Annotated in this window: 55 protein-coding genes, 2 tRNA genes and 2 pseudogenes (2 of these 59 cut by a window edge); 23 read left to right on the top strand and 36 right to left on the bottom strand. The window is 44.6% G+C overall.

Features of this window, described 5'->3' with window-relative positions; all coding sequences use genetic code 11:
- The 4 genes from J5A52_00560 to J5A52_00545 form a co-directional block, all read right to left on the bottom strand.
- Positions 1–462 carry the 5' portion of a CBS domain-containing protein gene (locus tag J5A52_00560; GenBank protein ID QUB37594.1) on the bottom strand. Its footprint begins 267 nt before the window's first position, so 462 of the gene's 729 nt are visible here — the first part of the coding sequence; the start codon lies at positions 460–462; the stop codon falls past the left edge of the window.
- Positions 463–505: 43 nt separating this feature from the next.
- Positions 506–580: transfer RNA gene (locus J5A52_00555), tRNA-Asn, on the bottom strand.
- Positions 581–637: 57 nt separating this feature from the next.
- Complete coding sequence (locus J5A52_00550) at positions 638–976, bottom strand: hypothetical protein (GenBank protein QUB37593.1); 339 nt, start codon at positions 974–976, stop codon at positions 638–640.
- Complete coding sequence (locus J5A52_00545; GenBank protein ID QUB37592.1) at positions 948–2,300, bottom strand: hypothetical protein; 1,353 nt, start codon at positions 2,298–2,300, stop codon at positions 948–950. Before J5A52_00545 ends, J5A52_00550 begins: the two co-directional genes overlap by 29 nt.
- 40 nt (positions 2,301–2,340) lie before the next feature.
- Between J5A52_00545 and J5A52_00540 the strand changes: the two genes are divergently transcribed.
- Positions 2,341–3,777, top strand: coding sequence for a sugar transferase (locus J5A52_00540; GenBank protein ID QUB37591.1), 1,437 nt, complete (start codon positions 2,341–2,343; stop codon positions 3,775–3,777).
- Between the two features lie 421 nt (positions 3,778–4,198).
- Here the strand turns inward: J5A52_00540 and J5A52_00535 are convergent, their stop codons facing one another.
- A complete protein-coding gene (locus tag J5A52_00535) occupies positions 4,199–4,462 on the bottom strand; it encodes a hypothetical protein (protein QUB37590.1) in 264 nt (87 codons plus the stop codon).
- A gap of 202 nt (positions 4,463–4,664) precedes the next feature.
- Between J5A52_00535 and J5A52_00530 the strand changes: the two genes are divergently transcribed.
- Positions 4,665–5,786 carry a glycosyltransferase gene (locus tag J5A52_00530; protein ID QUB37977.1) on the top strand — a complete coding sequence of 374 codons (1,122 nt, stop codon included), beginning with the start codon at positions 4,665–4,667 and terminating at the stop codon, positions 5,784–5,786.
- On the opposite strand, the gene J5A52_00525 is transcribed toward J5A52_00530, so the two are convergent.
- Entirely contained in the window at positions 5,787–6,218 is a 432-nt protein-coding gene (locus J5A52_00525; GenBank protein QUB37976.1) for an adenylyltransferase/cytidyltransferase family protein, read from the bottom strand. It lies immediately after the preceding gene.
- A 52-nt stretch (positions 6,219–6,270) separates the two neighbouring features.
- Between J5A52_00525 and galE the strand changes: the two genes are divergently transcribed.
- The 5 genes and pseudogenes from galE to rfbA all read left to right on the top strand — a co-directional run bounded on the left by galE (position 6,271) and on the right by rfbA (position 11,863).
- On the top strand, positions 6,271–7,287 hold the full coding sequence (galE, locus tag J5A52_00520; protein QUB37589.1) for a UDP-glucose 4-epimerase GalE: 1,017 nt from the start codon (positions 6,271–6,273) through the stop codon (positions 7,285–7,287).
- 15 nt (positions 7,288–7,302) lie between these two features.
- Complete coding sequence (gene rfbB / locus J5A52_00515) at positions 7,303–8,316, top strand: dTDP-glucose 4,6-dehydratase (GenBank protein ID QUB37588.1); 1,014 nt, start codon at positions 7,303–7,305, stop codon at positions 8,314–8,316.
- Between the two features lie 10 nt (positions 8,317–8,326).
- Positions 8,327–9,762, top strand: a pseudogene (locus tag J5A52_00510) (bifunctional dTDP-4-dehydrorhamnose 3,5-epimerase family protein/NAD(P)-dependent oxidoreductase).
- Positions 9,763–9,848: 86 nt separating this feature from the next.
- Positions 9,849–11,012 carry an ATP-binding protein gene (locus tag J5A52_00505; GenBank protein QUB37587.1) on the top strand — a complete coding sequence of 388 codons (1,164 nt, stop codon included), beginning with the start codon at positions 9,849–9,851 and terminating at the stop codon, positions 11,010–11,012.
- On the top strand, positions 11,009–11,863 hold the full coding sequence (rfbA, locus tag J5A52_00500) for a glucose-1-phosphate thymidylyltransferase RfbA (protein QUB37586.1): 855 nt from the start codon (positions 11,009–11,011) through the stop codon (positions 11,861–11,863). The genes J5A52_00505 and rfbA overlap by 4 nt, the downstream gene beginning before the upstream one ends.
- A gap of 257 nt (positions 11,864–12,120) precedes the next feature.
- Here rfbA and J5A52_00495 read toward each other — a convergent pair whose 3' ends face one another.
- Entirely contained in the window at positions 12,121–12,498 is a 378-nt protein-coding gene (locus J5A52_00495) for a hypothetical protein (protein ID QUB37585.1), read from the bottom strand.
- A 383-nt stretch (positions 12,499–12,881) separates the two neighbouring features.
- Between J5A52_00495 and J5A52_00490 the strand changes: the two genes are divergently transcribed.
- The 4 genes from J5A52_00490 to J5A52_00475 all read left to right on the top strand — a co-directional run bounded on the left by J5A52_00490 (position 12,882) and on the right by J5A52_00475 (position 15,310).
- Positions 12,882–13,484 (top strand): hypothetical protein, encoded by a 603-nt coding sequence (locus tag J5A52_00490; protein QUB37584.1) that lies wholly within the window; start codon positions 12,882–12,884, stop codon positions 13,482–13,484.
- A gap of 362 nt (positions 13,485–13,846) precedes the next feature.
- Positions 13,847–14,311, top strand: coding sequence for a hypothetical protein (locus tag J5A52_00485; GenBank protein ID QUB37583.1), 465 nt, complete (start codon positions 13,847–13,849; stop codon positions 14,309–14,311).
- Positions 14,277–14,846: a transposase gene (locus J5A52_00480; protein QUB37582.1), complete on the top strand. Its 570-nt coding sequence runs from the start codon at positions 14,277–14,279 to the stop codon at positions 14,844–14,846. The genes J5A52_00485 and J5A52_00480 overlap by 35 nt, the downstream gene beginning before the upstream one ends.
- 71 nt (positions 14,847–14,917) lie before the next feature.
- Entirely contained in the window at positions 14,918–15,310 is a 393-nt protein-coding gene (locus J5A52_00475; protein ID QUB37581.1) for a hypothetical protein, read from the top strand.
- Positions 15,311–15,358: 48 nt separating this feature from the next.
- Here J5A52_00475 and J5A52_00470 read toward each other — a convergent pair whose 3' ends face one another.
- Positions 15,359–16,588: a hypothetical protein gene (locus J5A52_00470; GenBank protein ID QUB37580.1), complete on the bottom strand. Its 1,230-nt coding sequence runs from the start codon at positions 16,586–16,588 to the stop codon at positions 15,359–15,361.
- A gap of 160 nt (positions 16,589–16,748) precedes the next feature.
- On the opposite strand from J5A52_00470, the pseudogene J5A52_00465 reads away from it, so the two are divergent.
- Positions 16,749–16,916, top strand: a pseudogene (locus J5A52_00465) (helix-turn-helix domain-containing protein).
- A 145-nt stretch (positions 16,917–17,061) separates the two neighbouring features.
- Complete coding sequence (locus J5A52_00460) at positions 17,062–17,892, top strand: IS30 family transposase (GenBank protein ID QUB37975.1); 831 nt, start codon at positions 17,062–17,064, stop codon at positions 17,890–17,892.
- Between the two features lie 27 nt (positions 17,893–17,919).
- On the opposite strand, the gene J5A52_00455 is transcribed toward J5A52_00460, so the two are convergent.
- The gene (locus J5A52_00455; protein ID QUB37579.1) at positions 17,920–18,786 is read right to left on the bottom strand and encodes an IS1595 family transposase; all 867 of its coding nucleotides are present in this window, start codon (positions 18,784–18,786) and stop codon (positions 17,920–17,922) included.
- Between the two features lie 132 nt (positions 18,787–18,918).
- On the opposite strand from J5A52_00455, the gene J5A52_00450 reads away from it, so the two are divergent.
- Positions 18,919–19,006: transfer RNA gene (locus J5A52_00450), tRNA-OTHER, on the top strand.
- A gap of 64 nt (positions 19,007–19,070) precedes the next feature.
- On the opposite strand, the gene J5A52_00445 is transcribed toward J5A52_00450, so the two are convergent.
- The 14 genes from J5A52_00445 to J5A52_00380 form a co-directional block, all read right to left on the bottom strand.
- Entirely contained in the window at positions 19,071–20,006 is a 936-nt protein-coding gene (locus tag J5A52_00445) for a glycosyltransferase family 2 protein (GenBank protein QUB37578.1), read from the bottom strand.
- Complete coding sequence (locus J5A52_00440; protein ID QUB37577.1) at positions 19,999–20,871, bottom strand: NAD(P)-dependent oxidoreductase; 873 nt, start codon at positions 20,869–20,871, stop codon at positions 19,999–20,001. Before J5A52_00440 ends, J5A52_00445 begins: the two co-directional genes overlap by 8 nt.
- On the bottom strand, positions 20,868–21,905 hold the full coding sequence (locus tag J5A52_00435) for an ATP-grasp domain-containing protein (GenBank protein ID QUB37576.1): 1,038 nt from the start codon (positions 21,903–21,905) through the stop codon (positions 20,868–20,870). The genes J5A52_00440 and J5A52_00435 overlap by 4 nt, the downstream gene beginning before the upstream one ends.
- A gap of 1 nt (position 21,906) precedes the next feature.
- Positions 21,907–22,596 (bottom strand): metallophosphoesterase, encoded by a 690-nt coding sequence (locus J5A52_00430; protein ID QUB37575.1) that lies wholly within the window; start codon positions 22,594–22,596, stop codon positions 21,907–21,909.
- Positions 22,593–24,074, bottom strand: a complete 1,482-nt coding sequence (locus tag J5A52_00425) for a DegT/DnrJ/EryC1/StrS aminotransferase family protein (protein ID QUB37574.1) — start codon at positions 24,072–24,074, stop codon at positions 22,593–22,595. The genes J5A52_00430 and J5A52_00425 overlap by 4 nt, the downstream gene beginning before the upstream one ends.
- Positions 24,074–25,081: a Gfo/Idh/MocA family oxidoreductase gene (locus J5A52_00420; protein ID QUB37573.1), complete on the bottom strand. Its 1,008-nt coding sequence runs from the start codon at positions 25,079–25,081 to the stop codon at positions 24,074–24,076. The genes J5A52_00425 and J5A52_00420 overlap by 1 nt, the downstream gene beginning before the upstream one ends.
- Entirely contained in the window at positions 25,074–26,177 is a 1,104-nt protein-coding gene (locus tag J5A52_00415; GenBank protein ID QUB37572.1) for a DegT/DnrJ/EryC1/StrS family aminotransferase, read from the bottom strand. Before J5A52_00415 ends, J5A52_00420 begins: the two co-directional genes overlap by 8 nt.
- Before the next feature lie 139 nt (positions 26,178–26,316).
- The gene (locus J5A52_00410; GenBank protein QUB37571.1) at positions 26,317–27,732 is read right to left on the bottom strand and encodes a DUF2142 domain-containing protein; all 1,416 of its coding nucleotides are present in this window, start codon (positions 27,730–27,732) and stop codon (positions 26,317–26,319) included.
- 25 nt (positions 27,733–27,757) lie between these two features.
- Positions 27,758–30,112 (bottom strand): hypothetical protein, encoded by a 2,355-nt coding sequence (locus J5A52_00405; protein ID QUB37570.1) that lies wholly within the window; start codon positions 30,110–30,112, stop codon positions 27,758–27,760.
- Positions 30,109–30,672, bottom strand: coding sequence for a hypothetical protein (locus J5A52_00400; GenBank protein QUB37569.1), 564 nt, complete (start codon positions 30,670–30,672; stop codon positions 30,109–30,111). Before J5A52_00400 ends, J5A52_00405 begins: the two co-directional genes overlap by 4 nt.
- Before the next feature lie 112 nt (positions 30,673–30,784).
- The gene (locus tag J5A52_00395) at positions 30,785–31,786 is read right to left on the bottom strand and encodes a glycosyltransferase family 2 protein (protein QUB37568.1); all 1,002 of its coding nucleotides are present in this window, start codon (positions 31,784–31,786) and stop codon (positions 30,785–30,787) included.
- Positions 31,779–32,999, bottom strand: coding sequence for a glycosyltransferase family 1 protein (locus J5A52_00390; protein ID QUB37567.1), 1,221 nt, complete (start codon positions 32,997–32,999; stop codon positions 31,779–31,781). Before J5A52_00390 ends, J5A52_00395 begins: the two co-directional genes overlap by 8 nt.
- Before the next feature lie 10 nt (positions 33,000–33,009).
- Complete coding sequence (locus tag J5A52_00385) at positions 33,010–34,209, bottom strand: ABC transporter ATP-binding protein (GenBank protein QUB37566.1); 1,200 nt, start codon at positions 34,207–34,209, stop codon at positions 33,010–33,012.
- The gene (locus J5A52_00380; protein ID QUB37565.1) at positions 34,210–35,046 is read right to left on the bottom strand and encodes an ABC transporter permease; all 837 of its coding nucleotides are present in this window, start codon (positions 35,044–35,046) and stop codon (positions 34,210–34,212) included.
- 37 nt (positions 35,047–35,083) lie between these two features.
- On the opposite strand from J5A52_00380, the gene J5A52_00375 reads away from it, so the two are divergent.
- Positions 35,084–36,091: a glycosyltransferase family 2 protein gene (locus J5A52_00375; GenBank protein QUB37564.1), complete on the top strand. Its 1,008-nt coding sequence runs from the start codon at positions 35,084–35,086 to the stop codon at positions 36,089–36,091.
- A gap of 256 nt (positions 36,092–36,347) precedes the next feature.
- Here J5A52_00375 and J5A52_00370 read toward each other — a convergent pair whose 3' ends face one another.
- The 3 genes from J5A52_00370 to J5A52_00360 are packed head-to-tail and all read right to left on the bottom strand — an operon-like array spanning position 36,348 to position 40,862.
- Entirely contained in the window at positions 36,348–37,325 is a 978-nt protein-coding gene (locus tag J5A52_00370) for an HAD-IB family phosphatase (GenBank protein QUB37563.1), read from the bottom strand.
- On the bottom strand, positions 37,322–38,185 hold the full coding sequence (locus tag J5A52_00365) for a UbiA prenyltransferase family protein (GenBank protein ID QUB37562.1): 864 nt from the start codon (positions 38,183–38,185) through the stop codon (positions 37,322–37,324). The genes J5A52_00370 and J5A52_00365 overlap by 4 nt, the downstream gene beginning before the upstream one ends.
- Positions 38,186–38,192: 7 nt before the next feature.
- Entirely contained in the window at positions 38,193–40,862 is a 2,670-nt protein-coding gene (locus J5A52_00360) for a hypothetical protein (protein QUB37561.1), read from the bottom strand.
- Between the two features lie 941 nt (positions 40,863–41,803).
- On the opposite strand from J5A52_00360, the gene J5A52_00355 reads away from it, so the two are divergent.
- From J5A52_00355 to J5A52_00335, 5 genes are read left to right on the top strand one after another with little or no spacing between them, the layout of a single operon-like run.
- Complete coding sequence (locus J5A52_00355) at positions 41,804–42,862, top strand: hypothetical protein (protein QUB37560.1); 1,059 nt, start codon at positions 41,804–41,806, stop codon at positions 42,860–42,862.
- Entirely contained in the window at positions 42,859–43,719 is an 861-nt protein-coding gene (locus tag J5A52_00350) for a CoA-binding protein (GenBank protein ID QUB37559.1), read from the top strand. Before J5A52_00355 ends, J5A52_00350 begins: the two co-directional genes overlap by 4 nt.
- Positions 43,720–43,731: 12 nt before the next feature.
- On the top strand, positions 43,732–44,679 hold the full coding sequence (locus J5A52_00345) for a glycosyltransferase family 2 protein (GenBank protein QUB37558.1): 948 nt from the start codon (positions 43,732–43,734) through the stop codon (positions 44,677–44,679).
- Positions 44,666–45,073: a GtrA family protein gene (locus J5A52_00340; GenBank protein QUB37974.1), complete on the top strand. Its 408-nt coding sequence runs from the start codon at positions 44,666–44,668 to the stop codon at positions 45,071–45,073. The genes J5A52_00345 and J5A52_00340 overlap by 14 nt, the downstream gene beginning before the upstream one ends.
- Positions 45,073–46,164 carry a glycosyltransferase family 4 protein gene (locus J5A52_00335; GenBank protein ID QUB37557.1) on the top strand — a complete coding sequence of 364 codons (1,092 nt, stop codon included), beginning with the start codon at positions 45,073–45,075 and terminating at the stop codon, positions 46,162–46,164. Before J5A52_00340 ends, J5A52_00335 begins: the two co-directional genes overlap by 1 nt.
- On the opposite strand, the gene J5A52_00330 is transcribed toward J5A52_00335, so the two are convergent.
- The 6 genes from J5A52_00330 to rpmH form a co-directional block, all read right to left on the bottom strand.
- Positions 46,153–47,517 carry a TIM44-like domain-containing protein gene (locus J5A52_00330; protein ID QUB37556.1) on the bottom strand — a complete coding sequence of 455 codons (1,365 nt, stop codon included), beginning with the start codon at positions 47,515–47,517 and terminating at the stop codon, positions 46,153–46,155. The genes J5A52_00335 and J5A52_00330 overlap by 12 nt on opposite strands.
- Positions 47,518–47,538: 21 nt before the next feature.
- Positions 47,539–48,120, bottom strand: a complete 582-nt coding sequence (locus J5A52_00325) for a LemA family protein (protein QUB37555.1) — start codon at positions 48,118–48,120, stop codon at positions 47,539–47,541.
- A gap of 41 nt (positions 48,121–48,161) precedes the next feature.
- Positions 48,162–48,623 carry a single-stranded DNA-binding protein gene (locus tag J5A52_00320; GenBank protein ID QUB37554.1) on the bottom strand — a complete coding sequence of 154 codons (462 nt, stop codon included), beginning with the start codon at positions 48,621–48,623 and terminating at the stop codon, positions 48,162–48,164.
- An 8-nt stretch (positions 48,624–48,631) separates the two neighbouring features.
- Positions 48,632–49,576: a membrane protein insertase YidC gene (gene yidC, locus J5A52_00315; GenBank protein ID QUB37553.1), complete on the bottom strand. Its 945-nt coding sequence runs from the start codon at positions 49,574–49,576 to the stop codon at positions 48,632–48,634.
- Between the two features lie 75 nt (positions 49,577–49,651).
- The gene (gene rnpA, locus J5A52_00310; protein ID QUB37552.1) at positions 49,652–49,993 is read right to left on the bottom strand and encodes a ribonuclease P protein component; all 342 of its coding nucleotides are present in this window, start codon (positions 49,991–49,993) and stop codon (positions 49,652–49,654) included.
- Between the two features lie 57 nt (positions 49,994–50,050).
- Complete coding sequence (gene rpmH / locus J5A52_00305) at positions 50,051–50,188, bottom strand: 50S ribosomal protein L34 (protein ID QUB37551.1); 138 nt, start codon at positions 50,186–50,188, stop codon at positions 50,051–50,053.
- 278 nt (positions 50,189–50,466) lie between these two features.
- Here rpmH and dnaA point away from each other — a divergent pair, with 278 nt between their 5' ends.
- From dnaA to recF, 3 genes are all read left to right on the top strand, one after another.
- Positions 50,467–51,834, top strand: a complete 1,368-nt coding sequence (gene dnaA, locus J5A52_00300; protein ID QUB37550.1) for a chromosomal replication initiator protein DnaA — start codon at positions 50,467–50,469, stop codon at positions 51,832–51,834.
- Between the two features lie 266 nt (positions 51,835–52,100).
- Complete coding sequence (dnaN, locus tag J5A52_00295; GenBank protein QUB37549.1) at positions 52,101–53,201, top strand: DNA polymerase III subunit beta; 1,101 nt, start codon at positions 52,101–52,103, stop codon at positions 53,199–53,201.
- A 1-nt stretch (position 53,202) separates the two neighbouring features.
- Entirely contained in the window at positions 53,203–54,207 is a 1,005-nt protein-coding gene (gene recF / locus J5A52_00290) for a DNA replication and repair protein RecF (GenBank protein QUB37548.1), read from the top strand.
- Here recF and J5A52_00285 read toward each other — a convergent pair.
- The 4 genes in view from J5A52_00285 to J5A52_00270 are tightly spaced (at most 5 nt apart) and all read right to left on the bottom strand, a layout consistent with a single transcriptional unit that may run on beyond the window.
- A complete protein-coding gene (locus tag J5A52_00285; GenBank protein ID QUB37547.1) occupies positions 54,200–54,973 on the bottom strand; it encodes a hypothetical protein in 774 nt (257 codons plus the stop codon). The two genes, recF and J5A52_00285, sit on opposite strands and share 8 nt — an antisense overlap.
- The gene (locus J5A52_00280) at positions 54,973–55,611 is read right to left on the bottom strand and encodes a hypothetical protein (protein ID QUB37546.1); all 639 of its coding nucleotides are present in this window, start codon (positions 55,609–55,611) and stop codon (positions 54,973–54,975) included. The genes J5A52_00285 and J5A52_00280 overlap by 1 nt, the downstream gene beginning before the upstream one ends.
- Before the next feature lie 5 nt (positions 55,612–55,616).
- Positions 55,617–57,617: a glucosaminidase domain-containing protein gene (locus J5A52_00275; GenBank protein QUB37545.1), complete on the bottom strand. Its 2,001-nt coding sequence runs from the start codon at positions 57,615–57,617 to the stop codon at positions 55,617–55,619.
- 5 nt (positions 57,618–57,622) lie between these two features.
- Positions 57,623–57,671, bottom strand: partial view of a hypothetical protein gene (locus tag J5A52_00270; protein ID QUB37544.1) — the 3' portion only. The gene runs 2,801 nt beyond the window's last position; only the last 49 of its 2,850 coding nucleotides appear in the window; its start codon lies beyond the right edge, outside the window — the gene reads right to left on this strand; it ends in the stop codon at positions 57,623–57,625.

The raw sequence follows: 57,671 nt of genomic DNA, 5'->3' as shown, positions 1-57,671 counted from the left end.
TTCAAACGCGCTATTAATCGCCCGCACGATAGTTCTTTCGGAAACGAAACCAACCACCTTTTTATCGGCAATTATCGGCAAACTTGTGATGCACTTTTCAACCATGCAACGAATCGCGTGAGATAAGTCGTCATCTAAGGCAATCGTCACTAGTGGTTTCGTCGCAATATCCCAAGCAGTTTTCGGTCGTTCAATATGCTCCCTCAACTTACGCAACTCAGATATCGTTTCTTCATGCGGTTCAGCTATAGTCATGTTTGTTGACTGATGAACGATAGCATTCCTAAGTTGTATATGCTGTATAATCTCTTCTTTATACTGCCGAATGACACGATTTCCTCGTTTTCTTGCCAATGATTCTACAACTGACCGTATTGATTTTTCATCTGACGCGCCGTCTTTTCTTTTCAGTATCTTCTCTAATCTATTAAACTCGCATCTATACTTTTCCGCCCTTGTCACGCTGCACCAGCCCTACTGTCTCAATAGATTTAAAATAAGTTCTTGGCTCCGGGGGCGGGGTTCGAACCCGCGGCCTAATGGTTAACAGCCATCCGCTCTACCGCTGAGCTACCCCGGAATACATCAGTAATTGTACTGTATCAGTGCAAAATTGTAAAGGCGGACACACTGGCTGTCACCGCTTAACAATCGCAAGCGCTTGCCGCAAAATATCGCATTCTTTCTGTGCTGCTTCGTCGCTTATTCCTTCACGTTTTTTCACTTCATGCTCTAAGTGGCTCCACCACGGCTGCTCGGCGGCACCTTGTACCACCTCAAGTGTACGCGCTGAATTATCTTTTTTAACCAGCCAACCACGCGCAATAAGCCCATTCACGTGTGCAGCGACCGTCGACACGCTTTTGTAGTCAAGCGCACGCATAATTTCACGAAAGCTTGGACTATAGCCGTTTCCTTTGATAAAACCGTCAATAAAATTAAGTAATTCACGTTGTTTTTTTGTGGGATGTACCATATATTTCTCCTTTGTAATTTTTACTACAAACTGCCGCTGCCAGCCCCCACCACACGATTGACACGGTGTCATCCGCCCATACCGGCAGTACAATCCCGACAAGCACCAGCCCAACGCCGCTCGCCCATAATCCGACCGCATACCACTGCCGCCGCTGCTTCCATAAACCACGCAGCACGAGTGTATAGATCAATACAAACAGAACGAGCCCCAACCAGCCAACTTCGTGCGCCACCATCACGTATTGATTTTCGATGATATGCGGCATACTGCCGTACATTGCCGCCGAACCTGTCGTACCGACACCAGCCCCAAGCGGTTGCTGCGCCATACGCGCAATACCCGCCGATAGCGACTTGGCATGGTCGTCATTTGATGTGGTGTGTGCACCCGTTGCAGGATTGTCGTGAATTATAACCGTATGGAAAAATTCCGTACCGCGAATCAGGTATAGTCCCGCCGCGCACGCTATCATGATTCCTATGCCCGCTAGCCATACGCGCCGCGAAACTCTACAACCAAGCTGAAGCACTGCAACCAACCCAATGCTACCAGCTGCCGCCACTAACGCGCTGCGCGAATAGCTCACCCACACCGCAACCGTTCCGATAGCCGCATAGAACGCCGGCAATGCTAGCCACCGCTTATCGCGCAATTTTTTCGCTCGTATAAGCCACCACGCCGTTGCAATACTGACAACAATAATCGCATACGCGCCAAGCGGGTTCGGACCGCGCAGCGTGCTGTTGTAGCGCACAAACGCCGGATTCATGTCGACCAGCATATATGGCGCGATCGTTGTTTTGTTGTAGCCGAGATACTTCAAAAAATCAACTGGCAGTACAAACTGTGCTAACAAAAACCCTAGCACAACCGCTGCGCCAATTGCTGCCGTATGCCACAGCCACGCGCGATACCGCGGATTATAGCGCGTAACCACATATACTAACACGAAATAAACAATATAACGCAAATCAACCATCAGTCCGGCAATTGCTGCCAATCCACCATTTGCCGCCGGCAGCACCAACACAATGTGCAGCACGACATACAAGCCGCACAAAATCACGAGCGAATCACGGCGAAAATCACGTACCAAACGCCGCCCGTACCGTAGCACAACCAAAAGCGCAGCGATCACCATCATGATCTCTTTCCAGGCCTTTATACCAAGTGCAAACGCTGGAACCTTACTGCCAATAAATACGCTCAGCGGCGCATGAACTACAATTAGCGCCATAATCGCAACAAGTAGCCCAATAATTATACGATCCAAAATAGATCTATACCGCGGCGCTGCCAATCGCAAAATAGCATGTTTCATCTAGTGCTATTATAACGGAATTGTTATAATGGCAGTACTCATGCCGTCGAGAAATACGAAAGCATATAGTATTTTGTTAATGATTGTCGACACAATCATACTTGCTACCGTGTTTTCTTTGGCATATTATGTACGCACGCAACTCGATCACCGTGCGCTCTTACACGCTGTTTACGCGACCGATTATATCGTCAGCTTCTTAGCAATTGCACCTGTGTGGGTTTTAATTTTTGCGTCGCTTGGACTTTATAGCGCAGGCATTTACACGCGCCGGCTCGTCGAATGGAGTCGCATCATTCTCGGCACATTTATTGGCATTTTACTTGTGATTGGCTGGGAATATTTTACAAATATTCATATTTTTCCGGCGCGGCTGGTGGCATCGTACGTGTTCATCGGTTCAACCGCTGCGATTATTGTCGCGCGCGAATTAATACGCGATATTCGCCATGAGCTATTTCGCTATGGACGCGGCGTAAGCCGTGTGCTTGTGATCGGCAATTCCGACGCAACAACCGATATCGCGTTAGCGCTTGGGTCAACGCATAAGTCTGGTTATCAGATTGTCGCATTTGCCGGTCCAGCTCGATTATTGCCGCCGCATCTTGGCATTAACCATTACACGCGCGTTGAAGACGCGCTGCAAGATATTGATAAGTTGAATATTACCACCATCATTCAAACCGATTTGTATGATAGCGGAACGCGCAATCATAAAATATTAAGCGCTGCGCAAATCGCGCATATCCAATATAATTTTATTCCTGGCGAACCCGAGTTCTATACTGGCAAAAACACAATCGACGTGTTCCTTGGCTATCCAATGATTACCGTTAGCCAGACACCACTAATTGGCTGGGGGGCGGTTTGCAAACGTCTGTTTGATTTTATTCTCGTCGTTGCAGCGCTGCCACTGTGGGGCAGCGTTTTACTTGTATTATCACTTCTTCAAAAAATCTTTAATCCCGGCCCAATTTTCTATCGATCCAAGCGCCTAAGCCAGTATTCTAAACCGATTAAGTTATACAAGTTCCGTACTATGGGCGCGCAGTATGGCAAAAAAGATGCCAGTTTAGAATTTGAGGATATGGGGCGACCAGACTTAGCAGACGAATATCGGCGCAATCACAAAGTTGAGAATGATCCGCGCATTACGCGTTTCGGCAAAATATTGCGTGACACGTCGCTTGACGAATTTCCGCAGTTTATCAATGTGCTACGCGGCGAGTTAAGCCTCGTCGGTCCGCGCCCAATCTTGCCGCAAGAGGTCAAGTTTAGCCAATCGCGTACCGCACTCTTACATAGCGTCAAGTCAGGCGTCACAGGGCTATGGCAAGTGTCAGGGCGATCCGACCTGAGCTTCGACGAGCGAATTGAGCTAGAATTATACTACGCGCAAAACTGGAGTTTTTGGCTTGATTTACGCATCCTATTCAAAACAATCGCCGTCGTTGTCCGTAAGACAGGCGCACGATAGAACTACCCTCAGTTTAGCAACCCAGCCTAAACACCCAGTGAATACGTTTCAACATAGAAACGGCCTTGAGCCGTGAGTCTGCAAGTTGTATAGAACCGTCGTAGGAAGAGAGGAGTACACTGCCCTGACTTATAGAAAAAACATCCATAGAGACTCTGTATTATTTCACTACCAGATCAGTTATACGATCAATGGAGCAAACATCATTAAGAAGAGGAAAGGGTTGTTTACAGTAACCATTTCTAACAAAAAACTATTTACGCTTGCCTTTTTACCAGCCTCATAATCATAATAATAGCTATCACCCACCGTATAAGTCTGTGCCTTATCAAGCCCAAAATCAACAACAATATCACGTATAACCTTCGCTTTGCCATCTTTATCCCCGCCATCGGAACAAAAGAAGCCGTCAACAAGATGCTCAATGCCTATCGACTATTTTTGATTTAAGTTCCTCAAGCGTCCCTTTCCCGGGCACAGGATGCGCCGAAACAACAAAGATCTTGTATCCTTGACCACGTAACCGAAAAAGCATTTCATACGCACCATTAACTATCTCCAGACGAAGATGACTATTTTTCTCAACTTTTCCACCTCGGTAAATTACATCAGGACGCAAATTTTTGCCACCTCCAATCGGTCGCCACAAAGTGCCATCGCCATCAAAGATAACAGCCTTATTCATAAGACATATTGCACACAATAGCATCTCGTCGTCTCGTCTATCAATAAAATGGGTTCAATGGTACAGTCAACTAAAATGGAACAAGCGTAAACCTTAGGTATATTAATGGATATTTGAATAATTTAGGGTAGTTAGCTCTAGCCATATATTTTTTAGTTTCTAAGCAATCTAGCAGAACGCCACCACAAAACGGTATACTACTATTATGACCACTCCAAAGATTGCAATTGTATGCGAGTTTCTCACTGTGATGGGCGGCGCTGAAAATGTCGTACTCGCGATGCACGAAGCCTTCCCTGACGCACCGATTTATACCGCACTATACAATCCCAAAGCCGTGCCTGCGTTCAGCAACGCCGATGTACGCACATCAAAACTACAAAAGTTACCAAGATTCCTGCGCAAAACGCATCGACTATTTCCAACGCTTGCGGTTAAGGCATTTCAGGAGTTCGACTTAAGAGAGTTTGACATCATTCTCACGAGCGCCTATTTGAATGCGAACCAGATCAAAAAATCGCGTCCCGATCAAAAAATTATTTCGTATTGCCATACGCCCGCACGTTATTATTGGAGCCACTACGATTTATACCGCAAACAACCCGGGTTCGGCATGCTTAATCCAGTCATACGGACGCTTATGCCAATTCTCGTGCCGCACCAGCGAAAACTTGACTACGAAGCAGCACAGCGCGTAGATGTTTGGATCGCTAATAGCACCGAGACGCAAAAGCGTATTAAAACCTATTACGGCAAGCAAGCGACCGTCATTTACCCACCAGTCGAGACACATCGATTCACGCCTGCCCGTACGCGCAGCGATTACTATGTCACGCTGGGGCGCCAGTTGCCGAATAAACGATTTGATTTAGCGGTAGCCGCGTGCACAAAATTAGGCGTACCGCTCAAAGTGTTCGGTAAAGGGGAGATGCATGACGAACTGCGTAAAATCGCCGGTTCAACGATTGAATTTTATACCGATCGCTTCGGCGACGCTTCTGACGAGGCCGTTGAACGTGCGCTCAATCACGCAAAAGGTTTTGTTTTCCCAAGCGACGAAGACTTCGGCATTGTAAGCGTTGAAGCCCTTGCCGCCGGCGCACCTGTTATCGGCTATGATAGCGCCGGCACGCGCGATATCGTCACCCAAGGAGAAACTGGCGTGCTCTTCGCTCGTCAAACGGTCGACGATGTCGTCGAAGCGATAAAACGCGCCGAAACAATTCGTTGGTTTCCGAGTAAACTCAATCGCACAGCGCGACGATTCGACAAGTCGCTATTCCTCACAAAACTACGCAAAGTTGTGTCCGACCAGTGGCGATAACTATTCGTTGCCTGTTGCCCGATTAATACGCGTCGATGAATCGGGTTTACCCGTACCTGCATCAAAACGCATAGTGATGTTGTGTTTTCTACATACATCTGCTTCCGGAATTGCTTTTTCAGTATCACGATCACCGCCGTTTGCAAAAATCAATTCGTCGCCCGGATATTGTCCCGCTACCATTTCAAGCGTTTTAATGATCGTCGGATCTTCATCAATTGAAAGCATTACCTGATCAACGCCCTTAAGCGCACGCATCAAACGCAGGCGATTATTTTCATCTAAAATAATTTTGCCTTTTTTTAGCAACTGTTGCTTATCGTTGTTAACGATCACGATCAGTTTATCACCCATCTGCGCCGCTGCCTCAATCATATCAAGATGTCCGCCGTGCAGCGGATTAAAGTATCCGCTTACAATCACAATTTTCATCATCTATCCTCCGTCATTTGCTGTCTAACGCTCTTTATTTTATCATAGAATTATGAAAACAATCCTTGTCACGGGCGGCGCTGGATATATTGGCAGCCATACGCTCATAGAACTTATCGCACATAATTTGAATGTTGTCGTAATTGATAATCTTGTAAACGCTAATGTCGAAAGCCTGCGGCGCGTCGAGAAAATTACAAACACAACTATTCCATTCATTAAAGCAGATGTTCGCGATCAAGCGGCACTTGATGATATTTTCACAACGCATACTATTGACGCCGTAATTCACTTCGCGGGTCTCAAAGCAGTCGGCGAATCGGTCACCAAGCCGCTTGAGTACTACGATAATAACCTCGTTTCAACGCTCACACTGCTTAAAGCAATGCGTAAGCATACTGTGAATAAATTAGTCTTCTCCAGCTCAGCAACCGTATACGGCACACCAAGCGAACTCCCCCTGCGCGAAACATCGCAAACCGGCATCGGTATCACGAATCCGTACGGTTGGACGAAATACATGATTGAACAGATTGTCCGTGATTACAGCGCTGCTCATACTGATTTTCAGGCGACGATTTTACGCTATTTCAACCCGATCGGTGCCCACGAATCCGGCATGATCGGCGAGGATCCAAATGGCATTCCGAATAATTTATTACCGTATGTCGCGCAAGTCGCCGTTGGCAAATTAACGAGTGTTGGTGTATTTGGCAATGACTATAATACACCAGACGGCACAGGTGTGCGCGACTATATTCACGTCGTTGATTTAGCGCGCGGACATGTCGCTGCTCTGCAGCATATGCAAACGGGCGCGCACGTATACAATCTCGGCACAGGGCACGGTACGTCAGTTCTCGAAATCATTCACGCGTTTAGCGAAGCGTGCGGCAAAGATCTGCCATACGAAATCAAACCGCGCCGCGCAGGCGATATCGCCGCCTGCTACGCTGATTGCAGTAAAGCTGAACACGAGCTTGGCTGGCGCGCTGAATTGACAATCAAAGATGCGTGCCACGATAGTTGGCGCTGGCAATCACAGAACCCAAATGGCTATTCGTCGTGATGATATACTAGATACATGACCAACTTGCTTGTCACGGGAGGTGCGGGGTTTATCGGGTCAAACTTCGTACAGTACACCGTGAAACATAAACCCGAGTATCGCGTAACAGTAATTGACAAACTAACGTATGCTGGCAACCGTGCTAATCTTGAATCTGTCAACGACCGCATTGAATTTGTTGAGGGCGATATTTGCAACGCCGAGTTGATAGATCGGCTAGTAGCAAGCAATGACGCCATTGTTCACTTTGCTGCCGAGAGCCATAACGACAATAGTCTGCGCAATCCCTGGCCATTTGTCGAGACCAACATCGTTGGCACGTATACGATATTAGAGGCGGTGCGCAAATACGATAAGCGGCTCCATCACATTAGCACCGACGAAGTGTTTGGCGACTTAGAGTTAGACGATCCGAACCGCTTTACCGAGAACACGCCGTACAATCCATCCAGCCCCTACTCCAGCACCAAAGCGTCAAGCGACATGCTGGTGCGCGCCTGGATGCGTAGCTTTGGAATCAAAGCGACCATCTCCAACTGTTCTAATAACTATGGACCATACCAGCACATTGAGAAATTTATTCCGCGCCAAATTACCAACATCTTGTCCGGCATCAAACCGAAACTCTACGGTACCGGCGAGCAAGTTCGCGACTGGATTCACGTCGACGACCACAACGCTGCTGTCCATATAATTCTAGAAAAAGGCAAACTGGGCGAAACATATATCATCGGCGCTGACAACGACCACGTCAACAACAAAATGGTTATTGAGCAAATCTGTGAGTTGATGGGCAAAGGCAAGGACTGGTACGAGCACGTCAACGATCGACCGGGTCACGATCAACGTTACGCCATGGACTCAAGCAAGTTACGCCATGAGCTGGGATGGCAACCACGTTATACCGACAACCAAACAGGTATGCACGATGGCCTGCTACAAACTATTGACTGGTATCGTACGCACGAAGACTGGTGGCGTACGCAAAAAGAAGCAGTTGAGGCAGCGTACGCTAAACAGGGGCAATAAGGAGGATTATATGAATTTTGATCCATCAGCATATAGCGAATTAACTGTCACCGAATCGCCTATTCCTGGCCTGTTCGTCGTGAAGTTGCCTGTCCACGGCGATAACCGCGGCTGGTTCAAAGAAAATTATCAAAAAGAAAAAATGGAAGCTCTCGGCTTACCTAAATTTACAATCGTGCAAAACAATATTAGCTTCAATGATAAAGCCGGCGCAACGCGCGGTTTGCACGCCGAACCATGGAATAAATTTATCTCAACAGCAAACGGACGCGTATTTGGTGCGTGGTGCGATTTGCGAAAAGGCGAAAACTTCGGTCGCATATTTACGCATGAGATCAATCCGGGAACAGCGATCTTCGTGCCGCAAGGTGTTGCTAACGGCTATCAAACGCTTGACGACAACATCGCTTACACCTATCTTGTTGACGCGCACTGGTCGCCGGACGCGCAGTATACGTTCGTCAATTTATTCGATCCAGTCCTTGGCATTGACTGGCCAATCTCGCAAAAAGACGCGATTATTTCCAGTAAAGACGCTGCTCATCCGTTATTAGCAAATGTAATTCCTCTGGAGGTTTAACTATGGACGACAATAAAATCTTTATCGTTGGCGCAAACGGGCAGCTTGGCACGGCATTACGCGCGCAATATCCCAGTAGCAGATTTGCCGATATAACCGAGCTTGACATCACAGACCGTGATTCTGTTGAAAATTTTGACTGGTCTCAGATTGAAATAATTCTCAACGCCGCCGCGTTTACAAACGTAGACGCCGCCGAAACGCCAGAAGGTCGTGTCGCCGCCTGGAGAGTAAACGCCGAAGCGGTTGCAAACCTCGCACGCGTTTGCCTGAAACACGACATGGCGCTTGTACATATTTCAAGCGACTATGTGTTTGACGGCACGCGCGAACCGCATCTTGAAACTGAGAGTTTCAGCCCCTTATCTGTCTACGGCGATAGTAAAGCTGCGGGCGATATTGTTATTAGTCTATTACCAAAACACTACGTCTTACGCACCACCTGGGTCATCGGTGAAGGTAAAAACTTCGTCCGTACCATGCTCGAACTCGCTAAAAAGAATATTTCACCAACAGTCGTGTCCGACCAGATCGGACGGCTGACCTTTACATCGGAACTCGTACGAGCAATTGATCACTTACTCACCACGCACGCTGATTATGGTACGTATAACGTCACCAACGACGGATCGCTAGCGAGCTGGGCTAATATCACCCGGCAAATCTTCACGCTCGCTGGTCGCGATGATCTGACCGTCACTGACACAACCACAGCTGAATACTTTGCCAATAAGCCTGGTGTTGCACCGCGGCCGCTCGGATCGGACATGAGCCTCGACAAACTGCATGCGACAGGATTTACTAGCCGCAATTGGCAAGACGATCTATCTGAATATATCAAGAAAGAGACGACAAACCTGCGTTAATCACCGTTTTTTCGACGGTTGACCTGCGTTAATCACCGTTTTTTCGACGGTTGACCTGCGTTAATCACTATGTTACGCTACGATATATGATTCAGCGAGATGCTCAGTCAACGGTAAAATCCGTTCTTAATCAAGGGCTTGTCGCTATTATCTATGGCGCTCGACAAACCGGTAAAACAACGCTTGCGAAACAGGTTGCCGCAAACTATAAAAAACCACTCTACCTCAATTGCGATGATCCAACGGTTGTCGCTAACCTTACAGAACGGTCTGCCCAAGAGCTGAAATCATACATCGGAGACACTGATCTTGTCGTCATTGATGAGGCGCAGCGGGTCGAAAATATTGGAATATCGCTAAAGCTGCTACACGACAGCTACCCGAGCATCCCGCTGCTCGTCACTGGATCGTCTAGCCTTGATTTAGCGAATCGCGTCGCTGAACCTCTTACCGGACGAAGTATTGAAATCCAGCTTTATCCCCTTAGCGTGCGAGAAGTGTCTACAGATACCCCATCAATGCTGGCTCACGCCCGTACGCTAGCTGTGCGCGGCGGTTATCCTGGTATGTGGACACTTTCTGGAGAAGAAGCATCGAAACGTCTTCGTAATATGGCTATCAATTACATATTCCGCGATGCTTTCTCGCCTGTTGTTATTTACGACCAAACTATCTTAAATAACTTGCTACAACTGCTTGCATACCAGATAGGAAACGAAGTGAACTACAGCGAGCTCAGCCGAAAACTAGGCGTCAGCCGCGAAACTGTCGAACGCTACATTGATTTGCTGGAAAAAGCATTTATCGTTTTCAGGCTCAATCAATACCGTAAAAATCTCCGAGCCGAGGTTGGTAGGCTTCGGAAAATATATTTTATAGATCTCGGTATACGTAACGCTCTAATTAATGATTTTCGCCCTCTGCATATTCGCGAAGACGCTGGATCTCTATGGGAAAATTTTTGCATCCTTGAACGTAGAAAATACCTCTCTACGACAGACCGTCTTGTTCGTTCGTATTACTGGCGAAACAACAAAAAACAGGAAATTGACCTTATTGAAGATGAACAAGATGTTGTTCGGGCATTTGAAATAAAATATGGTAAAAAAGAACCTAAGGTTCCTACAGAGTTCACGAAATTATACCCAAATAGCGAGTATACCGTCGTTAATCCAAGTAATTTCAATGATACGTTATTTCGAGCATTGCCTGATGATAAAATAAGTTTGTTCCAAGGAGGATTACTATGAAAGGAATAATTTTAGCTGGCGGATCTGGCACGCGCCTCTGGCCAATTACCAAAGCAATCAGCAAGCAGCTGATGCCAATTTATGACAAGCCGATGATTTACTACCCGCTAACAACGCTGATGCAAGCGGGTATCCGCGAGATTCTTGTTATTACCACGCCAGAAGACCAGGCTGGATTCAAACGCCTGCTCGGCGATGGTTCACAGTGGGGGCTTGATTTGCATTATGCCATTCAACCAAGCCCGGATGGACTCGCCCAAGCATTTATCATCGGTGAGGAATTTATCGGTGACGATAAGGTAGCGCTAGTACTCGGCGATAATATCTTTTACGGCGACGCGCTTGACGATTCCTTACGCGCCTGCACTGACCCGGATGGCGGCACAGTATTCGCATATAAAGTGTCCGATCCTGAGCGCTATGGTGTCGTAGAATTTGACGAGCACAACCATGCAATATCAATCGAGGAAAAACCGCAGCAGCCAAAATCAAACTACGCTGTAGTTGGCTTGTATTTCTATGATAACGATGTCATAGAAATCGCGAAAAATGTCCAGCCATCAGCGCGCGGCGAGTTAGAGATTACTTCAATCAACGCCGAGTATTTACGCCGCGGTAAACTGAATGTTACTACGCTTGAACGCGGCGATGTATGGCTCGACACCGGCACGATCAATAGCCTAACTGACGCCGAAGACTTCGTCCGCGTCATCCAAACCCGCACCGGACAAATCATCGGTTCGCCGGAAAAAATCGCCCACGAACAAGGCTTCATTAGCCGAGAACAACTCAACGAACTGGCGCGACCACTCAAGAAATCAGGCTACGGTAATTATCTGTCTTCCCTATAGCCCCACCTCTAGTCGTTTTACTTATAATAAATGCTGTTTATCATATTAAAATGCTCTAAATTCACCAGCTCACTAAACTACCATCCTGCTAAACTAATTAGACGGATACCTACATATAGAGACTAACCAATCCAAGTTATTCAAAGGCGCACTAACCCACTTGCGTTTTGCGCCTGTTCAATAGTAGTAATTCATTTAAGACTCCTGCGCTAGTTTGAAAAACCAAAGTCTAGAATGTGTTTAAACTTATTCAAGCATCATTTTGCGAAAACGATATAAAGACCAAAAAGCACAATAGCAATTCCAATAATCTGCGAAAGGCGGAGTTGCTCGCCAAGCAAGAAATGGTTTACGAGAATCACAAAAACAACACTTGCAGTGGTAGCGACCGCCGTAATGGTGAGGTGCGCTGAAGCAAGATCCGGATTTTTGGAAGCAAGATTGTTGATGATCACGAAGATAAAACGTGCGCCCAAAGCAAGAATACCTCCCAAAAGAAACCTCCAGTCAAGTAAAAGCCCAAGCAGCGACTTGACGGTAAGCGCACCAACAAGCGTGCTAGGATTACCAAGAAAAATAATTGATAGCGCAACGATAACACTATAAACAACAAGCCAAAATCCGATTAACAGCATATTTAGTTATTATACTCTGATTAGAATTGCTTCGCAAACCCGCCAGAGATCAATTGACTAGTCTGGAGCGGAACCAATACGCCCCATCGCTGGTCTGGTGAAGGGTTGGAATAATTTTGTCTCGGATTATTTCTTGGACATCTATTTAACTATTATGCTTTTCAGTGCTTGGTTAGTATATGATTAACTATTCTTTCAAGTAATTGTTTTTCAAGCTCTAGACACCCTTATGTGTCAAAAGCAACTTTGTAAATCGTATTAGTAGTTCTGAGACGTCAAGCTGTCAGCCTTCTACAGCGCAATATTACCATTTAAATGTTGGGTATCTACGCCAAGATCGTCTGCTTGCCTTTTAGCTACGTGATGGTATAATTTTGGTACATATGAGGCTTTTAGGCGATATTAATCGTACTGTTCTCGACAGACGCAACCGACCGTTTCTGCTTATATTCGTATTGTGCACAGCAGTGTTTTTTATCATGTCACTGAGAACTGTTTTCCGCGACGACGATATTTGGTTCGCAGCTAAGACGGTCGAGTTTGGTTTATTCGACTGGATTGCTTACCGCTGGAACAGCTGGAGCAGCCGAGTCTTTCCTGAGATGGCGCTTTGGCTGTTAGCTCCTCGGTCGGCTAGCTGGGCGCTGTTGAATACTGTTGCGTATATGGTCGGTACTGTTTACTTTTTTAAATTTTACCGCTTAATCCGCACTGCAAAGAATCGTAAGGTTGACATAACGGCACTTACGGCTAGCTGTACGTTTGTATGGCTATTGTCACAAGGCACAGCGACAGAGTCGGTGTTTTGGTTAACTGGTTCAGTGAACTATTTTTGGGTAGGCGCACTATTCTTAATAGCAATTTATCTGCCTTGTGCTATATTTTTACAGCGCAAGACTTCGGTTGCACAAACAGCTGTATCGTCTGTTGCTAGCATTACTACGGTTTTATCGCATGAGCAATTTTTGGTTTTATCCTGGCACTGATATATTTAGCAGTACTCGCTTGGTATTTATACCAGAAAAACCGGTCGAAAAAAGTTGCAGTGCTATTAGCTGTTATGACCGTGTTATTGTCTATCGGTGTGTTATGTGTTGTTCGTGCGTCTGGTAATGTTTTGAGAATCCAGCAGGAGATTAACAACTGGCTTCCTGACATGCTAACTGTGCCTACAGCGGTGCGAGCAGAATCTTCCATCCGATGGTTTATGGATATTATAATAAACCATACAGGAGCGTCATTGTCAATAGTATCGTAAAGGCTCACTACCTTCGCAACATCCTCTGCCTAAAAAAGCAGACTATCCTACACTAGATTAGTACCACCTAATCAGAAAGGAGGGCCTGCTGTGGCCTATTCTACCAATCCTAACCTGCCAAAAGCTAGAGCTTCGGCAATGAAACTACTCATATGCGACCAGTTGCCAGTCAACGTAGTAGCTTTACGCTCTGGTGCGCATCGTAGTACTATTTGGCGCTGGCTGCAGAAGTGGCGGCAGCAGAATAGCGGTGTCTGCTTTGTCAATGCTAATAGACAGCAGCGCAAAGTTACTCCTGCTGGATATATTCCTGGAGTGGGTGCTGTCTCTCAGTTTCGATTACGTGCCTGCTCGTGGCAGATTCCTACCGTATCGTCTCGCCCGCACAGTCATTCTCGGGCTATTCCCGCACATATTGTTCGGGCAGTGCTGGAGACGAGGAAGAAACTACAGCGATGCGCTGAGGTAGTGTGGCACCATGTCTGCTATGTATTAGGCTATGTAGTGAGCTTGAGTAGCCGTGCGTCGCATTCTCAGGCGACACCACTGCTTTGACGGCGCCAGAAAGCCACGGATCATAAGAAGTAATCCGCATCGACCAAGAGCGACTGCCCCAGGCGAACTTGTCCAGACGGACACTATTCACTTTGTGTGTCCGTATACCCGCCAGCGCACATATATTTATACTGTCATTGACCTATATACTCGCATGGCCTATGCTAGGGCGGCTAGGCAAATAATACCCCAAGAGGCCGCGAGAACCATCTTGGATGCCCAAAAGTTTTTTGGCTTCCATTTCAAGATGGTGCAGGCTGACAATGGACTTGAGTTTAGTCGTCACTTCGAGCAGACACTTGCTCAATATGGCATTGTTACTCGCCACAGCCGCCTCGGCAGGCCGAACGATAACGCTCACATAGAACGGTTTAATCGTACTTTGCAAGACGAATGTACTAGTAGAACCCTTTCTTACCAGACAAACACACAGGCAATCCAGGCACGACTAACGTCGTACCTGGATTATTACAACCACCATAGAGTACACTTAGGTATACAGATGCGAACACCTGCGGAGATGTTGCAAAGGTAGTGGGTTGGTACGAAGTATGGTGTTTGCTATGTATAATGCTTTGGCGGCTCCATAAAAAAGTCCTAGCTATCATGGGTTTCGCTAGTGTGTTCTTGCTAGCTAAAACTATCATGCTTGATGTGGAGCTTATGATGCTATTACGCAAAGTTCATTTTGGCGGTATTGTTAATTTTCATGCTTCGTGGCGTTATGTCGGCGGGTTTACGCAATGGATTCCGGTGATATTTTGGCTGTGCGCGTTAGTCCTGACTATCGTTGCAATTGCTATTGTTTTTGGTATAAGATCCCGTCAAAAAGCAGCAATATGCATCACTGGCTGTCTCTTAGCAGCTACTGCAACAGCCATGCTGTGGGTCTCGCCAACGATGTATGCGAGCGGGTATAGAGTAGTGCATGTAGCGTCGCTGTTGTTAATGTTAGTTGTTCTGCTATTGATTGATAAACTTGGTGAACTAAAGAGGTAAAAAGAATACAGACTAAGCGTAGGCTAAATAGGGGAATAAATATTTTTGCTATATGTCAAGCAGTTCTGGGGCATCTGGGTTTTTGCCGTCCATAAGAGCTCTTAGCCGTAAGTCTGCTTTGTGCGTTGCAATTATCTCGCCTAATGCTGTGATAGGATCTTTAGTAGGCGACCAATCATGTCCTACCGGCAATATAGACGGAATCCGGTTTAGTGTGGGGTTATTGTTGCCTAAAAGCCGCATCGGCGCCTCTATCACAGCCCGCCAATGCGGAGTACTGACGCTCACACTCATGGGTAATTCAAGATCTGCAGAATTCTTGCTAAACACGCCCGAATCTATTATCTCCCTATACTGCGATTCACAAGTTGGACGCGGATTACCTCCATTGTGGCGCGGTATAGCAGCGGCATTCAATAATGTAGCGTTTGTGCCGTTCTTGAGATGGTAGATGGTCATAACGGAATCACGCAGAGGAACACCCGCGTCAATTAATTCTTGCGCCGGTTGATCGGTTGACGTTGCGGGAATATCCTCGGATCCGTTTTTCCAATCTATCAAGTCATAGAGCATCGCTTCCAGTGCCAGTTTACCGATAATATACTCGGTAGCAAATGCCTCATCCCAATTGTTAAACTCGGGATCAACAGGCTTCTTTATCTCGTCTCGCCAATGCGGCATACCGAGCAGTTTGTCCATATCAAAATGTTCATTGCCTATCTGACGAGAAACGGTAGAGATAATAGTTTCAGGATTTAACTCGTCCGGCGCCCCCGGCCAACGTCGGCGTTGACCAACTAAAAGGTGTGCGTTGTGGATGCGCCCGCTCGCTGGGTCGTCACCATAGGCGGCCTGCATACGAGCAATTATTTCTTCCGGACCGCTACCCAGTATCAGGCTGTGTCCAATTTCAATATCTGATGGCGTATACCGACCCTCGGTGAAACGAAGATCACCGTAATGGAGCTGCTTTATAAGTTCCCAGTATCTTTTGCTATTGTCTTGAGTAATAAGCACTTTACCTTGTGTACCTTCGGCTGTACCATGCTGAGTGCCCATCCAACGCCTCCACATGAACCTGCGAGTTTCTTCTGATAGCTCACCGCCCGATTCAACGTCATTCTGTGCTCGTCTAGCCTCTTCAGCGAAGGCTGAATTCTCTGAGTCAACAGCAATAGTGCCTAAGATTTCAGCGACAGTCTCTCGGTTTTGATCTAAGAATAGCTCCTTCGGCACCCAGGGCAACTTTTCTGCGATTTGGTTATCATTATCTCTCATAGTAACTCTATTTTAACATAATAATGTATTTAGTCAACCAACCCCCTACACCAACCCCTCAACCGCAACACTCCCCATACAAAAAGAGGCATCTTGGTTCGTCCTTTGTTAAAATTGGATCTGCGAAAACAACCTAATTTTAGCAGAAAGGTATTCCAAAATGCCTCAAAGAGAGTATACACAACTTTCAAGCGAAGAGCGAATTGTTATTGAAGCGCTGCTTAGAAGCTCAGCCAGGGTGCGCGAGATAGCTCGCATGCTAAACCGCAGTCCCTCAACCATCTCTCGGGAGCTCAGGCGAAACCAAAATTTTGCCAAAAAGACCAGAGTTAATAAACCTAAGGAGCTGGGACTAGACTCGAGACACTTTCGCGGTACCGCCAAAGTGCCAGTGATTCGCGAAAAGAAAGCTCGGCATAGAAGACGCCTGTGCCAATTCGAGAGAATAAACTACTTGGCTAAATCCGCCCAGCATAAGATGCTGGCTAGATGCAAGAAACAATCCCTGCTGCTCGGAGCTTTCTGGATACCAGCAAACCAGAGAGTTCGTTGAATCGCGCCTCAGGCTGCGTTGGTCTCCCGAGCAGATTGCTGGCAGGCTGCAGATAGAGATTAACAAAAGAGACAAATCTGCTAGCTTGTCTTACGTCTCGCCTAAAGCAATCTGCAAATACGCCAAGAAATACAACCTCCATAAACACCTGCGGCGCCGCGGCAAGAAATACAGATGCAGCCGTATACCTGCCGTACCTGCCGGCTGGATGTCTGCCGGCAAACGCAATATTGCAGCTAGACCCGGCGTAGTGGATGAACTCGGGCGCTTAGGCGACCTAGAGGGCGATACCATCTTCGGCAAAGATAGCCGAGACAGATTGCTAACTCACGTGGAGCGAAAGACGGGGTTAGTCTCAATTAGCCTAGTGTGCGGCTATGATGTACATAAGATACAAAAACAGACCATGCTTGATCTAGAAAGGCTCAGCAGGCACACCGGAGCCTTGCCAAAGACCATAACCTACGACAACGGCGTAGAATTTGCCGGTTGGAGACAAACCGAGAAAGACCTAGGAGCGGATATTTACTTCGCCAATCCCTACCATTCCTGGGAACGAGGCAGAAACGAAAACGCCAACGGGCTCATCCGCGACTTCTTCCCCAAAGGCACTGACTTCAAAAAACTAACTAACCGGGATATATTAAAAGTAGAATCCATGCTTAACAACCGACCAAGAAAACGATTCCAGTGGCTAACGCCACTGGAATACGCCGCGTCTTTGGGTGTTGCGGTTGAGGGGTGGGTTTAAGCCCCCCCTGAGCTATTTAAAGATCTATCAACTTATCCACGGTTTACGCTTGTTCCATGTTAGTTGACTGTACCCACTTGGAACATCCAAAGTAAAGCGCAGGTAAGTCATCGGGTCCTCGAATAGCTTGGGGCGGTTGGCTCTTGCCATCCATTCTTTGCAGAGTTCTTCTAGTTGGTGGGTTAGGATGCGTTGTCCGTAGAGTTTGCGCATGTGGCGCTTGGCTACGCTCCAAATTAGCTCAGCTTTGTTGGTATTAGCAAAGTCGCCTCTGCTGTGGTTGTGGCTTTCATGCTCGTAGCCTAGGAGCGGTAATTCGTCGTAACCGTACCATTTGTCGGTAATAATTAGGCTGCCTGGTTTTACGCTGTCTTGGATGAACTGTTCAAGCACATCTTGGCTTCGTCCGTCATGGAAGCCGCCGGTTATACGCAAGGCTAAGCGCCCGGTATCCTGCTCAATGGCGCCAGTAACTATGTAGGTAGCTTGTTTACTCTTGAGCTTTGAGAAGTAGCTTTCGTCGGCTTGGATTAAGCCTTCTAGCATTGTTGCAGCGTCTGGCAGGTTCTCTCGAAAGCGGGAGAACCATCTAGCTACAGTTGGATAACTAACGCCAGCAAACAGTATAGCTGCCTCAACACTTTTACGATTCTGCCAGCACCAGATTAGCTTGAATAGTTGTTTGGACGACAGCTTCATGCCATACAGCCAGGAACCATGCCAGGCAGTGGCTCTGAGCTTTTTGCGGCATATTTTGCACCAGAGATATCTTGAGAGGTAGTTTTCTTGCAGCTCGCACCCGCAGAGCGGGCACGACACCTCCTCCCCAAAGACAAGCTTGTTGATAAGCCTCCAGCACTTCTTATTGCTGGCAAAGTTTGGTATGTTAGACATACGGAGCGTCCTTTCTGTACTTAGTTGCTTTACATCTCTAAGTATATGGGATGTTCCGTTTTAGTTTAGAGTATCCACTTCGTACAATGTATTGACCTTATATACAAGATACCCTATTATAGATAGTAGCATGGAAGGGTGACTGAGTGGTTTAAGGTAAAATACCTTTTGGTGTTTGCGCATTTGTGCGCCGTACGTTCGAATCGTACCCCTTCCGCCACATTGAAAAACTTTATGCTTCCCCGTTACATAACGGGGAAGTTTTTATTACTGCTTGATTACCGTTACTTCGGCTCTGCTTGGATATCAAGCACAATTGCCTGCAAGAGTATTTGCACACCCAAAATAAATGGCACCACAGCGAGCATGACCGTTGCTGTTGACGGGCTTGCTGGTCCAATTGACTTAATTGTTATAAATAATCCCCAAACTATACCAAACAATGTCAGCAGTGTGCCGGTAATGAAGAAGAGACCCGTTGGCGTAAGATTAAAGAGAATATATTTGCGGAAAATACGCTCGAAAAAACCTTTAAACAATACCCATAGCGTACGCAGCGCTGTTCTGCCTAGCTTAATGGTAGATTTCTCATCTTTGTAGACAGGCGGGATAGATACATCAAGCCCGCGCGCGTTAACAATATTGAGCTGAATCCAAAAACTATTCTCGAACTCATAGCGATCGCCTAGTCGCGAGAAATCGAGTTTCTTCAAGGTGTCTGCCTTAATAGCATAATATCCGTTCAAGCTGTCATACATTGAATAATAGCCTGTTGAGAATTTGTTTATCATCGTTACAAAGATATTACCCCAATAACGATAGGTAGGCATTTTATTATAGACCGCCCTCTCTAAGAAGCGATTACCTTTTGCAAAATCACATTTATCTTCTACAACAGGATCAAGTAACCGAGGCATATATTGCGGTTCTGTCTGCCCATCACCGCTCATCGGCATAATGATATCCATACCCATCTCAACTAGTTTTTGATAAGCGAACTTAGCACCAGCACCATTGCCCATATTTTTCTCATTACGATGCAATACTATCCTTTTATCTTTTAAAAATCGCTTTACAACTTTTGATGTATCATCTTGGCTACAATCATCAACCACCAACACCTTATCAACAAAGTCAGGCATCGTCTTAAGCACAGCCGCTATCTGCTTTTCCTCATTATAGGCGGGAACAAATACACCAACTTTCAAATTTTTATACATTATTCCATCCCCTTACAGTCTCTTCTAACCCCTGTTCTACAGTATAGCACAGTTTATAACCAAGCTTATCTATGTCACTTGTAAAGTGATAGCCAAGCGCACCAGTGTTGTTTGAACTCACTCGTACAATACACGCATCGTCTGCCCCCGTTATTACTTGTAGAATAACAGCAATCTCACCAACAGTATGTTTAATTGGGTCGCTCACCATAAATACGCCAGAGGGTGCCTGTTTAGCAGCGTAAACGATGCTCGCTGCCGCATCCTTAACATAAAGAATGTCTCGCACCGTTGTACCATCGTTCATAAGCTGAATTGCTTTTCCATCCAAAAAAGAATTAATAAATTTACTTACAAAAGTACCATGTGGCTCACCTGGACCGTATAATTGTGGAAAACGTAGTATAGTGCAGGCTACATTATGGTACCGCACGATATGCTGCAGAACCTGTTCCACAAGCAGCTTACCAACACCATACATCGTAGGATCATCTTTGTAGATTTCTGCTGAGCCGCTACTTATATAGACTATCTTTTCTAAATTTGGCAAAAACTGCAAAAGATTACCAAGGCTCGAGAAATTTTCAGTAATATTCTGTGAGATATCCTGATAAAGCGCAACACGACCGTGCGATACGGCTGAAGCCATATGTACCAAGCATGTCACCTCTTCAAGAACAGCCTGGTGAGGCTTAAAATTCTCAAGATTTGTAATATCAAGAGCCAGACCGCGCATAGATGAAGACTCCCCGCACGGCTGGTGACGATAAGTATACAAGAGCTTATCTATCTCCGAATCATCAGCCAGCAGAGGTAACACATATCCCCCAAGAAACCCTGTGCCGCCAGTTACAAGTATATTCATTGCTTCGTAAACTTCCCTGTTGTTTGAAACTTCTCAATATCTTTTGGATTTATAAATGTTTCGCTCAAATAGCGAACAAAGTATTTATCTTCTAGCTCACTACTTGCGATCGTCTCATGCTCACCCCGTACAAAACTTTTGACCGCGAGTGCCACATTGTTAAATCCAAATTGAGCTCGCACGTATGTGGTACCAGAAAACAGGGGATTAATTTCAAAGATATATATTTTACCGTCAGCCTTGCGATATTGAAAGTTACACGGTCCTTTGATACCTAGCTTCACCGCGATACCGCTCAAGTAGCGTAGCGTTTTCTCATCATCTACACTATACCCCGCCACTGTCTCGCCCGCATGGAGCGCCCGCTTAAGAATAATGCCGCCCGCAACCGAGCCATTGTTATTGATAAACACCTCAGCAGTATATTCATTAAGTACGGTATTGTAGAACGTTTCCGTATCTTCATTCTCAATATATTGCTGCAGAACATATTCGTTACTTTTTGGAATTTCTGCAAGTTCCTCTTGAGCGCAAATGATTGATAGTCCTTTCGAGCCATACCCCATGACTGGTTTACGAATGAGAGGAAAACCATGTTCGTCTGCGAACTGTCGTGTAGCAGCTTCGTTATCTGTATAGATGCATGGAATAGCAGTAAAACCATTATCGTTCAGAAATTGCTGAGTCTTATACTTATCAAAGCAGACAGCAAGCACCTCTTGATCAGGCACAAGACAGACTACACCCATTGCCTCAATTTCTGCCTTATGCTGCGCTAAAAACGCTACTTCTTTCTCAACGCTCGCAAAAACAATCGACACGTTTTCTTTTGTAATAATTTCTTCAAGACGCGCCAAATACCCCTCTTCTGATGCAAACGGTACAATATACGCCACATCACATTGAAACGCGCCAGCATTGAAAAAATTTGCATCCGTGCCGATCACGCGTATATGCTCCTGCATATCGCGAAGCGATTTCATAATTCCGATTGATCGCGTACCGCCAATGCCAGTCACTAACACCGTTGTCATATCATTTCTCCTTATATCCCGTTAGCTCGTAAAACGTCACGCAAGGTATTTCATCATTATACGCTACGAACGTCTTTTCATGCCAACGCATTTCACGAGAGCCAAGTACGCTCCCTATATTAATGATATACGGCGTATCACTATCTAGCAAAAATGGCTTACGATATACTTGGCGATCATAGAACCAATACCCTTCTTTTTTGTATGCAATAAATGGGATATGTCCGTGGCCCAAAAAAGCAATTCTCGCAGATGTATGCGCCGCCTCATCTGCAACATCTTCTATATAGCGAATATGCCTCCATGGATTATCTGCAGAAAAACTACCATGCGTCGCCACCGCTTCTTCGCCGAGGTTTATACGTTGCGGTAGCCGTGCAAATTCTTTTACAAGCTGCGGTTCAGTGGCCGTCAACCAAGTTTTCGCCTGAGAAAGTTTTTGAGAAAGCCGCGGGTGGAAAGTTGCAATATCACACTTACCTGTAAAAATCGCTTCGTGATTACCGAGCACTACAGCATCACTTGCCTTTGCTACCTGCCGGTAGAACTTAATCGCTTCTTCTGGCATATGCGCATTAATAACATCGCCAAGACAAATTCGCCTATCAGCCGTCAAAAATGCCTGATGCCGGCTTAGCCGCCGCCAACCATCCCTATCGTTATGGATATCCGAATAGAGGGCATATATCACTTTTTACCGCCTCGTTGATAATTGCTGCACAGATTAAGCTTACCTCGAAATACGCCGTACATATACGCCAGCTCATTTTGTGCTAAGCTTTGATGCACCGGCAAGAATAACGCTTCATCTGGATAATAACGCCCGGTTTCTACACCAAACATTTCATACCGAGAAAATATATCTTCATATTCTGGCACCTTCACGATGTATGCACCAGGGTAAACTTTTTTGCCCAACGTGCCGATTTCAGTAAAGCCATCTCGCACAAACCACTCGGATAGCGTCTGCCAGTTTTTCCTGCGCTGCAAATTATACGACTCAAGACGCGGCAAATGTTCGACTAAAGCTTTTCGAACAATTTCACGCTTATAAAAATCAAGCAATTGGTAGTTTTGCCAATTATCTTCATCTGATACCTGAAGACCCACCAATACGCTGCCATATTGCACCGGTAGAATCTTTGGCAAACTATAAATCGCATAATCACCCACCGATCCAATACGCGTACCATCTGCTAATTCGCTTCCATACGACCATGCACAATCCTCAATCAACGGAATATTTTTTTCTTCACATCGTTTCTTTAGTTCACGTAGATTCTCATACGGTATGCCAAATTCATGAATCACTACAACCGCTTTTGTTGAGTCGTCAATTTCGCGAACCATTGTGCCGTGCTGCTTAATCGGAGTTCGTACACAACCGCTAATGTATTCGTTGCCCGCAAATGTTTTATAAACCGCAACAGAATCGCTCTTACCGATACCAAGATATTTTAGCACCACCTGAAGACAGCTAATCGCCCGTGGCAAAATAGTATACGTATCGCCAAAGTATTGCGCGATAATTTCATCAGCCTGCTTTGGCGTATCGTTATTAAAGCGTACAATATCTCGACCGGTAAACGGAGTTAAGCGAATGTCTGGTCGAATAAACGGAGGAGAGAATATAATAGGATAGCCATCAACCTTCCAATTTTTGAAAAAGTTATACAGCGTAGGGCGAAAACTCACGCCGACATCAATATACTGCCACCGCGTACCTACCAAATCCTCTACAGCATGCCACAAAAGCAATGCAGGTACATTATGTCGCTTTGCAAATTCATTGCCACCGAGGTTATGCATGTATAGCGTATTTGGCGTTGATGGTGTTAAGATTAGACCGCCAATCAACTCGCCATTAGCGTACGCAAGATACATCACTTCATCATCAGAGAGCTGAACTGGCAGAGTCTCATCATTTGGATCAAACCATATAGTCCGAAAGTTAGCAATGTCCTTTGCAGTACCGGTAACACGCCTAATGCCAATATCTTGTTTCTGCGCTTGCCTAATTTTATTACGAATTTTACGATTAATTCGCTCCCAAGAATATGATGGATCAATTTTTAGCAGCGACCCTTCATGTAGCACATCTTTTCCGTGATAATACTCCAGGCTATACTCATATTCATGAAATGAAGCAGTAAAACTTGATAGCTTCACTATTTACCTCCTTTTGCCTCAAATGGAGCAATCGATTCAAGGGCAATCTTCAGTGCCTCTCGAGCATCACGCGGGTCTACAATTGCCGCCGTTCGACCCATCGATTTTGCTATAAATGCTTTCAATTCAGCGGCTAGAGGCTCTTCGAAATCAACTTTAATAACTCGTTTTTCTGGCTCGCCCATTCGTCGAACGAAGTCGGTGAATCCGTCGCTTTCTTCCCCCTTCATATTATGCTTATAGTATACAAGTTCTTGAGTAATATAATTCGCCTCAAGATAGCCCATTGAACCGGTAAGCGCAATAGTACGAATTTTAACCGGCGTCAGCCAATTTGCCTGAATAAAACCAGACGCACGGCCATAGTCCATTAGTATTTCGGCCGAATCAATCTTTTTAGAGTGGTGAGTTCGTGATCCGTGGCTTGTAATAGATACAGGTTGTTTACCGAGTAGGTAGCTAACGAGATCAATGTCATGCACGGCAAGATCAATGATGACATCAGTTTTTGGCTCATTCATGGGGAAACTGCCTACCCGCTTACAGACCACCGAGGTTATTTCACCAATCGCTTTCTCATCAACCATCTGTTTTAATTTCTTCATGACAGGGTTAAAGCGTTCAATATGCCCAACCGTGAAGACGACTTTATACTTTTTTGCACAAGCAATCAGCTCGTCGGCCGCTTCCACCGATGAAGCAATCGGTTTCTCAAGCATACAGTGAATACCTCGGCTCATCACTTCGCGCGCAACTTCAAGGTGGAATGGTGTCGGTACAACAACCGATACCGCATCAGGATGAACCTCGTCAAGCATCTTCTTATAATCAGTAAAAAAGCTTGTACGGTATTCATCGGCAAGTGCTTTTGCTGCGGGGTTTACGTCAGCGATACCCACTAACTCAGCTTCCGGAAGCATGAAGTAATTCCGTACATGATTCTTACCCATGTTGCCCGTACCAATAACAGCAGTGCGTAGCTTTCCTTCTTTTTGTGGATTAGCCATTTGCAAGCACCTCCTTGACTGCTCTAGCAATAGTAGCGACGTCCTCGTCTGACACTTTCGGATGAACTGGCAGCGACACAACCCGAGCCGCCAAATCTTCTGCTATAGGGAAATCGCCAACTTTGTAACCAAGTTTTGCGATATGCGGATAGACATGCAATGGCTTTGGGTAATAAATCCCAGCGCCTACACCGCGCTCGCGCAAACCGGCAACGAACTCATCGCGCGAAACGTTCGCGTCATCAGTCAGCACAACCGTGTATTGGTGGTATACATGCGAACGATCCGGAGCAACGCTCGGCAGCTGAATCCCCTTTATGCCATTGAGTGCTTTATTCAACTCGCTCGCAACATGCTGGCGACGCACTGTAAAGTTATCAACTTTCTTCAGCTGCTCGACAGCAATTGCCGCATGTAAATCTGACATCCGGTAGTTATAGCCAAGCTCAGCGTATTCATACGGCGCGACCATACCATGCTGGCGGAACGAGCGAATTGCCGCAGCCTGCTCGTCGCTATTGGTTGTGACGATACCGCCTTCGCCGCACATAATATTTTTAGTAGCATACAGCGAAAAGCAGCCTAAATCACCGAGCGCACCTGCTTTTTTACTCTTATAATCAGCACCGATCGCCTGACAGGCGTCTTCTATAATCATCAAATTGTGCTTATCAGCAACCGCGCGTAATTCGTCCCACTCGCACGGTTGACCGTACAAATCAACTGGCACGATCGCCTTCGTTTTTGATGTCACCGCTGCTTCAATTTTTGTCACGTCAATGTTAAACGTCGCCGAATCAATATCAACCAATACCGGGCGAGCACCAAGCATCAAAATCGGGTTAATCGTCGCAATGAAGCTGTACGGTGTCGTAATAACTTCATCGCCCTCGCGCACGCCAGCCGCATACAGCGCAGAATGTATTGCAGCCGTACCGCTATTTACTGCGAGCGCATATTTTGTGCCGCAGTACTTTGCCCAATCTTCTTCCAACTGAGCAGTCTTTGGCCCCTGAGCCAACATCCCCGACTCAAGCACATCATTAACGGCTTTTATTTCCTCACTTTCTACAATTGGTGATGCGATTGATATCATTACTTACCCTCCTTGCTGTTTTCCGCTTACTATTATACCATGGCTAAAAGTAGCTATTGTCTGTTTATTGTAAGGTCTAAAAGTAGAGTAATACTTATAATCAAAAATACTAATATCAAGGTATCAGCTGGTTATGCACTCATGGCGTATAGAGATAATATCTACGTAACACTATATACACCGCTATTAGTAGTATACAAACCGAAGTAATTATTATATCTCTCCGCAGTTTACTATACTGATTCTTATTTACGGTAATATATCTAATTGGTATTGGCACAAGGGCAAGTAGAATTGGCAAGAAGTATCTACCTTGTACTCCATACAAAATTTCAAATTTCACTGGACTATAGAATACATATATCGCACCATTTACTATTGCAAAATAAAATATTATTAATAGAGAAAATACTATTATATGTATTTTTTTCAGTCTTTTCGTTTTATTATCATCTACCGATGATAATAAAAATGTAAAAGAAATATTTATAGCAGCCATAAAATACACCCAAATTGGCATTGTCGTGTCAGCAACCCCGAACACCCCTATTATGCCCTGGATAATAGAATCACCGTAATTAGTCGTATAAGTATTTAAAGCGATTTCCGGAATCTTCGTGGGAGCTCCTATTAAATATTTCGCCTGCTCTAAATAATTTGCCCCTTCCGCACCACCTACACGAACCTTACCATATAGCATTCGCCCCATTATCATAAACCCAATAACGGTCAATACGGAAAAAGCTAATATAATAAAAATCTTTTTACGATTTTTCTTAGATAACAGTATAAAGATATATGGTATAAATATATACAACAATGGTTTACTGATGCATAGCGCAAAAACTATAGCAGCTAATTTAATCCACTGTTTTTTATCAATACTCTTTTCGTAGTACAATCTAGAGGTGTACGCTATAAATAGCGCCAATATAGCAAACGATACACCATCTACAGATATGACAGATTGCTGAAAAACCAACATTGGTAACAACGAGACGACAATTAATACCAATTTGCGCCTAGGAATAAGGTAGATAGCGATTGAAATGATAGCGATTGAAATGATAGCTGTAAACAAACGTGCAAGATAGAATCCTACCATAGGAGGTCCATTCACCGCATCAATCAAACCTATCCCGAATACTGCAGGGAGATATCCTAGTATGCTATAGTTATGCGTATCTGTTGTATCATATTTACCGCACTCTTGCGGTTTATCAATTTTATCAAATAATTTTCTTTTGACATCACGTATATCATACTTCTTGTTTGTGTTACCTCTGATATCCGAGCCCCTAACCTCTAACATATCATTTATGGCTTCCTTGGGAGTGCAAGCACTTAATGTATTTCCTTGTTGCTTACCCAAGATAATATGTCCTTTCGCAAACTGGTAAGCCCTCATATAATGAGCCTCTTCATCCGGAGCTTGAAACGGCGGCGTCAGAAAGACAAAACTAACAGCAGCAATGATGGCGATAAATCCGTACAAATAATGAGGTTTTTTTAGTTTTTCAAACTTAGCAGAAAAGATATGAAGTTGTTTTTTCATAGACCGTTCTTTCATTGTAACACATTTACATGACTAACCCTTGCGGCATCAATAGTGTTGTAATAAACGAGCCGCGAACAATTGGCTTATTTTCTCTATTGAGAGACAAGAATGTTTGCCAGCTGCGAATTGGATGCATTTCACCATCTTTAACATAGAAAATTGTACCGCTGCCGTCGGATATAAAAGTTGGGAAAACGTCTTCTTTTCTAAGCGCCTTGCACGTCTGCAACTGAAGTGAAAAAGCTCGCTGATTTGACAGTTCTATCTTATACAATACGCCGCCAACACCCAAATATGTTACCCCTCCACAGTTTACATAGGGCGATAGAACTGACTCGCTCACTTTATATTTGCCAATAACGTCGTCACGCACTGTTCGGATATTCCCTTCTACACCGACATCAAAAGCTTGCTGAAAATGAGATAGCGGCAATAGTTTATCATAGCCATCCGATACATAAACAGTATCATTTGACGGCGACTTTACAAACTTACCTGGCGCAAACACTACGTTACCGCTTGGTATACTGGCGAGCGTACCGCCCGATACCCATGCAATATATGGTTGATTTTTGCCCAAGATAGCAAACACATCATCCATCGACACAATCGGACGTTTCTGCTGCGATTCAATCACATACACCGTACCATTATCCGCAGATTTAATCATAATCGGACTTTCTAGCGAGCCGCTACCCTCTAGCTGATTAATAATTTGATCGGACAGGACTGTTGGTGTACTGTTAATTTCACCGGGGTGAACAATCTGCTTTTTGCCATCTCCTGTTATTAGATATTGCGTACCTGTCGAATTCGCAATATGATCATCAATTACTTTTCCTGATTGTGGCAATTTAGCAATGCTTTCCTGTTCTAATATACCACTATTAAACTTATTAAACACCCTATCAACGTACATAGACCGCTTAATTGAATATGCTTGTCCGCTACTAACGAGATAACGATTCCCGCCGCTACGACTCTCAATAACCACACTATCTCTGACAATTGGCTCGCCAATTGGCAAATACTGAATCGCTGAGTCGCTTAGCACATTGTAACCCTGATCTCTCTGCGCTTGAGCAAGCGATTGATCATCAAGAACCTCCCGACGGCTGCCATTCTCAATGTAAAACCGCTTACCGCTGACTGTTTTGTAACCATGCATAATTGGCGGTCCAGAATAAAATCGATTTACTTGTGCGTTTGTTAGCTGCATAGGCTGCCCACAGCCCTGACCAAGTCCATACTGTGCAACCATATCACATGACGTAAAAGGTAGCTTGATTCCCGAATCATAGAAGTAAATCGTACCATCTTCCGAACGAATTAACCGTCCAGCGAGCTGGCCTGTCAGATAGGTGTCAAGGTATGATTGCGAGACAAAACTAACCGACCCAAGAGCAGCCGACAGTTGACTCAGCGTTTCCATACTAGCGATCGGATATTTTGTGTCTTTACCGACAAGATAAACTGTTGCATTGTCAACCGTTCTTAGTAAATGGCCATTTATATGAGTTGAGCCGAACCAATCACTAAAGAATAAATAGAAATTACGATTACCGTACGACGAGCAACCGTCTCCCGTGCCGTATTGCGCATTAAGCGCTGCCTGATTTGGACGATATGGCGTATAGCTATACAAAGCAGCTGTTGCACGGTTTTCGATATATACGTCACTTGTACCACAACCGCCATTCGGATTCCACATTATCTTATTCCAGCCAGTGCTATATGGGACAAACCACCCCGGTCGCCGCTCCATATAACCGCGAAAATGCCGCGCCGCTTGATATAATTGTGCCGAAAAACTTCCGTGAGCCGGGTCGCATGCCGGGGCGCCCGGTGCAACATGATCAGGACAGCCAAACCCGACCGCCTCGCGGAATTGTTTTGGCGTTGGCCATTCATCAGTAATTAAGCTGTTTTCCTTTTGAAGTGTAGCAATCAACACTTGAGGATTAATATCAAATTGCTTAGCATACACATGAATCAGTTGTGCTGCTGATACAGCTCCAGCCGGATTGTTTTGTTTACTATAATTATTCTCGCCCGTATTCGGATTCTCTGCATAATCCGTTATACAACGGAACGGCGCCGAAATACCACGCGCATTCATCCATTGTGCACGACTACCGCCACCTAACTCAGACCGCTTTTGCCCCCACGTATCACACGATACTTTACTCTCTAGAAACTGTTGTATCTGCTGAACAGACATTGAGTCGGAATTTGTGAATACTGCGTCATCAATAATCCTCCCGGCATTAAAATTACGTGCATCGGCCGCGGAGACAGACGAAGCAGCACAAATACTCATGAGAACACTCACAGCTACTAAACTACCTATCAGTCCCAATCGCCAACGTACCGTCATAATGAAAGATCTTTCTCCGCCCGACCAGCCACTTGATTAGATTTATAATCAATCCGGATATGCCAATCGCCCTTCGCAATCTCCTCATCGAACCCCTTGCATATAACATATGAACCCATATTCTGCAGGCCAACTTCTCTAGTTATTGATTGACCTTCTTTAGCTGTTAACTGCAACGTACACGTTCCATCAACTTGAGTTGTCGGAACGATGGCACGAATACTTAACTTACCATCAACGTATGATGTGTTTGTGATCGTCACTGCTATAGAGCCTGCCTCCTCCTGATTATCTGATTGTTTTGCCTCGTGTTTTTCGATAAATTTCTTCTTAATTCGCTCGCCTTCTTTCTGCTGCTCCGAAGCCGGCTTATCATAATTAACATTATTTTCTCTTGAATCCTCCGGTTCAATCGGCTTCGTTGCTGGATTGAGCTGCAACCGGTCAAACGGTGGTATTCGCTTTATATATGCGAGCACTAGACAGCCCCCTAGTAGCAGGATAATAAATACCCCAACCAAAATCCACTTTTTGCGCGAACGTTTTGATTGCTTAAGCATCGCGACCTATCCCTTCTACATTTTTTTCAGATACATTGTTTTCAGATACATTGTTTTACACTAGCAGTAGTAAATTATCTAGTGAAATTATAGCATAGTCACTATTAAAACACTAACGTTTCAATCGGACACGTGCCTGACGCGATTCCAACGAGTAGCGATGAGCTGTCTTTTGGTCATTAAGATCAAACTCCACCGCCTTACGAAACCCACGCCATTTTTCAATATTATAAATTGGGTTAACCGCAATATAGAATAGACGGCGTTTCCAGGAGTACTCACTATCACGCAGCGTAAAAATCGTATCTTTAACAGTGCCTAATGCGACTACTTTAATAATACCAAGAAACGATGGCGCCTTTACCGGAATCCCTGCCTTCCTTAGTCCCATCACTTCATCAAACATTCGATTTTTATATTCTCGAATTTTAAATTCATTTGAATGGACAACATTACCTCTTGATGCATACGCCTTCATATAGCCAGCCTCAATTACATCGCGACCGAATGCCTGATCTTCGGCATAATCCAATTCGCGATATGGTATAGTATGCAAGACAAAGTTGCGCCGGCAAGCAGAATTGACATCGGAATAAAATGCCACATGGTCGTATTGACTCTGCTTTTTAATGAAGTCATCTTTGTAATAAATCGTCGTACCATTATCTGGACCAAGACCAGAAAATACACCACGAATTTCACGTTTTAACAGCGGAAATGTTTTTGGTCTTGGATCTTGTTTGCCAGTCACACCGACAATTTTCTCGTTTATTTCAAACGGTTTCAGCAATTCATAAAGCCATCGATTGTGCGCTGGAATTGCATCTTGCGTCAGATATACAACAAACTCTCCTTTTGCATCTTCAGCAGCCTGCTGTCGAACTCGTCCATGCTGAAAATCTTTTTTAAGAATTGTTTTGTGACGAAGGTTGGCATGCCTCTTCGCAAATCGCTCAATAATTTTTGGCGTTTTATCTGTCGAGCTCGTGTCATAGATCAACACTTCAAACGTTTTATCAATTTTTTGCTTAAAAATCTTCCTCAATAGGTGAGCAAGCGTATCTTCTGCAAAATATGTCGGAATAAAAATTGTGATATCGACGCGTTTATTCACCACACACCTCGCGACGAATAATCATTTCAACTTTTTTATAGGAATCATTCCATGACAAATTCTTGACGCTTGCCGACGCTTTCATTGCATACTCATCAATGTCTTTTCGCTCAACAGTTTCACATAACGCCTGTGCTAATTGGATCGGTGTTGTCGCAGTATAATGAATATAGGTGTTTTTGCCAAGAACTAAACTATTATTTTCGCCCTCATTCATCACTGGAATACATGTTGCCGCCAAAAGCTCTAAAGGAAGAAGCGATACATTTGTCAATGACAATACTAAACAAGCGACTGATTCTTGGTACAACCGAGCCAATTCTTCATGAGATAGAATACCTCGATTAACATATGAGAAAGGGATCTGATAATTCGACACGTCCCAGCCGAAAAATTCAATCGTATACTCAGGATGATTCTGGTGAAATTTCTCAAGTGCGATCACGCCAAGCTCAAACGCGCGGCGCTCTGTTACTGGTCGTGCGTAAAAACAAATTTTCTTTTGTTTTGTTACAGCATCAGTTTTCGGTCGATAAATATCCATGTCGGCACCAAAATTAAAATAATCCGACTTCATGCCATACTCTTTTACTCGTTTCGTTAACCATCGTCCAGCAGTGATACCGTAAAACCCCATACGATATGTATTCTCTGCGAGCACCGCCTTGGAACCAAGTCCATAAAAATATGGCTCAAAATCCTGCACAAAATAGAATTTATGCGCTTTTGTTTTAATGTTAAATACTGGGTATGCCGTTTCCCAGCCAGTCGCGATTAACGCATCAGATTCTTCATATTGCGCAATTTTTTTTACCTCCACATCAAGCTTAAAACTTGTTTTGAGAATGTGCGTCGCTTCTTTTACTGATTGCGGGTGAATTCCCTCGTAGACATAGATTGTCACCCGATGACCGGCACGCTGTAAATGCCTAACAAACCGCGTAATTGTATTTTGTCCGCCACTCCCTGGCGACAATGGTGAAAGCACCCAGCCAATCTTCAATGATTTCTTATGTTTATTTTTTGCCGGAGCTTTATATGGATGGTTAACATAATCCGCCTTCATGATATCTTCAATTGTTGCCATTACTTCAATTGGCTGTTTAATAGCCAGCGCCTGCTGCTTTGATAAGTATCGTTTCGTCTTGCGAACCGCTTGCCCTACTCCATTCTGTTTCGTGTAGGCATAAAACTTATACGCTTTTCGTAACATATTTCCTCCGTTATTTTACTTTCTGCCACTCACCTTTACGTTTTAGTAATCCTCCATCTTTGTTTTTACTCTTTACATAAAACGTTGCAATCTGTTTCTCGGTCGTGTAAGCAATTGGCTCATACTCATCACGCTTACTATCATATGCAAACAATGTCGCAGCAATCTCAAACGTTCGATTGTTGAATTCATCAAGCGGCAATCTATAGTGATATTTATACACACCTTTTTTTTGCGATGTTATTGTCACATCATCATTGCCACGGAAAAATCCATCATCAATCACTGACGTTGCACGATTTGACGCTTCATCAATAACCGAAATACCAAACGAAACTGATTGGTTACTCGGTACATAATATTCAACTGTTGCGCGCAGCGTATCTTGCGGTGTTAATATTTTTTTATCAACTGCCACGCTAATCCATGGTTTATTAGTGGCAGTTTTCTTCGTTAAAACTGCTTTTTCAATATTTTCGAGACTATATAGATTTGCCACTTCTTCTGGCTGCCCATCGGCAACTACCTTGCCATTATCAATCATAATGGCACGATTGCAAAATCGCCTAACCGACGCCATATCGTGCGTCACTAAGATGACTGTTTTTTTCTGTGCTTTTATCTGCTTAAAATAGTCAAAACATTTTCGCTGGAACGCCTCATCACCGACCGCAAGCACCTCGTCAAGGACTAAGATATCAGTGTTTGTCTGAATTGCAATCGAAAACGCCAGACGGACTTGCATTCCACTTGAATAATTTTTTAATTTTTGATCCATAAAGCGCTCTAGCTCAGAAAATGCTACAATTTCATCATATTTTTCGCCCATTTCAGCACGCGAAAAACCAAGCAGCGCACCGTTGAGATATACGTTATCTCGTCCAGACAGTTCAGGATTAAAACCGACACCGAGCTCAATAAATGGCGTCAGTTTGCCTTTAACTGTAATCGAGCCTTTCGTTGGCGTATAAATACCTGAGAGTAATTTCAATAACGTACTTTTTCCACTACCGTTTCTCCCGACAACACCCAAAAAATCCCCTTTATGAACATTGAACGAAATGCCCCGTAGCGTATGCTGAATTTCCGTATAGGTTCGACGAAAATTTATTAATAAACTCTTAAATGAATTACCACGACCACGCGGAAGTATAAAATCCTTATGAAGATTTTTAACCGCAATAACTACCTCTTTTTTATTTCTACTCACCTATATATTCTCCGCAAAATATCTAGATTGCTTCTTAAAATAAGCTATACCTACCACAATAAATATAACAATAATAGACAAAGAAACAACAATCATTACAGGTCTGCTCCCCCAGAGTGTAGTAAACGACAGTGTCTGTTCACTATTTATGAGGTCATGACGAGCACCTTGGATAACAAGCGCAAGCGGATTGAGTATAAGAATCTTTTCAATAAATACATTTTTTACCATCTGGAGCGGGTAGATTATAGGTGTTGCATAAAATCCTGCCTGCAGGACTATTTCCCATATATAACTAACATCGCGAAACCGAACATACAAAGCCGACAGTAGAAAAGATATGCCTAATGCGAATACATACGTAATAGCTACATACAGTAGCAGCATGCCAACACCTGCTAATGTAACTGGTACACCATTAACTGCCATAAATATAAAAACAACAAGTAAGCTGAAAAATAAATTAATTGACGCAGATGCGCTTGTTGCTAAAACAATCATCCAGCGTGGGATCTTTATTTTCCTAATGAGATCGCCTCGACCAACAATTGAGCCAAGACTTTGTACTGTCATCTCAGTAAAGAAATTCCACATCACAATTCCAAGCAATAGATAGACAGGATAATGCTCAATGTCGCGACCAACTTTTAAGAAATAAACAAAGACAATATAGAGAATAACGAATAACAGCAGAGGTTTCAGTAACGACCACGCGTAACCAATAAACGACCCTTGGTATCTCAATTTAAAGTCTGTTCTCACTAGTTCCAAGAATAACGACTTATTTTCTTTCGAGAATAGCCGTCTAGACACACTATGCAGTATCGCGTTTCTCATATCTTTATCTTCTATTATATAATAGAGACGCGCAGTTATGAAAAAAATTATCACAATTATCCTAAACTGGAATAGTCCAAGCGATTCCATATGCTGCACTAAATCTATTCTAGCTCAAACAACCCCATCAGATATTTTACTTGTTGATAATGCTTCCTCTGACGACTCGGTAAAGATTTTTCAAAAAATTACGCAGAGCAATTCGCGAATACGATTGGTAAAAAACAATAAAAATCTAGGGTTTGCAGGTGGAATTAATAGCGGTCTAAAAATAGCAATAGAAGAGCAATATGACTATATTGCTCTTCTAAATCCTGATGCTAAAGCTCAAAAAGATTGGATAAAGGAATTAACAAAAGAATTGGATGAGCACGAAGACTGCGGAATCGTAACTGGCAGCATGTCTAGGCTAGAAGGTAGTGCAATCGACTCAACAGGAGAATTCTACACCACTTGGGGCCTTCCCGGGCCACGTCATCGCGACGAGCCGATAGCTAACGCGCCAGACCAGTCAGGCGAAATTTTCGGTGCGACAGGCGGCGGCGCATTATATCGCACAGCAATGTTTAGCGACATTGGGTTGTTTGACGAGGATTTTTTCATGTACTACGAAGATGTTGATCTCAGTTTTCGTGCACAGCTCGCCGGCTGGAAGGTACGTTATACACCAAAAGCAATCGCATACCATAAAGTTGGTGCGAGCAGCCAAAAGGTTCCAGGTCTCGCCGTGTTTAACACGTTCAAAAACCTGCCGCTTGTGCTCATCAAAAACGTCCCAGGACGGCTATTCTGGACGATTGGCGCACGCTTTTTCCTAGCGTATTGGCTGATTTTTGCGAGTGCTATCCGACACGGCAACAGCTGGCCGGCGTTCAGAGGTATTTTTGCATCGCTCATCCGCCAACCGCACGCCTGGGTACATCGCGTTAAAATTCAGCGTGACCGGAAAGTCTCAATCGCCTATGTCCGCAGCATTATTCACAATGGCCCACTACCTAATCAGACAGGGCTACTTAAATTCCGCAAGCTTTTCACTGGTAAATAGCTTTTCGCACAGTAATCGCCTACGTGGTACGGTCGTCTAAATATTCCTTTTATGTCTGATTAATAGTGTAATGAGTTTTATTTTTGTTTACTTTTTAGCATAGCTTCAACAAATTGGCTACTTTTTCAGTTACTCTTCTATACGTTACCAACAAGATCATACTATATAGAGCTACTAATAGCAGACGAATCCACCAAAAAGCCTGCATGAATATACCAAACTTGAAATATAAGAAAGATAAAATAGTGTAACGATTCTATCTTTCTTGTACTTTATGCTTAAACGTAAAAATAGTTAAAATCAGAAATGTCACAGGAACGCTAATACTAACGGACGCAATGTAGAGTAAAATTTTACTATCACCATAGAGTTTATCAAGAATTGATACGCTTATAACTTGAATAAGTAGGTTTGGTATGTACGAAAGACAAAACTTATAAAAATACCGAAAGCTATAATTTTTCTCACGAAATGTAAACGTGCTATTTAAGAAGTATGATGGGACTAAGCTCGTCAAAAAGCCGCAAATTAAAGCCAAAATAGTATTCTGTAGTAATATGAAAAATAGATAGGACAGAAAGACGCCTAGAATTGCATTAATCATACCAACAATGAGGAACGCTATAAACTTCCTGCTAAAGAAATACTGAATAATAGGTAGCCTATCATAGTCGTTAAGCTTTATGATGCGATCGCCTTTCACGATGTATGGATTTTGCGCTAATTTTAGCATCGGTAGATCTGACAGGCTATCGCTATATGTATTTTGAATAAAAGAGTGCGGGTAGGATTCCTCTAGCCTTCGTACTTTTTCTGCACCATAGCAATTGAGGCCTTTAAATTCCCCTGTTCTTTTATCAACAGGGCTAGCAATAATACGCATACTATTTATCTCACCAGCAACCGGACGAAGAAGGAATTCAGGCGAAGCAGAGATGATAACTTTATGCGGTGCGAGATCATTCTTGTACCACTGTTTTATTTTCTTTTTCGATATTACCCAAAATTCATCGACACGCTTGTCCACATTATCAATCCCGCGAAAGAAGCTGAAAAAAAGACTTTTATATTTTTCTTTTGAATAAACGCCGGTAGCATATCCAATAAGCCCTTTAATCTGTTGTGGCAAAAAACGCAGTAACTTTTTGTCTTTTTTGAGACAAAAACGATAGAAGTCAAGTGTTGAATCTCCGTCGTAGATGGTTTTGTCAAAATCGTAAAGATTAAGTATCATAGGTAGATTACACCCATCAAAGCGGTAGCATATAATAGTAATAGTAGTTTAAGGTTTATGCTCCCGAGCAAGACGTTAACTGGGTCACCCTCGGACTCTTCTCTTTCGATCAACAAACTGTAATTCATGATAATAACCATAACAATTGGTATCGTCCAAAAAAGCAACGAATGATCGTAGGGCGGAGCTATCGTCCAAAGCGAATAAAACACAATTCCAAGCGTCAAGCATACATACATATTTTTATCAAGAAAATCCTTCGTGTAGAATTTGTTGACTGGACGTGTCGAGTCTTTGTTATTTATAAGCTCATTGCGCCGTTTGCCAAGCCCCATGTAAAAAGAAAAAGCAAAAATCGTCAAATAAAGCCATTTAGAAACGGGAATTCCAAGGGCCAACCCGCCATAAATAATTCTTAGAATGAATCCTGCCGAGAGAATGAAAACGTCAATAATCGGAATGTTTTTTAGTCCAAAAACACTGTACAGTATATTGATGAAGAAATAACCAAGCAAAACAGCAAGCGACAAGTTGATTCCAAACGCAAGCACATTGATCGCGATCGAAACGAAAAATAGAGCACACGCTGCGACAATTGCATCTCGTATGCGGACAGCGCCAGAAGCAATTGGACGCTTGTATTTCGTTTTATGGCGTCGGTCGTTTTTTACATCTTTGATGTCATTTATGATATAAACAGTCGAGGCAATAAACGAGAATGACGTAAAAGCAATAAGTGCTTTGACAATAAGACCGCAATCAAACAATAGGCCGCCGAAAAACAAAGGTAATAAAATGAGAATATTCTTGATGTAATGCCTTGGTCTAGCTAGCTGAATAATATTCTTACATTTTTCCATGCTATAATTACAATTCATTTAGTAACAAAAACATTTCAGCAGCATGCCATGTATGCGACAGAGACAGACCTTGATCCTGAGTATAGAAACTATTGAAAAAATTCTGCGAAGTAACATGACGAGCCCCTGTAATAGACCCTTCGTACGATAATGGGTATACTTCATCAAGAATGTAGACAGACGAATCATTTCCACGATAGTGAGCTTCAGCCCAAGTCAGGTATGGCCATTTCTCGACATTTTTATCACTATGTTTTTGTTTCAATCCGTCGTTAATAATTCTCCTGTCTGGATACCACCAGGTCAAAACTCCGTACCCGTCATCAATATTTGGTAAAGATAATTCTACTGGCAGATTTTGTCCAATCTTCCTCGCTCCATTAAGTAGTAAGGCTGTCGGATAATAAGTCTGCCATGTGCCATCGCACGGACCGCTAAAATGACCGTCTCTGGCTTTACTTTTAACCTCCGCAAAGATTTTATCAACGAGATCCTGCCGATTATTCTTTACTGCGCCAAGGATATATAGAAGCTCTCCAGGGTTGTCCGCTTCATCTCCTGCGTGATGATCATAGATATCTTTCAATGACGCAACCCATTTTTCTAGTACATGTTGGTTATTCGTGTATTCAAGCGCCATTGTCATGACCATGCCGTCTCGATACCAGCCGCCACCATCCTTATATGTTAATATATTTGGCTTTGGAATCCCATTGTGGATATTGAAGAGAAGTTCTTGATGCAGTACACGTAGAATACGTGCATATTTTTTACCTTCAAAACGAGGCAACTTGAATTTTTCACTACCTTTTGTGAGTATAGCTTCCGCGTCATCTTCCTTGACAAAAACACCATCTTCATTTTCAAAAATCTTCACAAGTTTATTATTCTCGTCTAACAATGCAACAGTGTACTCACTCGGAATGATAAATTCGGCTTTAACACTCCATTTTTTTATGACTTCTTTTGTAAACAAATCATATAATTTTCCCCTACGATACACCATCTTCCTTCGGTCAACCATACCAAAATAGAAAAAATCTGCCTTTTTTCTGTTAGTTCTTCCGTATTTTTGTACTTTAAATTTTTCACTTAACAATTTATTATCAAGCTCGTTATAATAGGCGTCTAAGTCTTCAACCCCCTTGCGCACCTGACTATCTTTAAGCAGTAATTGCTTTGATTGAGTTATTGCGTTTTGACGATTTGTAAAATACGAGTTAAACAGCTTAACGCCGATCAGCATGGCCACAACCGATAGTAAGACAAAAATAATATATTTCTTTCGAGACCGAAGTGCCCATAGTAAAATCGCACACATAACACCAACACAAGCAACACATATCGCTAAGGTCTTAGGTACCGTACAGTGCACACCGTACGCTGACACAATCTCCTTAGTTAACCATATAAGACCTATAGTTTGAGATACAATCACCAAAAAGAAAAGTCCTGAAAGAATGCGCTGGTTTTTGGTTAATCTTGATAACCCGTTAGAGTTACGCCAAACGTAAGCGGTCGCTAAAATTAATAAAAAATTATAGTGAGGAGTGTAGAGAAAACCAGACAGATTTCCATAACACATGTGGAACGCGAAATTAACAATGTATGCAGCTATCATGCCTGAATATATCTTGTTGGTGGTTAGTAATGTCTTACGATGTTTTCTGATAAATCGCCCATGAATCACGGCGATAGCGATAAACATAGTGTAGGCAACTATATTAGTAACAACATTACCCTTTATGCTGTATGCTCTAAATTCAGTTTCGCGCTCATCTCCATTCTTGGTAATAAATAGCGGGATATTCGCAGTAGTATTGTGTCTTATTTGCTTAGTAACTCGTGACATAATTGAGCTCTGCTTTTCAATATATAGCAGCTCTTCTGAATCTTTTTTGACGATCGCAGATATATTGCCCTTGAAGAAGTCTACAGAAGACGGCCATACAACGCTTTGTATTTGTGCGATGGTAGTAGTAATACATAAAGCCGAAACAACTAGTATAGATATTTTCGTCAACTTTTTTGTTTCTTTTCTGTTTAGCGCTATAACGATAAGCAACACAATAATATATTGCACAAAATTTGTAACTGTTATACTAAGACTTGCAATACCAAGTAGCGCCAACACAGTATAATCATTCAAATTTAGTGTTTTTTTCTTAACAAAGAACAAGGCGCATAGCCACATAATGAGTAGTCCAAGCTGAGCAAATATATATGTTTCAAGCGTAACCGAGAAAATAAATTGAGGTACAGTGAGCGCAAATAGCACACTGACAGCGAGTGATCGCTTGGTGTTTAATCCAATTTTTCGAAGACAACCATACAAAAGAGTAATATTTACAGCAGACACAAACGTTTGCACTAAGACGCACGCTGCTACGGTGTTCCTTGTGAAAAAATTAACTATTAAAACAAACGGTTGAGTTAATATGACGAATAATGGATGCACAATCGTCCTATAGTGCGTGTAATTGGCAACGGTCATATCAGCATACACTCTGAACGTGTCTGCATCAAAAAAAGCGTTTAAACTATCATAACCTCTCGCTATTATCGTGATGATAGCTGCAAATACCACATAGAATAGAAAACTCAAGCTAAAAAGTGTAATGCCTATACTTAGGTCGTGTTTATTTGCCTTAAAAAAGTGCAGCATCTTTAATTTCATGACAATTATGATAGCTGCTGAACATTATTTCGTCAAATATAGCTCCTAGCAGCCACGGTTTAACTACTCAACCCAAAACAGCCCTAACTCTATAACGCTGTCTAGAGCGTTCTCATATGGCATATGGTATTTACGACTACATACGGCTATATAGGCAAAATGATCCCATGAAATTCCTACAGCCTGTCTAGCTTTGAGAATGCTACACTAGATACGAGCTGCTAGATGTATGTTAGGGTTAACCATATCGCAGTACTTTTAACCTAACCAACTCAGTTCAGCCTAAATCACTCAAACCAATTGCCTAAATACTATGTAAAGGATAAGCTAGAACTGTTTGTCTGTTTATCTACTGCTTCCATATTTTATTTATGCCTAAATTCTTTTCGTAATTATTCTCTATGATTTTCCTCTATAATTCTCTTCTATATATTTATATATAAAAGAAGAGAAAAAAGAATAAAAGATAACAGGGGTAAAATAGATAAAAAATACCGGATATCGATATCCGGTATTTTTTATGGAGAGAGGCGTAAAAAAGGATATGAAAGATAGGAAAAAATAATAAAAGACACAAAGTTGGTTATGACTTTAGGTTAACTTCTAACATGTATTTATGCCATGCGTTAAGACATGTTTTGCAATAAAAACGCCCTACGGGTAGAATAGAAGTAATGTAACTTCATTATTTTAATCAGGGCATACTGCATGATTTTGAGAATTCGCCAAACCACTAACCTATTAAACAGCTCTAGCCTATATATTATCTGCTTATCAGCAATTCTCGAGATGAGACCTTTAGCGATCAACTACTAGAAGACTAATCAGGATATTAATTGTTTATGGTTTATTACCGACTATGTGCAAGAAGACTTAGATGAATAACTTACCCGTAGAACGTTTTTTACAAAAAACACGCCCTACGGGAATAGGAAACTTATATGAAACTACTCGAATATGAAGCTAAGCAGTTACTCGTCGCCGCTAAAGTTCCAACCCCGCACGGAGCAATTGTTGGAATAGACGATTCACAGACAAGCATCTCCACCCCTGTTGTTCTGAAGTCGCAGGTGCCGACCGGCAGGCGCGGCAAAGCAGGCGGCGTCATTATTGTACGCGAACCGAGTGACCTACAACCTGCTATTACCGCATTATTTGGTCGTACAATTCACGGGTTCACGCCGCAGAAGCTTCTTGCTGAAGAGCTAATTGACATCAAACGCGAGTTCTATTTCTCGCTTATCATCAATCGTGAGACTAGCCAGATTGAGCTACTCGCCAACACAAACGGCGGTATTGAAGTTGAAGAGCAAGACAGCGAAGCCTTCTTCAGCCATTCGGTTGATCAGCGCTCATTTGAGACATTAGGCGACGAACTGGCTGATTGTCTTGACGTCCCTGATAAGGCTTTCTTGTTGCAAGATATCATTGCCAACACGCATCATTGCTTTGTAAGCAACGACTGTTTACTACTCGAAATCAACCCGCTGATTTTGACCACAGACGGAATACTGGTCGCAGGCGACGCGAAAATTACGCTCGACGACGCAGCGTTTTTTCGCCACCCTGAGTGGCACTTTGATGAAACACCTGAGGGCAATAATTTCGTTACGCTTGACCAAAACGGTACGATTGCTACCATTGCTAACGGCGCCGGGCTTGCGATGGCAACGGTTGATGCGGTTGCGAATGCCGGCTTCACACCTGCGAATTTTTTAGATATTGGCGGTAATGCTACGCCGCAAAAAATCATGGACTGTTTTCGCCGTATCAGCGCATTACCGCACGTAACAGCAATTATTATCAATATCTTCGGTGGAATTGTCCGCTGCGACGACGTTGCGCAAGCTATTCTAGGCGCAAAAGAAACGTTTCCAGACTTACCGCCGCTGCACGTCCGCCTCGTCGGTAACCGCGCCAACAAAGCAAAACAATTGCTCGCTGATGCAAGTATACCGCTATACAATACTCTTGCTGATGCATTGGAGGCACTCTCATGACACCAGAGCTATTCACCCGCCGGAATGTCGTCATTCAGGGTATTACTGGCAGCGGCGGCACGGCACACGCTAAAAATATGCTCGCATACGGCACACGAATCATTGGCGGCACATCACCAAATCAACAAATCAAAGATGTCTACGGCATACCAGTTTACCGTACAATTGCCGATATTCAAGTTAAGCATACTGTCGACACCTCAATAATTTTTGTTCCCGCGCCACATGCCAAAGCCGCAGTCCTTGAAGCAATTGATGCGCATATTCCGCTCATTATCTGCATCACCGAGAATATCCCTGTTCATGATATGTTGTATATTACGCAACGATTAGCACGCTCGTCGTCAGTGCTCGTTGGCCCAAATTGTCCCGGCGTACTAATTCCCGGCGTCCATAGCCTCGGTATTATACCCACAACGCTCGCAGTACCAGGCAATACAGCAATTGTCAGCCGCAGCGGTACACTTACATACGAAGCAATGAGCCTACTCACTCAGCGCGGATTCGGGCAAAAATATATCATCGGAATCGGTGGCGATATGGTGCGCGGCATAGGCTTCACGGATTGTCTTAATCTCTTTGAACACGACCCGGATATTGCACGTATCGTTATGATTGGTGAAATTGGCGGCACGAGCGAGATTACCGCCGCCGATCATATTAAGCAACATATCAGCAAACCGGTGTATGCATATATTGCCGGACACCATGCACCACGCGGCGTGCAGCTTGGGCACGCCGGAGCAATTCTCGGCACAAACGAGCTTGAATCCGCCGCCGCAAAGACAACTCGTTTACAAGCCGCCGGCGCTGTAACCGCAACGTCGATCGACAAGCTAATAGCACGTATAAAATGATATAATAACCCCATGAAGAAGACTATCTCTGTCCTCATTCCTGCCTACAACGAGCAAGCTGTGCTTGCAGCACTTTTTGAGCGGCTTGACGCGCTTACGGCATCGGTCAAGGGCTATAATTTCGAGTTTCTTTTTGTCAACGACGGCAGCCGCGATGAAACGCTTGAGATCATCAAACGATACGCCAAAACTAACCGTCATGTATCATATATCAATCTATCGCGCAATTTTGGTAAAGAGATCGCTATGATTGCCGGCATTGACCACGCACAAGGAGATGCGCTCGTCATCATTGACGCCGACTTGCAAGACCCGCCCGAGCTAATCCCCGACATGATCAAGCTATGGGAACAAGGATACGACGACGTCTACGCACGCCGCAAGAGCCGCGATGGCGAGACCTGGCTTAAAAAGAAAACGTCACAGTGGTACTACAAGCTGTTGCAATCATCAACCACGATCCCAATCCAAGTTGACACCGGCGATTTCCGCCTGCTTGATCGCCGCTGCATTGATGCGCTTAAACAATTTCGCGAGTCGCAGCGCAACACCAAGGCAATGTTCAGCTGGATCGGCTATAAAAAGAAAGAGATTTTTTACGACCGCGACCCGCGCATCGCCGGCGAAACGAAGTGGAATTACCGCAAACTTATTAATCTAGCAATCGACGGCGTCACTAGCTTTACCACTGCGCCTCTACGAATGTCGTCGATTTTGGGAATGATTATATCATGCGGTGCATTTTTGTATATTCTTTATCTGTTAATCAGGCCGCTATTCGGCGTACCTACTGGCGCTGGCTATTCATCGCTAATGGCAGTAATTTTGTTTCTAGGCGGCGTGCAAATGATCTTTCTCGGCATCATCGGCGAGTATATCGGCCGGATTTTCAACGAGACAAAACAACGCCCGCTCTACCTCATTGAGGAGTATCATCAAGCGCATGATAAAAAACAATAAAATCATTCGCTTCGGTATCGTCGGTGCAATCAATACTGCACTTGATTTTGGATTGCTCTTCTTATTCACGCATCTTGGGCTGCCAAAAATCGCCAGCAATACCCTGTCGACAGGGTTAGCCTTTGGTTTTAGTTTCTTTGCCAACAAAAAATACACTTTTCGTTCAAGCGGCGGCAGCATTAAACATGAAATAGTGCTATTTACCATCGTTACCCTGTTCGGACTGTGGGTGTTGCAAAACGGTGTTATCTGGCTGTTCTCGCCATTGTGCACTGCAGTGCTACATAACGAATCGTTTGCGCTTCTCGCTGCAAAACTCGCTGGTACGATCGTATCGCTTACCTGGAATTATCTTACCTATGATCTATTAGTATTTCGAAAGGATACCGCATAATGCATATCGCAATTGACGCACGCGTCATTAACTCTGGCACAGGCACATACGTCGTCAAGCTACTGGAATATTTGCAGCAAATTGACCATGAAAATTCCTATAGCGTACTCGTACGCGCCAAGGATAAGCACTACTGGAAACCGGTGAATCCTCATTTCACCGTGCGTGTAGCGGAGTTTGACAACTATTCATTTGCCGAGCAGATCGGCTTCAAGCGTTATCTTGATACGCTCAAACCGGATTTAGTGCACTTTTGCATGCCGCAACAACCGATCCTATACCGCGGCAAGCACGTTACAACTGTGCATGATATGACGTTATTCAAAACCTACAATTCCGACAAAAATTGGCTGCTATACCACGCTAAGCAACTCGTCGGGCGCTTCGTGTTTAAGCGTGTAGCACATACGAGTAGCCATATTATCGCAATATCCGAGACAACTAAGCGCGAATTCCAAGCGTTTACTAACGTTCCCGACGATAACATTACCGTGATTTACGAGTCAGGCGAAGTCTGTAAAGGCACGTTAAAGCCATACCACGAGCTACCATTTCATAGCTTTATTATGTATATCGGGCAACAACCAGACTATAAAAATTTACGACGTTTAGCGGCCGCACATCAGCAATTACTGAAAAAATACTCTGATCTGGGACTGGTGTTTGTTGGGCGCATGAATCGCGACACGAAGATTAATAAGGCATTTTATGAAAAACAAAGCTATCACAATATTCATTTCACAGGATTCTTGCCCGACGAACAACGCGACTGGCTACTCACGAAAACTGCTGCATATGTTTTTCCATCGCTCATGGAAGGGTTTGGCTTGCCGCCACTTGAAGCAATGGCATACGGTACGCCAGTCGTTAGCAGCAATGCGTCATGTATGCCCGAGATTTTAGGCGATGCCGCCGAATATTTCGATCCGCTTGATACCGACGATATGGCCGCTGCAATTGAACGTGTCATTACTAATCCAAAAAGACGCCGCGCGCTCATTAAAAAAGGCACAGCGCAAGTCGCCAAGTATTCCTGGCGGCGTATGGCGGAAGAAACGCATGCGGTGTATATGAAAGTGCTACAGCCGTAGTTCTTTGAATGCTTTATGCACCAAATCAAGCATTATGCCGTAGGTCGCAACATCGGTGCCACGCTCATCGGTATAGAGATAGATTACGTTATCTACCACTTCAATCGTCACCGCGAACGGCAGCGCCGCGAGCTGCTCCATATACGTTGGGTTAAGCAGCTCAAAACTTGTCGCCTGCTCAGCGTTTGACGCATACACTTCATACTGCTGGTTAAATTGAATCCACTCGGTTTCGATACGTTCTAATCCACGCGTATTAATGCTTGAACTCCGTTTGCGGTGTACGATGATATTACCATACGTTTTCGGCACATTCACCTGCGCAATTACCCGCGGCCGCGCACCATTAAATGCAGCGTATGTATACAATTGCACTAACAGCGACTCTTTATATAGCCCCACAGCGTGGTTGTTAATATCTGAGACGCCAAACTTCGCCTGTCCAAACAATTGTCCGCGCTCCGGTATAAATAACCAACCCATATCAACGCTATAACAGTAATTATTCTGCGCCGCGAATGCCGCCAGCTCATTATTATAGGCAGCCATATCCGCTGTTGCCTGACCGATATCAGCAAGCAGCCACGTTGAGCCGCTGCGCGCAAACGTCCAATATTCCGTGAATGAATTGCTGTCCGTGAAAATCGCCGTGTTCGCCGCCGTGTTGATAAGCGTATCTTTAGCGCGCGCCGTAATACCTATTGTCACTCGGTCATTTGCATCATTTTGGTCATCGTGAACCTGCACAACAACTGCTTCATCAATCACGATATCTTCCACTGTGTTCGTACGTTGCATTAATTGTAACGTATAAATAAAGAGTGATGCGTGGTAGTGATAATCTTCAGTCATGTATTGTTTCATTGACTCGGTATCTTGACGCGACCAATCGTATTGATAGCGCATAAATGTCTGTTTAGCAAAATCAACAAGCTGCGCCTCATCCCACATTGGATCGTTTGCCGCTGCTCGCTTGAGCCGCTGTTTGACCTCCGCCGACTGCTTCAGCACTTCGCTAAACCAATTAAATAAGCCAGCTGGCGCGCCAACAATTGCTCCTAATGCGACAATAGAGCCAAAGAAGCCGCTGCCAAACATCGCGAAACACGCAATCGCCCATATAATAGCCAACGGCCATGTAATCACATGGGCGAGCAACGATGCAGCGCCAGACTCTGATGGTAATTTGCGGCGTAAAAATGCGCCAAGTCCATGCGTCGGCACGTAGCCGACTAGCGCAAGAAAGACAATCCCATCTCCATCGCCATCTCCGCCGCCTCCTGAAGAGCCGCCAGACCCGCCGCCGCCTGCACGCGCAAAAAGCTCAAGGGCTACAAAGATAGTCTGAACCATTGAGCTTTTCCTCTGCTTTTACTAAAACTTTACGTTGACCGGCTGTTCAACTGCAGCACGTTCACTCTCACTGACATCAAAGAACTCTTTATCGGTATGAAATCCGAGCATACCGGCAAAGATATTTGTTGGGAATACTTTGCGTTTAGTGTTGAATTGCGTAACGACCGCATTGTAGAACCGGCGTGATGCCGCAATCTTATCTTCCGTGTCTGTAATCTGATTTTGCAGATCCGTGAAGTTCTGCGACGCTTTCAACTCTGGGTAATTTTCTGAGACCGCAAACAGGCTCTTAAGGGCGCTTGTTAGCTCGCCGTCTGCTTTAGCAGCATCATGCGGCGTCGTTGCGTTCATAATTGACGCGCGCGCCTCGGTAACTTTTTCAAATACGCCTTTTTCGTGTGCAGCGTAACCTTTAACAGTTTCTACTAAGTTTGGAATCATATCGGCGCGCCGCTTCAATTGCACCGTGATGCCGCTCCATGCTTCTTCAACTTTAATATTAAGCTTAACGAGTCCGTTATACATTGCGATCAGTGCGCCGGCAATCGCTACAACCGCCACAATAACAACGAGCAAAACTACTAACAATACACCTGTCATACCTATTATCCTTTCTTACGCTAGGTTATATATGTAGTATATCATGAACTAGCCTGTGCAATCACGATGTAGCGATCGCGCCCTTCGCCTTCGGAATGGGTACGAATATCGCTATATTCAGTAGCGACGCGGTGCACGATTCGGCGGTCGGCAGCATTGATGTGCGCAATGTGCGAGTCGCCGCTGCGGCGCACTTCTTCAATCCAACCGCGCGCTTTTTCGGCAACTTTCTCTTCACGTTGTTTTTTATAGTTTGCAACGTCAACAACAGCGTGCGTAAGCGCTGCACCTTTATTATGAAGCGCTGTCATCACAATATATTGAAGACTACGCAATGTTTCGGCATTATGCCCGATTAGGATGCTGTTCAAATCGCTACTTTCAACGGCGAGCGCAATCATATCGTCTTCAATATGCGCTTCAACGGCAATATTTTCGCCGAAAAACGACACAATATCCTCAACGAGCTTGCGTGCAAATTCAACTGATTCTTCTCGATCCATAGCTTCTCCTATCCTTTCGCTTTTATCCGCGTGACATGACCCTCGCGCGCCTGTTTTGCGCGTTCGGCGCCTGTTTTCTTGCGCTGATTTTTTGCTCCTTTTGTCGAGCTTTTTTTGGTTTTTATCGCTTCGTCGGCAATTTCGTCAAGTTCGCCAACATCTTTTTTCAAGAGATAGTGTTGTTGTGCTACTGCCGATAAGTTTGAAATCGTGTAATAGAGCGCAAGCGCGCCTGGTAATCCCACCATAATCATAAACATCATAATCGGCATAAATTTCATCATGCCGCGCGTCATTGCGCTGCTCATCTCGCTCGGGTCAGCTTGTTTGCCGTCTGCTGCCTCCGCCATAAGATCGCGCAGTTTTTTGCCTTTGCTATCTGCCGGCATAGTTTGTCTCGACATAACATACTGCGTCAGTGCCGAAATCACCGCTAGAGCAAGGAGCACCAAATCAACGCTACCGTTGCTAAACGTTGTTTTCGTCAAATCAATAAACCCAAGCATTGTATGATTAAAGTTCTCGGGATGTTCAATCACTGCTTTAATTGCGTCGATGTGCTTAAACGGCTCATAAATATGCTGTGCTACCTGATCGCGGTGCAGGGTAATAACGCGTATCACTTGGAACAATGCGATAAAAATCGGCAGCTGAATAATTAAAATGAGAATGGAGCGCAGTGGTTTAATACCGTAGCGCTTGTACAACTCCATCTGCTGCAACGCTTCAATTTGTTTATTGCCCTGGGCGTTTTTCTTAATTTTCGCTAGTTCCGGCTGCAATTTGCGCATTGCTTTTGTTTGGTGCAGCTGGTTTTTTACAAGCGGATACATCAATAGGCGTACAATAATCGTAAAAATAATGAGCGCAACGCCGAAGTCGCCGCCAGGCACGGCGCTATAGATAAGCATCAGTGCATTAAAAATCGGATTTACTACGATCGTTTCAAACAAAACATCTCTCCTCGTCGTGTTATCTAATGTAAGTATACCATCTTTTCGCCGCTTTACCTATTTCGCCCCCCCAGATTAAGAACATGCCTGGTGCAGCAGCTGCACAACAAGCGAATCAAGCTCAGCGGCAGGCATCGTCAATACTTCGGCGTTTGTAACAATCACCGCTAGATCGCCAGCGTTTGATAAATTTGGCAATTCCCGGCGAATGCATTCGTACACGCGGCGACGGATTCGGTTGCGCCGAACAGCCGATTTATATATCTTTTTACTCACTACTACCGCAAACCGCGGATATTTTCGGCGCGGATTAGCGATGTATTTTACCGTCAAGCAACGCGAACGAATTGCTCTCCCGTTACGATAAAGATAACCAAGGCTGCCATGTCCGTGGAATCGATAAGTTACTGCAAGCATACTGACGTATTATAGCAATAATAACGCCGCTTCTTTGCTAGCGGCGTTATTATCCTCTTAGAGCGCAATCCGAGCGCGACCTTTCGCCTGGCGGCGCTTGAGTACGGCGCGTCCAGCTTTAGTCGCCCGGCGTGCACGATAACCGTGCGTTTTCGCGCGGTGGCGAGTGTGTGGTTGATATGTTCGCTTTGGCATATTACTAGTATTATAGCAAAAGTTATCGCTCAGTTCAATATAGGCTTGCTTTGTTGTCGAGAATATCGCACAGCTATTGATTCTTATCCACATTTTTCGTATAGTTATCCACAACTTTACAGAGGTAATTGTAAAATGTGGATAAATATCACCTCTATATCTATCCGCTTGTATACACGCCTATTTTGTATAGCATAACCAGTTGTGGAAAACTATTTTTTTCGCTATGATGAAGTACATATGTGGAGCGACGGCAGAGAGGGTAGATTACTGGTTATATGAGAGATTCATTATGGCAAAGCGTGCTCGGCGAGCTGGAGCTGTCGGTGCCGCATGCAAGCTTTAAAATATGGTTTAAAGACACTGAATTGCTTGAGTACAACGACAAGGTTGTTACTATCGGCGTTATGAATGTTTTTTGCAAAACACAACTTGAGAAAAGGTTCGACAAACAGATCCGCGAAGTGCTTGCACATAACAATTTAACCGCACCAACAATCGAGTATAAAGTAAAGAAAGAAAAGAAGAAAATACTGAGCCGCGAAACGACACACGACACCGCGAAAAATAATCGTTTGCGTGAACTCGTTGCTACGCCTTCGTCAATACGTGGCAAAGCCTCGCATGCTCATGAAACGCTTAACCCGCGCTACACCTTCGAAACCTTTGTTGTCGGCTCGTGTAACGACCTCGCCTACACCGCCTGCCAAGCAGCAGCCGTCTCCCCCGGTACAAAGTACAACCCGCTCTTTATTTACGGCGGCGTCGGCTTAGGTAAAACACACTTAATTCAAGCGGTCGGTAACGAAATCATCAAGAATGACCCGAACATGAAAGTTGCTTACATCAGTACCGAGACCTTCATGAAAGAGTTCTTAGAGGCGGTTCGATTCAAGAAAGCCGGCTTTTCCGATAAATACCGCAAGATGGATGTCTTAATTGTCGACGATATTCAGTTTATTGCTGGCAGGGAAAAAACTCAGGAAGAGTTTTTTCATACATTTAATACGCTTCATCAGGCAAACAGACAAATTATCATCAGCAGCGACAAGCCTCCGCGTAGCATTCCGACGCTTACCGAGCGTTTACGCAGCCGATTTGAATGGGGTATGGCAATTGATATTCAGATGCCTGATTTTGAAACGCGCTGCGTTATCATTGAAACAAAGGCGGCGTTATCCGGTATTCAACTAGAACGCGGAACAATTGAATATCTAGCGCAAAATATTAAAACGAATGTACGAGAACTTGAAGGCGCGCTCAACCAGCTACTCGCCTACGCCGAGATGCGCGGCGTACCGCCCGACACAGCTACCGCCGAAGGGCTGCTCGGTAATGTCCGCCAAAGCCGTCCGCAGCATCTCACTGCCCGGCAGATTATCGACAAGACAGCACGCCACTTCCAAATTGACAGCAAAGAAATGTGTTCAAGCAAGCGCGATAAGCACATCGTCGTACCGCGGCAAATTGCGATGTACCTACTCCGCAGCGAATTGCATATGAGTTTTCCGCGCATCGCCCAAGAGCTCGGACGCAAAGATCATACTACTGCAATTCATTCGGTCGACAAAATTGAGCGGGCAATTAAACTTGATTTCTTGATCCGCGAGCAAGTCGTTGAAATTCGGGAGAAGTTGTATGCCTAATGCGTGTGGAAAACAAGTGAATTATCAGCGAATACCTGTGAGTAAAACATGTGTTCGACTATCCCCCGCTCTGCTTCGCATGAGTGCAGCGAGAAGCGCTGCGTGGATAAATACCCTCATTATCCACTGGATTCTTCGCATTATCCGCACCGAGTTTCCCCTACATACTACGCCCGAACGACCTCTAGAAATGAGCACTTTTTCCACTATTTCCACAGAGCCTACTATATATCACCATCAATTAATAACAATAAAAGGATAGTATTATGGAACTCTCAGTCACACAAGAAAATTTCGCACGTGCATTGTCGATTGTTGGCCGCGTTGCAAGCAATCGAACAGGCTTACCGATTCTTAGTAACATTTTGTTGCGTACCGATGGCACACGGCTATTAGTAGCAGCAACAAATCTTGAAATTGCGGCGACGTGCTATGTTGGCGCAAAAGTTGTGAGGCAAGGCGATATTACCTTGCCTGCCCGGCTCGTTAGCGATTACGTTGGCAGCTTGCCAAAAGGTACGATTGAATTATCAAGTAAAGGAACGTCAATGACGATCTCATCTGGTAACTATTCGTCAATCATGACAGGCGTTGATGCAACGGAGTTTCCCGAGCTGCCATCAATTGATGAAAAGCAGGCCGTTACGTATACTATTGCCGAAGCTGACTTCAAGCAGGCGATTAGCCAAACGATCATTACGACAAGCAATGATACGTCGCGGCCAGTGCTAACTGGCGTATATTGGCACACTGATGGCGGACAGCTATATCTGGCGGGTACAGACGGGTATCGTTTAGCGCAGCGCCGCTTATTTGAAACAACAAGTGAGATTGCGGCAATCGTGCCAACAACGAGTTTACAGGAAGTATTACGTACGATTTCAGATGCAACTGAGTCGGTTGAAGTGCTGTTTGACGATACGCAGGTGCGATTTCGTGTCGGCGAAGCAGAAATTACGAGTCGGCTGATTGAAGGCAGCTACCCGAATTACCAGCAGCTTATTCCAAAAACATCTGACGTAACTGCAACGCTTGCGAGCGGCGAATTTTCGCGCATTGTAAAGGTTGCTAGCCTATTCGCACGCGATTCCGGCGGGAGCGTTACTGTGACAATTGACAGCGAAAAGCAGCAGCTTAGTATTCATTCAATTGCAAGCGAACTTGGCGAAAATACAAGCACGGCGAGCGCCGAGGTGGCAGGCGATGGCAACATCACGCTAAATTCGCGCTACATCGCTGACGCGCTCAACGTGATTGATGGAGATTCTGTCCAGTTTCGATTTAGCGGTAAGTTGTCGCCATGCGTGCTAACCGCTGCCGAAGAAGCGCCAAATTACACCCATATCATTATGCCACTTAAGAGCTAGTATGCGCATTACTCGGCTAACAGTCCAAAATATCCGCGTACACGATACGAAGACGCTTGATTTTGTAACAAACCCGACGCTGATAACGGGTGCAAATGGCAGCGGTAAAACGTCGCTCATTGAAGCAATCTATATCGCATTGCGCGGCAAATCGTTCCGTGGCAGCGACCTGGCGGTATGCCGCTACGGGACGGATTTTTACCGTATTGTGCTTGAAACTGATACATTTACCTATCGCGTCCAGTATGGTACGGTCGGCACTCGTAAGACCCGCCAGTTTGTCATTGACGATAAAAAATACGCGCGCTTGCCCTATAAACTAAAGTATCCAATCGTATTGTTTGAGCCGGAAGACCTACGGATTATTAACGGCTCGCCGCAGCGCCGCCGCCAGCTTGTTGATACGCTGATCCAGCAATATGACCCGCATTACAGCAGCCAGCTTAGTCGGTATGAGCGTGCTTTGCAGCAACGAAACAAGCTATTGAAAGATCCTAGCGTGACGCGCGATGCGCTATTTCCGTGGAATGTGCTGTTGAGCGATTATGGTGCGGCAATTATTGCAAAGCGCCAAGCGGTTGCGGCGATATTTCATGAACGTATTACTGCACTATATCGGCAGATTGCACATAATGACGATTCGGTGTCAATCACATATTCGCATAATGATGCAGTGACGTTGCAACAGCTTCTGCGTCAGTATGAGGAAAAATTTGATTACGACCGCGTAGCAGGCGCTACAAGCGTTGGTCCGCACCGACATGATATTCATATCATCTTTAATCGCGTACCGGCAGCACAGGCGGCATCACGCGGTGAATGCCGGACGATTGTACTGGCGATGAAGTTTATTGAAGCGGAATATATTGAGCAGCAGTCTGGTATGTCGCCAATTATACTCCTTGATGATGTGTTTGGTGAGCTTGACGAACAGCGCCAGCATGCGCTACTCGCTGAGTTTAAGACAAATCAGGTGGTGATGACAAGCACAGTGAATGTTATTTAGTGGTACGCCTAGGGGTTGGCTCATCTGTGTCAACGTCTGCTCCTTCAAGGTCGCGACTTTCATAAATTGTATAGCCTGGCATGAGCGGTGTCTGCGTGCGGATATCAATTGTGTCGGCACGTTCAAGCACGGCCTGCGGTGCTTGCGGGCACTCGTATTTGCTGATTGAAATCTGAATTGCGCAGGCGACCTGCCAACGGTTATTCTTTTTTTGTAATACGACTTTTTGGGTGTCGCGGTTTAAGTCAGCCGCTGAGCCCTTAAATACGAGTGCGGCAATTGCCCAATCGCTTTTTTCAGTGACTGTTTCACTGGCAATGTTATAGATAGTGCTAATACTGCCATTGTGCGTGTGAATGGCACTGTCAATATTACTTTTTTCGCTCTTTGATAGCTCGGCGAGCCGTTTATCTGACAGTTCATAGTCAAGTGTGCGTGTTATTCTGTCTTTTAATAAAATTCCTTGCATGTTTGCATTGACGCCGTCGCCTGACGCAATTAGGTAATAACTTCCTTTCGACAAATGATAGGTTTTGCCAGATTCAATTTTTTTCTCGACGACTGTTTTGGTTGGCGCGATTGTTTTTTCGCTTGATGACTCAGTTCCCTGATATAACACAACACTTTTATATATTGAAGCATCGTAAGCGATTGTTAAATATTGGTGTGTTGCGAAATATGCCCAGATACCCATCAATACAATGACGATACCAAAGCCGCCGCTGATCATAACCAATTGTTTGCGCGTGAATGGCAAGTCCCCCATTACTTTTTCTCCTTCAGCGGATTTTGAAAATCTTTGTATTCAATGCGGTAATCGCTTAATTTATACCCCATGCTTGTGATTCGCCGCGTGGCAGCATAGCGGTATTGCGGCGATTCCGTTGTAATGACAACGACTGGTTCGCCATTCTCTTTTTTGTAGTGCCCGATTGAATAATAGGGGTCTTTAAGCGGCAGGATGCCAATGAGCGGATATTTATCGGTGACTGATTTATTGTATTCAAGCGATTTTTTACCGGCGAATGTTTCAAGTTTAGTATACTGGTCTCGGTGTTTATCTACCCAATCTGCCGCTTCTTTGGTTCTCGGTGACAGCTCGGCGATGATCGTATTATTTTTAGCTATATCTTGCGTTTTCTTGTATGAGCTAAAATCCTTCTTCTCTACTGATATATCGTATACACCTGGCTCAATATACACGGTACCGCTGTTGCTCTTCGTTACTTTTTTAGTAGCAGTATTTGTGAATGTCGTGGTAGCGTCGGTCGGTGCAGTGACAAGTGTGACGGCTATTTTACCGGCGCGCTCAAATGAAAGGTAAATATTGTAGGCTATGCTACCTATAGTAGCCAGTAGAACAATTGCTATAACGATTTGGATACTGCGTTTTCTATTGATCATTCTAATTACTCCACTAATGCTCGCATTCTTCCTGTTGTTCCTGACGAGCTTCCTCCTGTACTTGGTTTTGCAGATGAGCCTGATGATCCTGATGAACTAGAGCTTGAGCTAGAACTAGAAGACCCTCCTTTTTTGCGAAACCAGAGTGCTGAATTATAGTCAAATCCTTCGCCGCCTGCGACTGGTGCTCTTTCACACTGTGATGCTGATGCGTATTTGCTGCTAAAATCCTTAATCTCGCCAACGTAGAGCCAGGTGTGCCCGTCTGAAAATGCGACATCTCCGGGCTGTAACTTATCGTCAGTAAATTTGCTGCCGTCTGGTTCGTAAGTGCCATTTGCTGTGCCGAGTGTTTGCCAGTTTGTTTTTGCCCAGTCTCTTTGAAGATCTGTGCCGCGGAATGTTCTGGGAATCACTCCAACGGCTAGCGCCCCAGCCCCTCCTCGTGCGCCATAATTATACGCTGTATCAAAGCCACTGTCGTATATAAGTGTTGTCACAAAACCGCCGCAGTCAACACCGCTACAAGCGCCAACAAATCTTCCTTCGGATTCAGCTTTTTCGATGGCAGTTGCGTAGTCGGGCTTTTTGTTAGTTCCATGACCTCTTTCTGGCCATGCATATTTAAGCGTCAGTTCTTGTAGTTTACCGGCATCACCAGCTGCACCTGAACATGAGGCAGTTGTTCCTTTTACCTTTGAGCTTTTTGATGACGCAAGCGAAGGATTATCTTTGTATTTATCATAAAGAGCACGAGCATTCTCTTTTCTACTTTTAAGACCTTGCCCTCCGCTATTTTCGTAAGTTTTTTCAAAGGCTACCGCGGCCTCTTCTGGATCAGAGGTGGCTTGAACGGCTTTTAGGGCTTCTCCAAATCCACCCTTATGCTCAGACCACTCATTAGTTAGGGTTAGATCCCATACCAGATAGCGGAGCTGCACAGTGAATTCGCTTGGTTCACCGTTTATAGCCTTCGCAAACTCGGTCATGTTCTTATAACGAATCTCGTTATCCCATTGAGCGATGCCAGTGTGAGTTCCGTTTGTTGCCTTAGGATCAAGATTTACTGTCGATTCTGTCTGGAGGTTTCCGACAATACCTGCAGCCTGCGCAATTGTTAGCTTTTGTCCTTCGCCAACGCTCATCAGGTGTCCGAGTGCTGTTTCGGCGTTATCGCTAAGCATCTGTACGACTGCTCCGCCTGCTGTCGGTTTGGCGCAGCAATCAGAGCCCGATCCTGAACCTGTTGTCTCTAGCCCGCTGGTTGATATACTACCGCCGGCACTTTCGGCCATCTCGTTTAAGTACCCTTGCATGTTCCTTATGTATGCAGCGGTGTCATTTCCATCGTCTGGGGGTGCGTATCGATGGGCGTAAGCGGACATGCCCTTGTCAATCTCATCTGAAAATACATCGCGGTCGTACGAGTACCAGTCGCCGCTTGATCTCCCCTTGTTTTCCTCGGCTTCGCTATCAAGGCTTGCTTTGAAAGAACTCCATTTGTACCAGTTGCGGCCGCCTTCCCGTACATGCGGTTGGCTATCTGTAGCTGAGCGCCCAAATAGGTTGTGTCCCTCGTGTATTTTTACCTGAGCGCCTGGTACGGTAGTGAAGCCCATACTTGATTCGACGACCGCGTGGGCATACGCTAAAAATGGACTCATGTTTGCTTTTTTTGCACTCCTAACAGCAACAGCGCCTGTTCCGTGCAGTGGGATGTCTTGGTCTGGCGTGCCATCGGGAGCATGGTCTTTGACAAATTTCTCAATCGCCGCCGCCATTTTTGCAGCATCAAGGTTTGGGTATGTCATGCCGTTTGGTTCGCCGCTACCTGGTGAAATAACCGATAAGTCTACACTGCTTGAGCCTTCACTGCAGGTGTTGTCATCAGAAAAATAGATGTCATTGCCTTGCTTATCAATTGTTAGCAGGGCGGAGGCTGGCGTTGATATGACAAGTACTCCTGCTAGTATCCATAGTGTGAGTGTCGTAAGATAGTTCTTCATGTCTTTTACCACGTTTTCGGTTTTCTGTTGTCTCTACGCAACGCTAGGTGTAGA

It is taken from the genome of TM7 phylum sp. oral taxon 349 (assembly GCA_018127705.1).
In the GTDB taxonomy this organism is placed as follows: domain Bacteria; phylum Patescibacteriota; class Saccharimonadia; order Saccharimonadales; family Saccharimonadaceae; genus Saccharimonas.
Note: the sequence above shows the minus strand (reverse complement) of the source record. Positions and strands in the feature narration are given on the sequence as shown.

What these genes read in the sequence shown, in the direction of transcription:
- J5A52_00550 (QUB37593.1), bottom strand. Translation starts at nt 976, where the DNA reads ATGGTACATCCCACAAAAAAACAACGTGAATTACTTAATTTTATTGAC.
- J5A52_00545 (QUB37592.1), bottom strand. Translation starts at nt 2,300, where the DNA reads ATGAAACATGCTATTTTGCGATTGGCAGCGCCGCGGTATAGATCTATT.
- J5A52_00540 (QUB37591.1), top strand. Translation starts at nt 2,341, where the DNA reads ATGCCGTCGAGAAATACGAAAGCATATAGTATTTTGTTAATGATTGTC.
- J5A52_00535 (QUB37590.1), bottom strand. Translation starts at nt 4,462, where the DNA reads ATGAATAAGGCTGTTATCTTTGATGGCGATGGCACTTTGTGGCGACCG.
- J5A52_00525 (QUB37976.1), bottom strand. Translation starts at nt 6,218, where the DNA reads ATGAAAATTGTGATTGTAAGCGGATACTTTAATCCGCTGCACGGCGGA.
- galE (QUB37589.1), top strand. Translation starts at nt 6,271, where the DNA reads ATGAAAACAATCCTTGTCACGGGCGGCGCTGGATATATTGGCAGCCAT.
- rfbB (QUB37588.1), top strand. Translation starts at nt 7,303, where the DNA reads ATGACCAACTTGCTTGTCACGGGAGGTGCGGGGTTTATCGGGTCAAAC.
- J5A52_00505 (QUB37587.1), top strand. Translation starts at nt 9,849, where the DNA reads ATGATTCAGCGAGATGCTCAGTCAACGGTAAAATCCGTTCTTAATCAA.
- rfbA (QUB37586.1), top strand. Translation starts at nt 11,009, where the DNA reads ATGAAAGGAATAATTTTAGCTGGCGGATCTGGCACGCGCCTCTGGCCA.
- J5A52_00495 (QUB37585.1), bottom strand. Translation starts at nt 12,498, where the DNA reads ATGCTGTTAATCGGATTTTGGCTTGTTGTTTATAGTGTTATCGTTGCG.
- J5A52_00490 (QUB37584.1), top strand. Translation starts at nt 12,882, where the DNA reads ATGAGGCTTTTAGGCGATATTAATCGTACTGTTCTCGACAGACGCAAC.
- J5A52_00475 (QUB37581.1), top strand. Translation starts at nt 14,918, where the DNA reads ATGGGTTTCGCTAGTGTGTTCTTGCTAGCTAAAACTATCATGCTTGAT.
- J5A52_00470 (QUB37580.1), bottom strand. Translation starts at nt 16,588, where the DNA reads ATGAGAGATAATGATAACCAAATCGCAGAAAAGTTGCCCTGGGTGCCG.
- J5A52_00455 (QUB37579.1), bottom strand. Translation starts at nt 18,786, where the DNA reads ATGTCTAACATACCAAACTTTGCCAGCAATAAGAAGTGCTGGAGGCTT.
- J5A52_00445 (QUB37578.1), bottom strand. Translation starts at nt 20,006, where the DNA reads ATGTATAAAAATTTGAAAGTTGGTGTATTTGTTCCCGCCTATAATGAG.
- J5A52_00440 (QUB37577.1), bottom strand. Translation starts at nt 20,871, where the DNA reads ATGAATATACTTGTAACTGGCGGCACAGGGTTTCTTGGGGGATATGTG.
- J5A52_00435 (QUB37576.1), bottom strand. Translation starts at nt 21,905, where the DNA reads ATGACAACGGTGTTAGTGACTGGCATTGGCGGTACGCGATCAATCGGA.
- J5A52_00420 (QUB37573.1), bottom strand. Translation starts at nt 25,081, where the DNA reads ATGGCTAATCCACAAAAAGAAGGAAAGCTACGCACTGCTGTTATTGGT.
- J5A52_00415 (QUB37572.1), bottom strand. Translation starts at nt 26,177, where the DNA reads ATGATATCAATCGCATCACCAATTGTAGAAAGTGAGGAAATAAAAGCC.
- J5A52_00410 (QUB37571.1), bottom strand. Translation starts at nt 27,732, where the DNA reads ATGAAAAAACAACTTCATATCTTTTCTGCTAAGTTTGAAAAACTAAAA.
- J5A52_00405 (QUB37570.1), bottom strand. Translation starts at nt 30,112, where the DNA reads ATGACGGTACGTTGGCGATTGGGACTGATAGGTAGTTTAGTAGCTGTG.
- J5A52_00400 (QUB37569.1), bottom strand. Translation starts at nt 30,672, where the DNA reads ATGCTTAAGCAATCAAAACGTTCGCGCAAAAAGTGGATTTTGGTTGGG.
- J5A52_00390 (QUB37567.1), bottom strand. Translation starts at nt 32,999, where the DNA reads ATGTTACGAAAAGCGTATAAGTTTTATGCCTACACGAAACAGAATGGA.
- J5A52_00380 (QUB37565.1), bottom strand. Translation starts at nt 35,046, where the DNA reads ATGAGAAACGCGATACTGCATAGTGTGTCTAGACGGCTATTCTCGAAA.
- J5A52_00375 (QUB37564.1), top strand. Translation starts at nt 35,084, where the DNA reads ATGAAAAAAATTATCACAATTATCCTAAACTGGAATAGTCCAAGCGAT.
- J5A52_00370 (QUB37563.1), bottom strand. Translation starts at nt 37,325, where the DNA reads ATGATACTTAATCTTTACGATTTTGACAAAACCATCTACGACGGAGAT.
- J5A52_00365 (QUB37562.1), bottom strand. Translation starts at nt 38,185, where the DNA reads ATGGAAAAATGTAAGAATATTATTCAGCTAGCTAGACCAAGGCATTAC.
- J5A52_00360 (QUB37561.1), bottom strand. Translation starts at nt 40,862, where the DNA reads ATGAAATTAAAGATGCTGCACTTTTTTAAGGCAAATAAACACGACCTA.
- J5A52_00355 (QUB37560.1), top strand. Translation starts at nt 41,804, where the DNA reads ATGAAACTACTCGAATATGAAGCTAAGCAGTTACTCGTCGCCGCTAAA.
- J5A52_00350 (QUB37559.1), top strand. Translation starts at nt 42,859, where the DNA reads ATGACACCAGAGCTATTCACCCGCCGGAATGTCGTCATTCAGGGTATT.
- J5A52_00345 (QUB37558.1), top strand. Translation starts at nt 43,732, where the DNA reads ATGAAGAAGACTATCTCTGTCCTCATTCCTGCCTACAACGAGCAAGCT.
- J5A52_00335 (QUB37557.1), top strand. Translation starts at nt 45,073, where the DNA reads ATGCATATCGCAATTGACGCACGCGTCATTAACTCTGGCACAGGCACA.
- J5A52_00330 (QUB37556.1), bottom strand. Translation starts at nt 47,517, where the DNA reads ATGGTTCAGACTATCTTTGTAGCCCTTGAGCTTTTTGCGCGTGCAGGC.
- J5A52_00325 (QUB37555.1), bottom strand. Translation starts at nt 48,120, where the DNA reads ATGACAGGTGTATTGTTAGTAGTTTTGCTCGTTGTTATTGTGGCGGTT.
- J5A52_00320 (QUB37554.1), bottom strand. Translation starts at nt 48,623, where the DNA reads ATGGATCGAGAAGAATCAGTTGAATTTGCACGCAAGCTCGTTGAGGAT.
- rnpA (QUB37552.1), bottom strand. Translation starts at nt 49,993, where the DNA reads ATGCTTGCAGTAACTTATCGATTCCACGGACATGGCAGCCTTGGTTAT.
- rpmH (QUB37551.1), bottom strand. Translation starts at nt 50,188, where the DNA reads ATGCCAAAGCGAACATATCAACCACACACTCGCCACCGCGCGAAAACG.
- dnaA (QUB37550.1), top strand. Translation starts at nt 50,467, where the DNA reads ATGAGAGATTCATTATGGCAAAGCGTGCTCGGCGAGCTGGAGCTGTCG.
- dnaN (QUB37549.1), top strand. Translation starts at nt 52,101, where the DNA reads ATGGAACTCTCAGTCACACAAGAAAATTTCGCACGTGCATTGTCGATT.
- recF (QUB37548.1), top strand. Translation starts at nt 53,203, where the DNA reads ATGCGCATTACTCGGCTAACAGTCCAAAATATCCGCGTACACGATACG.
- J5A52_00285 (QUB37547.1), bottom strand. Translation starts at nt 54,973, where the DNA reads ATGGGGGACTTGCCATTCACGCGCAAACAATTGGTTATGATCAGCGGC.
- J5A52_00280 (QUB37546.1), bottom strand. Translation starts at nt 55,611, where the DNA reads ATGATCAATAGAAAACGCAGTATCCAAATCGTTATAGCAATTGTTCTA.
- J5A52_00275 (QUB37545.1), bottom strand. Translation starts at nt 57,617, where the DNA reads ATGAAGAACTATCTTACGACACTCACACTATGGATACTAGCAGGAGTA.